Origin of the sequence: Allobosea psychrotolerans, from assembly GCF_002917105.1 — a bacterium.
GTDB lineage: Bacteria > Pseudomonadota > Alphaproteobacteria > Rhizobiales > Beijerinckiaceae > Allobosea > Allobosea psychrotolerans.
Map to the genome: position 1 here is coordinate 1 of NZ_PQFZ01000007.1, position 56011 is coordinate 56011.

A 56011-nucleotide genomic window follows, 5' to 3' on the forward strand; every position below is an offset into this window, starting at 1 on the left:
GGGCTGCCGACGAAGGCGATCTGGATCACCATCGACAAGGATGTGCTCGGCCGCAGCGACGCCGTGACCAACTGGGACCAGGGCGACATGCCGCTCAGCCAGCTGCTGTCGGCTGTCGAGCGGCTGGCCGCGCAGTGCGAGGTGCTCGGGATCGATATCTGCGGCGACTATTCCCGCGCCGTCTTTTCCGACCCGTTGCGGGCGACATTGGCCTATTTCGACCATCCGCCGCGCTTCCAGCCGTCGGCGGATGATCTGGCGATCAATGCGCAGGTCAACGCCGCCCTGCTGGATTGTTTCGAACGGGTGCTGCCATGAGCCTGTCCCTGATCCTCTGGTTCGCATTCTCCGTGATCTGCGACGTTGAAGGCACTCCCCACATCGCCCGACCGGAGATCATCTGGTGACAACCGCCGACTATAGTTTGCGCTATTCGGGGGACGGCACCGGCTTCCTCCTGATCCATGGCCTGGGCGGCACTCCCGTCGAGCTCAGGCTGGTTGGCCGCGCCTTGCTCCGAGCCGGCCACACCGTGCATTGTCCACAACTCGCGGGCCATTGCGGCAGCGAAGCCGATCTGCTGGCGACGCAGTGGCGGGACTGGGCGGACAGCGTTTTCGCCGAGCTCGATCGCATGCGTGCAAATTGCGATCGCATCATCGTCGGTGGGCTCTCGATGGGCGCCGTGCTGGCGATGCATGTGGCCGCACGACGCCAGGCGGATGTCGATGGCCTTGCGCTCTATGCGCCCACTTTGCGCTATGACGGCTGGTCGATCCCACGCTACGCCTTCCTGCTGAAGTGGTTGATCAATACGCCGATGGGGCGCCATTACAGCTTTGCCGAGCGCGAGCCCTACGGCATCAAGCACAAGCGCACCCGGCAGGCGATCGGCGAGGCAATGGCTTCGGGGGATTCCTCAGAAGCTGGTTTGCAGGGCACGCCTTCGCGGGCCCTGCAGCAGATGTGGCAGCTTGTCGACGAGACGCGCAGGCAGATGCCAACGATCACCTGTCCAACGCTTCTGGTCCATGCGCGCGAGGATGATATCGCCGGCCTCTCCAACGCCTTCGAGATACAGCGTCGGCTCGGTGGCCTCGTCGATGTGGTGATCCTCGACGACAGCTACCATCTCGTCACCATCGACCAGCAGCGTGAGATTCTGATCGAGCGCTCGCTGGCGCTGGCGAAGCGGCTCGCGAAGGGCCGCACCACCAAGAGGCTGGTGCCGCTGCGCACTGCCGTGGCGGAATGACTGGCTTTTCCGGCCGTATCGCTGCGCGCGTCGCCGAGATCGCCGCCTGGGACACCTGCCTGCCCGGCGAAGTCGAAAGCCATGACTACTACCGCGCCTGCGACGACGCTGCGGCGACGTCCGGCATCGGCCTGCGCTGCGCCGCCGTCGTCGTCGAGGATGCGTCTGGGATCGCTGCCGTTGCGCCGTTCTTCAGGCTCGACTACCGGCTCGACACGCCCCTGCAGGGACGGTTGCGGCAGATCGCTGACGCGCTGTTCAGTCGCTTTCCTGGCCTCGTCACGCTCAAGGTGATCTGCGTCGGCTCTCCCTATGCCGAGCGCTGCCATCTCGGCTTCGCGCCGCGGCTCGGCGCGGCCGCACGTCAGGAGGCGACGCGGGCCATGCTTGCCGCCCTTGAACAACAGGCGGCAAGGGAGGGCGCGCATCTGCTTGCTTTCAAGGACCTGGCGCCGGCCGAGGATGCCCTGCTCGCCCCGCTGCTCGACGGCGAGGGCTTCGCCCTTCTCGGCAGCCTGCCGGTGGCCGTACTAGACCTGCCCTATCCCGACGAGGATGGCTATCTCGCCTCGCTTTCGGCTGCGACGCGCAAGGACATCCGCCGCAAGCTCGCCAAGGCTAAGGCAGTTCGTATCGAGCATCGCAGCGACATGACAGGGTTGGAAGACGCGATCGGCAACCTCTACGAATCGACCCGCGGCCAGAGTGTGCTCGACTATGGGGAGCTTGAAGTGCTGCCGCCTGGATATTTTGCAGCGGTCAGCAAAGCGCTCGGCGACCGCGCCCTCTTCGTGCTCTACTGGATCGGAGAGGAGCTCGCCGCCTTCAACCTGCTGCTGATCGAACCCGACCGCGTCATCGACAAGTTTCTGGGCATGAGCTATCCGCTGGCCCGCGATCACAATCTCTATGCGGTGAGCTGGATGGCGAATGTGCGCTTCTGCCTGGAACGCGGCATCCGCGAGCTTCAGACCGGGCAGACCGCCTACGCGTCGAAGCTGCGCTTCGGCAGCCGTCTCGTGCCCTCCACCATCCGCTTCCGGCACCGCAACCTGCCGCTGCAGTGGCTACTGGGCCACCTCAGCCCACGGCTCTCCTTCGGGCGGTTCGATCCGAACCTCGCAACGGTCACACCGTAAGGGCGCATATCCGTTGACCCAAAGCGGCTGGGAAGAAATCGTCACGAAGCCGCGACAGGTCAATGGGTTGGTCTCGCAGTGGCAATCCATGAATCCATCCTGCGCGACGCCGATGAGCGCTCGGAGTCGCTGGAACTGCGTCTCAAATACGTCGCGCGGCTGACCACATGATGAGTGGTCGCGCGGACTGAGCGGAGACAGTTCGAAGCTTTGCCTGTGAAATGGCGCGCCATTCAGGATAAAACTGCGAACACCTATGTTATTGAAATCGCGATAAGATTTTAAGTGAAACTCAATCCTGGTGCCACCTCCGCGTTCGCAACTTCCACTTCTCCGCGTCGGAGGCAGCGCTAGACAGCGGATTCGAGGCACTAGTGGCCGGTGGAATCTCGGTTCATTTCCTCCAAAAGCTCGCGCATTGCATCGAACTGTGTACCAAAGCCTTTCCAATCTCCGGACTTCAATCGCTCCACTGCTTGATTGTAGCGATCAAGCGCCTCCCGTGCTTGACTTGCCGCTGGGCCTGTCACGGGCATCCCCTCTGTCGTGCGTGAAGCTGCCGGCGCAGCGCCGGGCTCTATGAACAACGCTGACAAGGCCTCGGCGAGCGTTTCCTTCATTACCACATGTTCACCGTAGGCTGCGATCACACGTTTCAACTCCGGCAGATGTCCGTGCTCCGCTCGCAAATAGAGCGGCGATACATAAAGGATCGAGTTCTCGATCGGGATTGCAAGCAAGTTCGCTCCGCGGATCACCCGTGAACCCATCTGGTTCCACAGGGTGATTTGTTGGGAGATCTCGGTACTTTGATTGATCCGCGCTTCGATCTGGAACGGCCCATAGACAAGCTTTTCCTTGGGAAATTCGTAAACGATCAGCTTGCCGTAGCCGGGCTCATCGCAGCGCGCGGCGAGCCACGCGATCATGTTGTCGCGGCGGCTCGGCACCATCGGGAGCATGAGGAAAAACTCGGCATGCGACTCCCCGGGCAGCCGCATGATGATGTAATAGGGCGCCATCATTGCGGTGCCACCGCCACCTGGTTGGCGAGGAAATTGCCAAAGATCTTCGCGGTTATAGAAAACGTCGGCCGCCTCCATATGGTAGGTTTGATAGAGTTGCGCCTGAATCAAGAACAGGTCCTCCGGATAGCGAATGTGCTTCTGCAGGTCTGAAGGCATGGCCGCGAACGGCTTGAACACGCTCGGAAAGATGCGCCGGTAGGTCGCGGCAATCGGATCGCCGGGATCCATCAGGTAGAAGTCGACGGCCCCGTTATAAGCATCGACGACAACCTTCACCGAATTGCGGATGTAGTTGAGATCGATATCTTGCGCGGGCTGCGCATAGGGGAAGTAGGAGCTCGTCGTGTAGGCATCCTGCATCCAGAACATCCGCCCATTGCTGATGACCAGATAGGGATCGTGATCGAGCAAGAGAAACGGAGCGATCGTGTGTACCCGTTCCCGGATATTGCGGCGGATCATGATCCGGCTGTCGGCCGTGATGTAGCTTGAGAGAAGCAGGTTCGGGTCGTTGAAGTAGTAGGCGAACAGCATTCTTCTCGCCATCGCTCCGATCGGAACGCCGCCGGTACCATCATAGGCCGCATAGACGTTGTCTTTGCCCTTTGGATAATCGAACTCGGGCGCGCTTCCTTTGACGATGACGTAGCTGTCGCTCTCTTCGCCGTAGTAGATGCGCGGCTCGTGGATTTTGGGACCTCCGTCTGCAACGGGAGGAATATCCCGCAAATAGAGGAGAGGCAGTCCTTCAGGACTCTTTCGGGTAACCGGGCTCATCACCGCGCCGTTGCCGTGAGTAAACAGCACGTGGCGGTTGACCCATGTCTGGGCATTTGGCGGCAGCAAGGAGGGGCGTAGTTCGCGAGCCGAGATCATCACGCTTTGGTAGGAACCATCGAGCCAGTAGCGATCAACGTCAGGAGCAAGGAATTTGTAGTAGGTACGAATCTCCTGCAGCTGCGCGTAGGTATCCAACAACGGCTGCCGGTCCCACAGCCTGATATTTTCGATCGTCGCCTTGTTGGCCTCCAGCGTGACGAGAGAGAGCTTCTGTTCGGCGGCAAACGGCTTGGTTGCGATCTGATCGAGATTATAGGCCTGACGGGTGAGCGCGATGTTGCGTTCGATGTACGGCTTCTCCAGCTGTAACTCGCTTGGCCTGACGAAGAACTTCCGGAACAGCACAGGGGCTGCACCGGACAGCACGAAAGAGCCGAGGGCGACGAGGAGGAGCGCGGCCGCAGGAAGCCAGTAAGTGCGCACCCAGAGATTTGCCCACGCGGCGAACGCCGCGATGACCGAAAATCCGATCAATAGCCACAGGCCCGGTAGCCCCATATGGATATCGGTGTAACTGGCGCCGACGACCACACCGTTGTCGCCATAGAGCAGCAGATAGCGGTCAAGACCATAGGACCAAGCCTTCACCGCGAAGAGAAGACCGAGCACTGCCGAGCCGTGAGCGATCACGGTCGGCGAGATTGATCGGTGCTGCACGTCGTATTCGATGTCGCCGTGCACCCAGTAGATCGCTCCGGCGAAAAGCGCGCTCAAGACAAGCGTGAGCAACATCCAGTTCTTGATGAGGATATAGGCGGGCAGCGAGAAGAGGTAGAAGCCGATGTCCTTGTTGAAGAGCGGATCGTCTGCGCCATATGGCACCTGATAGAGATACCGCAGGACGATGCCCCAGTTGCCGACCTCTGCCGCGGCGACGAGCAGCGCGAGCAAACCTGCACCGCCTGCGATAACCGGGGGCCAGGACAGTTGATCGCGCGCGAGCGCAAGCAAATCGGGCGGCGGCATATTGCCGGTAGCTTGCCACGTGAAGCCGGCAACAGATTGTAATGGCTGCCGCCCGGCAAAACGCACTGCGAGCCATCCGTTCAGCCAGAGAGCGGCGGCAGTCGCCGTCCAGACAGCAGAAAAGACGACGGCTTCAGCGCCGAATGTTGTCCAAAAAACCTGCAGATAGCCAATCGAGGAAAACCACAGCCAATCGACCAGCAAGTCACTCGCGTGGCTGAGCAGGATCAGACAAACCCCGACGGCAGCGGCCGCAATGAGGAGCCTGACCACGGCGCTATGCCGTGGTGCCTTCCGTCCGGATCCGGCGATCCCGATCGTCATGGTCTGATTATAGCGGAAATCCGGGACGCCTGCCGATTGCTTCGCGAGCGGGACTGCGCGTCAAGGCGGGGCGACGCGGGTGCTCAAAGCTCCGTCGCCGGGACCACGGAACGAGTGAAGCTGTTTCGAACTCTTGGAGGCAGAGCCGGACCAGCCGATCGCTTCCTCGCCAAGTCAGCCTGGCTCGCATAAAGGAAGCATATCGAGCAAGAGCGCGGCTCTTCCCAGCATGGCCCCAACGGGTGGCACATGCGCACGTTGGAACGTCAGCGCGTGTTCTATGCCAGCGTATGCACCGTCAGATACCGCGGCACTTAAAGTTGATGCCTTGGCCATGTCGGAAACCCACCGACACTAATGCCGCCCGTGCAGTCATGGGTTCGCAGTTTTGTTCGGAGTGGTGGCAATTTGGCGCGACCTACGGGAGTCGAACCCGTCTCCCCAGCGTGAAAGGCTGGTGTCCTAACCGATAGACGAAGGTCGCGAGCCTCTGAATCGACGGCTGCCCGTCGAGAAGCGGGGCGAGGTATAGTGGCAGGGCGCGCCCTCTGCAAGCGCCAGTTTGACGATATCCGGGGAAAGTCTGGACGGGCCCACCGCCACCGGCCTTGTCCGCTAAACCACGACGATCAGCCCGGGCGCGCCATGTCGAGGACGCGCAGCTCGGCGCTCTCGCGACCGCCCCAGCGGTTCAGCGTCAGCGTCGCGGCGAGATGGACGCTCTCGCCGCGCGCCGCCAGCAAGGCGCGCCCCAGCGGCTCCTGCGCCACGCGGAAGGCGATGCCGCCCACGGTCGCGCCGTCGCCGCTCTTGAGCTTGATGCGGACATGGCCGCCGCTGCCGATCTCGACCGCCTCGACCAGGCGATGCGCGGGGAAGACGAAGACCGGCTCGGGACTGCCCGCGCCGAAAGGCCCGGCCTTGTCGATCTCGGCGAGCAGGCGCGGAGTGGCGCCGCCCGCGCTCAGCGCCGCATCGACCAGCAGCGCCTCGGCCTCATCTGCCGCCGCGACCTGCGCCGCCAGCCGCTCGGCCAGGAACGCCTGGAAGGCGGAAGCCTGCCCGGCAGCCAGCGTCACGCCGGCCGCCATGGCGTGGCCGCCGCCCTTGACCGCGAGCCCGGCCTCGACCGCCTCGCGCACGGCCCGGCCGAGATCGACGCCCGCGACCGATCGGCCCGACCCCGTCGCACCGCCCTCCCCGTTCAGGGCGAGCGCGAAGGCCGGGCGCCGGAAGCGCTCCTTCAGGCGTGCCGCGACGAGGCCGACGATGCCGGGATGCCAATCGGCGGAGGCCGCCATCAGCACCGGCTGGTCGGGCAGGCTCATCAGCGCATGGTCCGCCTGCGCGGTCGCTTCCAGAACCGCCTGCCGCTCGATCTCCTGACGCTCCTGATTCAGCCGGTTGAGCTCGGCTGCGATGCTGCGCGCCTCGATCTCATCTTCGGTCAGCAGGAGCCTCGCGCCCAGCGCCGCATCGCCGATGCGCCCGCCGGCATTGATGCGCGGGCCGAGCAGGAAGCCGAGATGCCAAGGCTGCACCGGACCATCGAGCCCCGCGACATCCATCAGCGCAGCCAGTCCCGGCCGCGTCCGCCCCCGCAATATGGCGATGCCCTGGCGCACGAAGGCGCGGTTCAGGCCCTTGAGCGGCACGACATCGGCCACCGTCGCCAGCGCCACGAGATCGAGCGCCGCCAGCAGATCGGGCTCGCCCTCCGCCCTGCCCGCCCAAAAACCTTGCCGCCGCAGCGTGCGGCTGAGGGCGACGAGCGTCAGGAAGACGACACCTGCCGCGCAGAGATGGCCGAGCCCGGAGAGATCGTCCTGCCGGTTGGGATTGACCAATGCTGCGACGGGCGGAAGCAATTCGGGCGCCTGATGGTGATCGAGGACGACGACGTCGAGCCCGAGCCTTTGCGCCTCGGCCAATGGCTCATGGCTGGTGGTGCCGCAATCGACCGTGACCAAGAGCGTCGCGCCTTCGCCCGCCAGCATGCGGATCGCGTCGCTATTGGGGCCATAGCCCTCGATCAGGCGGTCGGGGATATGGATGCGCGGCTGCGCGCCGGCCTGGCGCAGGAAGCCCGCGAGCAGGGCCGCCGAGCAGGCGCCGTCGACATCGTAATCGCCGAAGATCGCAACCTTCTCGCGCCGCTGCGCCGCTGCGGCAAGGCGGGTGGCGGCGGCCTCCATATCGGTCAAGACAGCGGGATCGGGCAGGAGGTCGCGCAGGCGGGGTTCGAGGAAGCGCAAGGCCTCACTGGGCTCGACGCCGCGCCCGGCGAGCAGGCGCGACAAGGTGTCGGGAATGCCTTCGAGCTGCGCCAGGACCTCGGCGCGACCGAGCCCCGCAGCATCCAGCCTGTCGCGCCAGGGCCGGCCGAGCACGGAATGGGACACGCCGAGGAAAAGGCGCTGGGGAATGAGACTCATGGCCTAAGGGCGTCGCGCAGGCGGGCGCATTCGTCAACCGCTACCTGAACAGCAAAAACGCCTTTGGATTTTTGAGCCCTCATCCTGAGGAGCCGCGGAGCGGCGTCTCGAAGGATGCTCCAGTTTGCTCCGGAAACGCTTTCTGGAGCATCCTTCGAGACGCACTTCCTGCGGAAGCGCTCCTCAGGATGAGGGCTGTAGGGTCACATGCGATAGCCCTGACATGACCGCTGCCTGCCTTGCCGGAGCTTGGGCGATCGCCATACTGCGCGGCAAGCAGCCGGGAAAGGGCAGCAGGCGTGGGGCAGGATGCGGACGTCATCATCATCGGAGCCGGCCTCGCCGGGCTCGTGGCCGCGACCGAGCTCGCTGACGCCGGCCGGAAGGTCATCCTGCTCGACCAGGAGCCCGAGCAATCGCTCGGCGGGCAGGCCTTCTGGTCGCTCGGCGGATTGTTCATGGTCGACACGCCCGAGCAGCGCCGCCTGCGCATTCGCGATTCCCACGAACTCGCGGCACAGGACTGGTTCGGCTCGGCCGGGTTCGACCGACCCGAGGACGACTGGCCGCGCGCCTGGGCGCAGGCCTATCTCGACTTCGCCACTGGGGAGAAACGCGCCTGGCTGCATGGGATGGGGATGCGCTGGTTCCCGGTCGTCGGCTGGGCCGAGCGGGGCGGTTCTCTCGCCAGCGGCCACGGCAATAGCGTGCCGCGCTTCCATGTCACCTGGGGCACGGGTCCCGGCGTGCTGGAGCCGTTCCTGCGCCGGCTCAAGGAGGCGCAGGCGCGTGGCCTGGTCGAGCTGCGCTGTCGCCACCGTGTCACCGCGCTGTCCCGCAGCACTGGTGCGGTCGACGGCGTCGCGGGCGAAATCCTGGAGGCGAGCACGGTCGCGCGCGGGGCGAAGAGCTCGCGCGGCGCGGTCGGGGCTTTCGCGCTCAAGGCGCAGGCGGTGATCGTCACCTCCGGCGGCATCGGCGGCAATCATGATCTCGTCCGGGCGAGCTGGCCGCAGCGCCTGGGCGCACCGCCCCGGCGCCTGCTCTCAGGCGTGCCCGACCATGTCGACGGCGCGATGCTGGCGATCGCGGAGGCGGCGGGCGGCCGGCTGATCAATGGCGACCGGATGTGGCACTATGTCGAGGGCATCGCCAATTGGGCGCCGATCTGGCCGCGACACGGCATCCGCATCCTGCCCGGCCCCTCCTCGCTCTGGTTCGACGCGCGCGGCAACCGCCTGCCGGTGCCCTTGTTTCCCGGTTTCGACACGCTCGGCACGCTCGAGCACATCATGAAGACGGGCTACGATTATTCCTGGTTCGTGCTGAACCGCAGCATCATCGCCAAGGAATTCGCGCTCTCGGGCTCCGAGCAGAATCCCGATTTGACCGGGAAGAGCTGGCGCCAGGTGCTGGGACGGGCCGGCGGCGGCGTGCCCGCCCCCGTCCAGGCCTTCATGGACAAGGGCGAGGATTTCATCGTCGAGAACGATGTGTCCCGGCTGGTCGCGCGCATGAACGCGCTTGCCGGCGAGGCGCTGATCGACGAGATCAGGCTCAGGGCCGAGATCGAGGCGCGCGACCGCACGCTCGACAACCCTTTCGGCAAGGATCTGCAGGTCACGGCGCTGCGCGGCGCCCGCGCCTATCTCGGCGACCGCCTGATCCGGACCGCAAAACCGCATCGCATCCTCGACCCTGCGCATGGTCCTCTGATCGCCGTCAGGCTCAATATCCTGACCCGCAAATCATTGGGCGGCCTGATGACGGATTTGTCCGCGCGCGTGCTGGATGGGACGGGCGAGCCGGTGCCCGGGCTCTACGCGGCCGGAGAAGCCGCCGGCTTCGGCGGCGGCGGCCTGCATGGCTATCGCGCGCTCGAAGGCACCTTCCTTGGCGGCTGCCTGTTCTCCGGCCGAACCGCCGGGCGCGCCGCGGCAAAGGCGGTGGGATAAGATACGCCGCTTACACTCGGAACCACGCCGTCATTCCGGGGCGATCCAAAGGATCGAGCCCGGAACCCAGAACCGCAGGTGGTGACGACATGAGCGCTGCCGATGACGGAGCCTGCTTCCCCGCTCCGTCGGTTCTGGGTTCCGGGCTCTACGCTTCGCGTAGCCCCGGAATGACGCAGTGGTTCCGAGCCCAAACAGGCATTCCTGGCTGCCGCTCCGCCCGGCTCACTTGCCCTGCCAGTGCGGCGCGCGCTTGCCGAGGAAGGCTTCCATGCCCTCGCGGAAATCGGCGCTCATATAGCACATCAGGACAAGGTCATCGCCCTGCGGGTGGCCATTGGCCCTGGCGATGCGGCGCAGCGCCTCCTTGGTCGCGCGCATCGTGAGGGGCGCATGGCCTGCGATCGTGGTCGCCAGTTCGCGCATCCGGACGAGGAGCGCGGCATGGTCGGCGACGAGCTCGTTATAGAGCCCGATGCGCTGCCCCTCCTCAGCCTCGATCAAGCGCGCGGTGAAGACGATGTCCTTGACGCGGGCCGGGCCGAGCAGGGTCGCAAGCCGGGCGTAGTTGCTCATCGACAAGCAATTGCCGAGCGTGCGCGCCACCGGAAAGCCGAAACGGGCGGATTGCGTCGCGATCCGGATGTCGCAGGCGCAGGCGATGCTGGCGCCGCCACCCGTCACCGCGCCCGAGATCGCGGCGATGGTCGGAATCGGGCAGCTTTCGATCGCCGTGATGATGCGGTCGATCCGGCTCTCATAGGCCAGCGCATCCTCTGGCGTATTGAAGGCGCGAAACTGCGTGATGTCGGTGCCGGCGGCAAAAGCCTTCTCGCCCGCGCCGGTGAGGACGAGCACTTTCGGGTCGCCATGGCCGGGAAGATCGCCGCAGATCGCGGCGAGCCGCTCATACATCGCGAAGGTCAGCGCGTTGCGAGCCTGGGGGCGGTTGAGCGTGATCGTGCCGATGCCGTCCGCAACGGTATAGAGAATCTCGTCGTCCATGCTCTCTTGCCTCCTTCAGATCGCGCCGCTTTCCCTCAAACGCGTGATCGCGGCCTCGTCATAGCCGAGCTCGCCCAGGATCTCGGCATTGTGCTCGCCCGCCTCGGGCGTCGGCGTCGCCACCGAAGCCGGCGTACGCGACAAGCCGACCGGCTCGCCGACGACACGGATATCGCCGAGCACCGGATGCGAAACCGGCTGCGCAATGCCCAGATGCTGGACCTGGGGATCGTCGAACATCGCGTCGACCGCATAGATCGGCCCGGCCGGCACCGCCGCCGCTTCGAAGGCAGCCAGCCAATGGGCGCTGTCCTGCGTGCTCAGAATCGCCTCGATCAGCACGCGCAATTCGGGCCGCGCCTTGAGCCGCTTCGCCATATTGTCGTAGCGTGGATCGGCCGCGAGGTCGGGGCGGTCGATCGCGCCGCAGAAGGAGCGCCAATGTCCTTCCGCCCCGACGCCGATATTGATGTGGCCGTCGCGCGTCGCATAGACGCCCATCGGCGTCGAATAGGGATGGTCGTTGCCGGCCTGCGGCGGCACCTGGCCCTCGACCAGGAAGCGCGCCGCCTGGAAATCCATCATCGCGATCTGGGCCTCGAGCAGCGAAGTCTGGACCCATTGGCCCTTGCCGGAGACCGCACGCTCCTGCAGCGCCACCAATGCGCCGATCGCGCCATAAAGCCCGGCAGCGGAATCGGCGACCGCGATGCCGGCGCGCACCGGGCCCTGGCCGGGCAGGCCCGTCACCGACATCATTCCGCCCATGCCCTGGGCGATCTGGTCGAAGCCGGCGCGCGTCCGGTAAGGCCCGCTCTGGCCGAAGCCCGAGATCGAGACCAGGATCAGGCGCGGGTTGAGCGCGTGCAGCGTCTCGAAATCGAGGCCGAGCCGCTCCTTCACATCGGGACGGAAGTTCTCGACCAGGAGGTCGGCGCTCTCGATCAGCTTGCGCAGGACCGCCGCGCCGCCTTCCGTCTTCAGGTTGAGCGTCAGCGAGCGCTTGTTGCGATGCAGGTTCTGCATGTCGTAGCCATGCCGTGGCCCGCTCATGTTCTCGTTGGGGTCGAAGCCCGGCGGGCTCTCGACCTTGATCACATCGGCGCCGAAATCCGCGAAGACCCGCACGCAGGTCGGCCCCGCACGCACGCGCGAGAGATCGAGCACGCGGAGACGGTTGAGCGCTGAAGACGGCGTCGGGCGCGGCATGGCTCTCTACAGCAATTCAACGCGCGTTCTTGACGCGAGCCGGTGTCCATTTCGCTCGAAGAACGCGCTAGAGCGGTTTCCGATCCAATTGGATCGTTCAACAGCTCTAGCTCTATGTTTTAACGCGTTTTCTTCACGCGAACCGGTACCCACTTCGCTCGAAAACGCTCCAAGGTTCGAGGAGGCTCTCGCCCCTCGGGCTCAATCCAGCTTGAACTTTCCGAATTCGCGGTGCTCGCCATAGATCCGGCGCACGGTGCCGGTGATCGAGCGATAGACGATCGTCTCGGTCTCGATGACCTCCTTGCCGAACTTGACGCCCTTCAGCATGCCGCCATTGGTGACGCCGGTGGCGCAGACGATGGTATCGCCCGAGGCCATCTCCTCCATGCTGTATTTCCGGTTCGGATCGGTGATGCCCATGGTGAGGGCACGGGCGCGCTTCTCCTCGGTGTCGAGGATGAGGCGGCCCTGCATCTGGCCGCCGACGCAGCGCAGCGCGGCTGCCGCCAGCACGCCCTCAGGCGCGCCGCCGATGCCGAGATAGAGGTCGATGCCGGTCTTCTCCGGCTCGGTGCAGTAGATCACGCCGGCGACGTCGCCATCGGTGATCAGGCGGATCGAGCATCCGGTCTTGCGGACCTCCTCGATCAGCTTGGCATGGCGCGGGCGGTCCATGATCAGGGTCGAGATCTCGCTCGGCTTGACGCCCTTGGCCTTGGCCAGCGCATGGATGTTGTCGGTCGCGGAGGCGTCGAGATCGACCACGCCGCGGGCATAACCCGGGCCGATCGCGATCTTGTCCATGTAGACGTCGGGCGCGTTGAGCAGCTTGCCGGCCTCGGCCATCGCCATCACGGCGATGGAATCGGGCATGTCCTTGGCGCAGAGCGTCGTGCCCTCGAGCGGATCGACGGCGATGTGGACCTTGGGGCCCTGCCTGGTGCCGACCTTCTCGCCGATGAAGAGCATCGGCGCCTCGTCGCGCTCGCCCTCGCCGATGACGATCTCACCGTCGATCGGCAGGCGGTTGAGCTCGCGGCGCATCGCGTCGACCGCCGCCTGGTCCGCCGCCTTCTCGTTGCCGTGGCCGCGCAGGCGCGCGGCCGAAACCGCGGCGCGCTCGGTGACGCGGACCAGCTCCATCGAAAGATAGCGCTCGATGATCTGGTTCGGGGAAATACGGAGGTCTTCGGACATGGATGGCTCCCTTGGGGGCGAATGGCGAGTAGCGAGTGGCGAATGGAACTCCACTCGCCACTCGCCATTCGCTACTCGCGCTCTATACGGATGACTTGCGGCGGTTCCGCGATATGGCCGTCGGCAGAAACCTTCTCCAGCGCCGCCCGGATCGCGGATTCGCTGGTGGCGTAAGTGATGAGCACGACCGGGACCGGCGCTCCGGAACGCCCGGAGGGGTCGCGCGCGGCGGCGCTCTCCGAACGGCGCTGGACGATGCTTTCGAGCGAGATGTCGGCTTGCGCCATGCGGGTCGCGATTGCGGCGGCGGCTCCGGGATGGTCGAGCACGGCAAGCCGGACGTAGTAGCCGCCCTCATGCCGCTGCATCGGCGCACGCGTCGGCGTTTCCAGCCGCGCCACAGGCAGGCCGAAAGGCAGGCCCGCCGTGCCGCGCGCGACATCGGCGATATCGGCGACGACGGCCGAGGCCGTCGGGTCGCCGCCCGCACCGGGGCCGACCAGGGTGATCTCGCGGACCGCATCGGCGTCGATGGTGACGGCGTTGGTCACGCCCATCACCTGCGCGATGGCAGAGGATTTCGGCACCATGGTCGGGTGCACGCGCTGTTCGATGCCGGTCTTGGTACGTTCGGCGACGCCGAGCAGCTTGATCCGGTAGCCGAGCTCGTCGGCCATCTTCAGGTCGAGCGGAGCGATCGAGGAAATGCCTTCGACATGAATTGCTTCGGCATCGATCTTCGTCCCGAATGCCAGGCTGGTCAGGATGGCGAGCTTATGGGCGGTATCGTAGCCCTCGACGTCGAAGGTCGGGTCGGCCTCGGCATAGCCCAGGCGCTGGGCGTCGGCGAGGCAGGCCTCGAAGGTCAGCCCCTCCATCTCCATGCGCGAGAGGATGTAGTTGCAGGTGCCGTTCAGGATGCCATAGAGCCGCGTAACATTGTTGCCCGACAAAGCCTCGCGCAGCGTCTTCACCACCGGGATGCCGCCGGCCGACGACGCCTCGAAGGCCAGCGCCACGCCCTTCTCCTCGGCAAGCGTCGCCAGCGCAACGCCATGATGGGCGAGCAGCGCCTTGTTGGCGGTGACGACGGATTTACCGGAGGCGAGCGCAGCCTCGACCGCAGCCTTGGCCGGGCCGTCCGAGCCGCCGACAAGCTCGACCAGGCAGTCGATCTCCGATGATTTCGCCAGCGCGACGGGGTCGTCGAACCAGGTCAGGCCGGCAAGATCGACGCCGCGATCCCGGGTCCTGTCGCGCGCCGAGACGGCGGTGACGCGAATGGCGCGACCGCAGCGGGCGGCGAGCGCATTCTCCTGCCGGCGCAGGATGCGCAGCACGGAGGCTCCAACGGTGCCAAGCCCGGCAAGGCCGATGCGAAGCGGCGAGGATTGTGGCGAGGGAGGCGCGAGGGTCATGTGGCGCGGGGTCGCATGAGGGGAGGCGCGAGTCAACGGCGCAGCTCGGGATGACCTGCCATTCACGCCGGCTCGAGCGATTTGACCATGAAGATGCTCAACGGGTCGTTGGCATAGGAGCCGAACGGTCCGCACTCCTTGAAACCGATACGCCGGTAGAGCCCCAGGGCCTCATCCGACTTGATGCCCGTCTCCAGGAACATCTGCCGGACACCGTCCCGAGCAGCGGCAGCCTCGATTGCCTGGACGAGCCGGAGGCCGACGCCCTGCCCTCTCGCAGCGGGATCGACGAACAGGCGCTTGATTTCGGCCGAGCCGTCCGGGAAGACGGCATAGCCGCCGCAGCCCAGCGCCTTGCCATCCGCCCTTGCGACGAAGAACCGAATATTATCCGCCAGCAGCGCCGCCAGGGGCGATCCGACCCTGTGCTCAGATGGATAGAGCGCCGAGGAGCGCTCATCCGCCTGCCTGAGGAAATCAACGACGCTCGGCTGATCCGGGCTTTCCCGCTGAACCACGATCGTCACAGAACCTTCTCCGCACGCAGTGCTCAGTCGAAGCGGCAGACCACCTCGGCTGCAACCCGCTTCACCTTCTTCTCGGCGAAGCTCAGATGGATCCGCAGCAGGTTGTTGCCGAAGGCCGTGGCCTTGATCGTCCGCAGCGCCTCCAGCGAAGCGCCGTCCCAGGCCGTCGAATTCTCGATCACGGGGCGCCAGAACCAGGGCTTCGGCGGCACGATGGTCACGCTCTCCAGCACCTGCTCGGCCTGCGCCTGTTCAGTGCCCAGCGGGATATAGCGGGTGACGATCTCGGTCGCGTCCCGGCCGCAATCGCGCGCCGTCGTCGCGGCCAGCACATCGGCGACCAGTGGCGAATCCGTCTGGGGCAGTCGCCCGCGCGAATAATCATAGGTGGCGACAAGGCTGATCAACGCGAACAGGCCGAAGCCGATGCCGATCAGACGGCCTTTTGAGAACATCTCACGCGCCTTGAGCCCCGAGTCGGACGGGCGTGTCCGTGACCAAGGGGTTCCCATGTTTCGCAGGCGCGGTCCAGTGCTTACGGCCCTTCTGACACCCTCCCGGTCATCCCGGACGCAGCCCCCGGGTCCGATCTTCGATCGGCCCAAGGATAAACTCAGCGGAGATCCGGGATCCATCGTAGAGTTCAGCGGCCTTCGATGGATCCCGGGCAAGCCCGGGATGACGCGGTGGTTGGTCCAGGCGTCGTGCCCGGACTGGCTTACGCCCTCACCCGGCCTTCGGCATCTGGATAACGTTGTGCAGGGTCTGGTCCGCCGTCTTGAGGAAGCGGCCGATATTGCGGGCCGCCTGGCGGATGCGCTGTTCGTTCTCGACGATCGCGATGCGGACGAAATCGTCGCCATGCTCGCCGAAACCGATGCCCGGTGCGACCGCGACCTCGGCCTTCTCGATCAAGAGCTTCGAGAACTCCAGCGAGCCGAGATGGCGGAACTTCTCCGGAATCGGCACCCAGGCGAACATCGAGGCCTGCGGCACGGGCACCTCCCAGCCGGCCTTGCCGAAACTCTCGACCAGCGCGTCGCGGCGCTTGCGATAGATCTCGCGCATCTCGCGGATGCAATCGTCGGGACCGTTCAGGGCCGCCGCCGCCGCGACCTGGATCGGCGTGTAGGCGCCGTAGTCGAGATAGGACTTCACCCGCGCCAAAGCGGCGAGAAGCCGCTCATTGCCGACGGCGAAGCCCATGCGCCAGCCCGCCATCGAGAAGGTCTTGGACATCGAGGTGAACTCGACCGCCACATCGATCGCACCCGGAACCTGCAGCATCGAGGGCGGCGGATTGCTGTCGTCGAAATAGACCTCGGCATAGGCGAGGTCGGAGAGCAGGATCAGCTCGTGCTTCTTCGCGAAGGCGACGAGATCACGGTAGAAGTCGAGCGAGGCAGTGAAGGCCGTCGGGTTCGCCGGATAGCAGGTGACGAGCGCGATCGGCTTCGGCACGGAATGGATGATCGCCCGCTCCAGCGCCGGGAAGAATGCCGGCGTCGGCTCGGCCGGAACCGAGCGGATGACACCGCCCGCCATCAGGAAGCCGAAGGCGTGGATCGGATAGCTCGGATTGGGCACCAGCACGACATCGCCCGGGCCGGTGATGGCCTGCGCCATATTGGCGAAGCCTTCCTTGGAGCCGAGCGTCGCCACGACCTGCGTCTCCGGATTCAGCTTCACGCCGAAGCGCCGCTCGTAATAATGCGCCTGGGCGCGGCGCAGGCCGCCGATGCCCTTGGAGGCCGAATAACGGTCGGTGCGCGGCTTGCCGGCGGTCTCGACCAGCTTCTCGATGACATGCCTTGGGGCCGGCAAGTCGGGATTGCCCATGCCGAGATCGACGATGTCGACGCCCTTGGCGCGTTCGGCTGCCTTGATCTTGTTGACCTGTTCGAAGACGTAGGGCGGCAAGCGCTTGATGCGGTGAAAATCGGCCATATCGAACAGATCCCTCGCCAGGACGGCGGACTTGTGATGCACGCAAGTCAGATCCTTGCGCCAAGGGTGCTTAGCACCGCATCTTCGGTCTTGGCAGCCCTAAAAACGCAAGAATCGATCGAACGCTCCAAAAGAGCCGGTTTCCCCGGCCGATACGGGTTCAGTTCGTCGGCTGCGCCGCAGCGGGCGCCGGCGCCGGCAAGGCCTTGCCGAGCGAGACGGCCTGGGCCCCTGCCGCATCATTGGCAATTCGCCTGGCCTCGAGCTGGCTCTCGATCTGCTTGAACTCGGCGCGCCGCTTGCAGGGGTCGGTCGGCTTCTGATCAGGCACCGGAGCCGCGAAACGGGCGGCCTGCCCCGTCGGCGTATAGGCCGGCGGCGGCGTCGGGCCGGCGCATAGGGGATTGACGGCGATCGTCTTGTTGATCGGGATATAGGCCGGATCGACAGGGCGGGTCTGCTGCACGAAGCTCTTGGCCTCCTGCGGGGTCGTGGCGATTCCGGCGACTTCGGCAACCGTCTTGACCGGTCCTTCGCCCGCGCAGCCTGCCAGCGACAGGGCAAGCATGGCCGGCCCCAGCAGCATGGTCATCGATTTCATCATGGGCGGATCGAAGAGCATGAGCGGTTCCGGCGCATTGTCGATTTTTGTTTGTCAATCATATCGGCTACGTCCTTAATGGGACCAAAATGGGGAGTGTTAAGCTGCCCCGCAGAATAAAGCGACGGGAGAAGAGGCGCCATGAATCGGCCAAAGGACGACAAGCCGAGACTGGACGCCGGTTCACCCGATGCCGCGCCGGAGACCCTAGCGCCCGACTTCGATCAATTCACGCAGAATATGGGCCGCCTGGTCGAGGAATACGGCAAGGTCACCGCAGCCTATCTGAAGCCGATCGAGCGCGGCGAGGCCAAACCGGCTGCGACCGAAGAGGTCAGCGAGATGGTCAAGACGCTCGGCCGGGTCGCCGAGCGCTGGGTCAGCGATCCCCGCAAGATCATCGAGGCGCAGGCCTCGATCACCGCCGATTTCCTCAGCCTGTGGAGCGCTACGCTGAAGCGCGTCAGCGGCGAGGCGACCGAGCCCGTGGCCCAGCCCGACAAGCGCGACGCGCGCTTCAACGACCCCGACTGGTCGGCGCATCCGATGTTCGACTTCGTCAAGCAGGCCTATCTCATCGGCTCGCGCTGGGCCGAGGACATGGTCGAGCGCACCGAGGACATCGACCCGCATACGCGCGAGAAGGCGCGATTCTACGTCAAGCAGATCGCCGGCGCGCTCTCGCCCTCGAACTTCGTCGCGACCAACCCCGAATTGCTGCGCGAGACGCTGCGGCAGAACGGCGAGAATCTCGTGCGCGGCATGAAGATGCTGGCCGAGGACATCGAGGCCGGCAAGGGCGAGCTCAAGATCCGCCAGTCGGACGCGCATGCCTTCGAGGTCGGCGTCAACATCGCCACCACGCCGGGCAAGGTGATCTTCCGCAACGAGATCATGGAGCTGATCCAGTACGCGCCGGCAACCGAGCAGGTGTTGAAGCGCCCGCTCCTGATCGTGCCGCCCTGGATCAACAAATTCTACATCCTCGACCTCAACGCCGAGAAGAGCTTCATCCGCTGGTGCGTATCGCAGGGTCTCACCGTCTTCTGCATCTCCTGGGTCAACCCCGACGAGCGCCACGCCAACAAGGATTTCGAGAGCTATATGCGCGAGGGCATCTTTGCTGCGCTCGACGCCATCGAACAGGCAACGGGCGAGAAGCGCGTCACCGCGATCGGCTATTGCGTCGGCGGCACGCTGCTCGGCGTCGCCCTGGCCTATATGGCGGCAACAAAAGACAAGCGCATCGACAGCGCCACCTTCTTCACGACGCAGGTGGATTTCTCCAAGGCCGGCGAACTGTCCGTCTTCGTCGACGAGAACCAGATTCGCGCGGTCGAGGAGAAGATGGCCAAGAGCGGCTATCTCGACGGCTCGCGCATGGCCGGCGCCTTCAACATGCTGCGGCCCAACGACCTGATCTGGTCCTATGCGATCAACAACTACCTCAAGGGCAAGGCCCCGACCGCCTTCGACCTGCTCTACTGGAACGCCGATTCGACCCGGATGCCGGCCGCCAACCACTCCTTCTACCTGCGCAACTGCTATCTTGAGAACAAGCTCTCAAAGGGCGAGATGCGCATCGGGGGCGAGACGCTCGACCTGAAGAAGGTGACGATCCCGATCTATAATCTGGCCGCGCGTGAGGACCATATCGCCCCGGCGCCGTCGGTCTTCCTCGGCTCGCAATGCTTCGGCGGCCCTGTCGATTACGTCGTGGCGGGCTCGGGCCATATCGCCGGCGTGGTCAACCCGCCCACCAAGGTCAAATATCAGTACTGGACCGGCGGCAAGGCGGAAGGGCGCTACGAGGACTGGATCGCGGCGGCGACCGAGCATCCCGGCTCCTGGTGGCCGCATTGGTTCGCCTGGATCGAGGCGCAGGCGACAAAGCGCGTCCCGGCGCGCCAGCCCGGAGACGGCAAGCTGCCGGCGCTGGAGGATGCGCCGGGGAGCTATGTGAAGATGAAGGCCTAGACGGAAAACGGGGGCGAGTCGGACGGCTCTCGCCCCTGAACCGACCTAGGTCATGAACTTCACCGGCTGACGCAGGATCGTTTTGAGCTTGGCCGGTTCGGTCCTGCGCGGATCGCTCAGATAGATCTCGTGATGTGGACCGTTGAAGGCCAATCCCTTGCTGGGCATCACCTCGCCATGGAGCCGGGCCAGGACCGGCCCCTCCTCATCATAGCTGCCCAGATGCAGGGTCTGGAGCGATAGCCCTTCGTCATAGGGTTCGAGGCGCAGGCTCCGTGGGGGCTCGCCGAGCTTCCCGCCTGTCTTGGCCAGCGCGCTCTCGAATATGTCACGGGTCACGAAATCGGGGACCATGATCATCATCGTCCAGCGCCACCGGTCCTTTTCGCGCCGGATGAAGCTCTTGGGATCGTCGGCCCACCACAATCCTTCCAGCGGCGGCACCACATAGTCCCTGCCGAGACCCGCCTTCGCGGAGAACTTCATGGCGTAGCTGAGCCCGTAGAGCCATTCGATCGCCGAACGGTAAGCCGGAGCGCTGTTGGGATCGCCTTCGCCGTCCGCCTTCACGAACCGCATCTGCGGCACTTCGACCGGAACGAACTCCCCGACTGGGGGGCTATAGAGCGGCCTCAGGCTCTTTCTGAAATCGATCTTCGCCATCCTCGGCCCTTTCCCGCCGCGCCGCCCTTCTCGTTCGTGCCTTTCCAGCCGTCGCGAGCATTGCCCACCCCGCGCTCCCCCAAGCTAGCAACAAAAAAGCCGGCCCGAAGGCCGGCTTTTCCCTTGTGTGGAGGCTCCGCTCAGTTCTTGCGGACGACCGGGCGCAACGGGACCGTCTCGGCCGGGTTGTCCCAGCGATAGGTCAGGCCGACCGAAGCGATGTGGATATAGGGTTTGGCCTCGGCGGTGTAGAACACGGCGGCCTGCTGAGGATGGCTGCCAGTGTAGTTCACGCTCGCCTTCTTCACATCGATATAGGTGTAGCCGAGATCGAGCTTCAGCTTGTCGGTAACCTGATAGCTCAAGCCGGCCGAGAGCCAGAGACGATCATTGTCGGCAATGAAGATCGTCCGGTTGCGGTCGTTCACGGCCGAGAGCTCGTAGCCGACACCGGCACGCAGCGTCAGCGCGCTGCTGTACTTGTATTCCGCGCCCAGCGAGAAATACCAGGCATCGTCATATTGGAAGTTCAGGCTCGTGACCGGCGCGCCATTCAGCTGGCTGACGATCGGAATGTTGCGGAAGCGGCTCCAATTCGTCCATTCCACGCCGGCATGGACCTGCCACTGATCATTGATCACCTGCGACACGCCCAACACCACCGAATCGGGCAGGTTGAGGTTGGCCTTGACCGGAATGACTGCTGCCGGGGTGCGGAACGTACCCTCAAGCGTCTGGCGCACCTCGGAGCGATAGGCCAGGCCGATCGAGGTTCCCTGGAACGGCGTCAAGGTGATACCGAAGCGATAGCCGAAGTCGATCGTATCGCCTTCGAGGATGACCGGTGCCGCCGTCGGGCCGACGCCCGAGGCCTGCTTCAGCGCGGCATTGAAATACTGGACCTGTAGCGCAGCGCCGACCGAGAGCCAGTCGTTCACCTGGTAGCCGACGGTCGGCGAGACGTTGATCGTCTGCACCTTGGCCGAGCGGCCATAGACCTGTCCGGCATTGACCTGCTGGTCGGGCTTCGAGCGCAGGCCGTACGGCGCGCCGGTGGTCACGCCGAGCCAGAAGCGGTCGGTGAGCTGCCAGGCGCTATAGGAGGCGGGGATGAAGGCGCCGTCGCCGCCGAGATTGCCGGTGCCGTTCTGGATCGGGCTCAGCGGGCCTAGCGGCGAGCCCAGGCGCGTGGCCGCGGTCGGCTGATAATCGGCATTCGCGTTGAGATAGGTGAAGTTCCAGTTGCTGTTGCGGCCTGGGAACATGGTGATCGTGGCCGGGTTCCAGGCCATCGCACCCATGCCGATGCCGCCCGAGGCGGCGCCGGCATAGGCCATGCCGAGCCCTTCGGCGCTCTGGCCGCTGCGGATGGCGAAGGAGCTGGCGGAGGCTGAGCCGGCCGCGAGAAGAGCAGCTGCCGAAACGGTTGCCGCGGCGATGAGGCGAACGGTGCTCTTCATCCTAATCCATCCCTTTGATTGCATTTTTCGAGGTCGAAGTGCCTCGCTGACGCCACCATGACGTGAGGCCGGTTTGGCCGCAATCCCGCCGCAAGCGCCCTAAAAACGCCGCAACTTCGCTTGTTTCCGAAGCGGCATGCCGGAAAACCGCCAAAAACATGCCGATTTCCAGCGTCGCCGCAAAGCCCTGCGGCCAAAACGATCGTTTACATACGAACTATCGCCGATTTCGACACAACCGGCTAAAAGCCGTGCAAGGTCGCTCGATTGCCAGGCATGTTGCTTTCGCGGGATACGTTGCATCGGCGCAACAATCTCAGGGCTATCCAGACGCAGCCGCGTCATGCGCGCGAACTCACTTGTCATTGTGCGCCCCATCCGCTCAGGTGCGCGCCACCCGAATTAGATCGATTGAAACAGGGGGAAACACCATGAAACTGCTGCGATACGGCCCTTTTGGCGAGGAGAAGCCGGGTCTTCTCGACGCGAAGGGCGGCTTGCGCGACCTCTCCGGCGTCATTCCGGATCTGGCCGGCAAGACGCTCGGCTCGGCCTCGCTCGCCAAGCTCAAGGCGCTCGACCCCGAATCGCTGCCGCTCGTCCAGGGCTCGCCGCGGATCGGCGCCTGCGTCGGCGACGTGCATAATTTCATCGCCGTCGGCCTCAACTTCGCCGATCACGCCGCCGAGACCGGCGCCGCGATCCCCAAGGAGCCGATCCTGTTCAACAAGGCGCCGAACTGCATCGTCGGCCCCTATGACGACGTGATGATCCCGAAGGCCTCGGTGAAGACCGACTGGGAGGTCGAGCTCGCCATCGTGATCGGCGACGGCGGCTCCTATATCGACGAGAAAGACGCCATGGCCGCGATCGCCGGCTTCTGCGTCTGCAACGACGTCTCGGAGCGCGAGTTCCAGGCCGAGCGCGGCGGGCAATGGGCCAAAGGCAAGGGCTGCCCGACCTTCGGGCCGCTCGGCCCCTGGCTGGTGACCCCCGACGAGATCGCCGACGTGCAGAATCTCGGCATGTGGCTCGAGGTCGATGGCGAGCGCGTCCAGAACGGCTCGACCAAGACGATGATCTTCGGCGCCGCCTATCTGGTGCATTACATCAGCCAGTTCATGCGGCTGGATGCCGGCGACGTCATCACCACCGGTACGCCCCCCGGCGTCGGCCTCGGTTTCAAGCCGCCGCGCTTCCTGAAGGGCGGCGAGGTCGTCACGCTCGGCATCGAGGGGCTGGGGACGCAGAAGCAGAACTTCGTGCCGTACAAGGCTGCCTGAGGGCTTAAAAAAAGCGCCACCATGACCGCTTGACCCGGTCATGGTGGCGAAGATCCAACCGGCCAACAGCCCTCATCTGCCATGAGCGCGTGCCGGAGGCGGTCCGCCGGAGTGACGACGCCCCGAACAGCAGCCAACCGGCCGCATGTGTTTCTGAAGATTTCACGCCGGCGCGATCCGCGCACCCCCCAAATGGGGGCATTCCGAGAGCTGTTTCTCCTCAAACTCGATCGTTCAACGGCTCCAGCTCGTTGTTTTGAGCGTCGTTCTCACGCGAAGCGGTCTCTGCTTCGCTCGCAAACGCTCTGGCATGTGACCGCAGAACCAGGCGCAGAGGGATTGATCCTGCCGCCTCAGGCTATCAGCCGAGCTTGGCCGCGCCCTGAAGCATGCCGACGAGGTCCGACTGGCGGTGAACTCCCGTCTTGGCGAGGACGCGCTTGAGCGTCGTGCGGGCGGTTCCCTCCGTCACGCCCAGTCGCTGCGCCGCCTGTCGGGGCGCGTGCCCGGCGGCGATCATCGCTGCCAGCTTCGCTTCCGCCGGCGTCAAGTCGAACAGGCCCTCGATGAGATCGGCGCCCAGAATGCGATGGGGCAGCACCGGCGTCGCGACCAGGATCGCGCTGGCCAGCGTGAACACGTCGCGCGCCCGGCCTGTCACCGGCGAGAGATGCACGACGATGGGCGGGTGCCCCTGCCCTGCCGGGATCGCGATCGAACGCACCGCCGCATCATGAGCCTGATGAGCGAGCGCCGCCATGGCGGTCTCCAGCATGCGGTCGGCGGCAGCGTCGACGATCCCGAGCCGCGCCGGCCGGTCGCGGAAGACCGCTGGCATCAGCGCGCTCAGCAGGCTGTTGCAGCTGAGAATGCGACCGCCCGGTCCGAGCACGGCGCCTGGCAAACCCATCATTTCGAGGGCCTGGGCGGCAGCCCTCGCCCGCTCCAGCCCGAGACGCCGCGCCAGCAGGCCGGCGCGGGCGAAATGCGGCCGCAGGCGGTTGAGCGAGGCGACCGCCTCGGGTTCCACAGTGCCTTCCTCGAAGCCGCGCTCGCAATGGACGACGATGACATCGCCGGAGGGGCAAGCAATGGCAGTTGCCGTAGCCGAGCCATAGCCGGAAGGAATCAGCATCTCCTGATAGAGTGGCTCGGTGGCGATCTCGTCGGGTGTGAACACATCCGCATCGGTGATGAAGCCGGCATGCCGACAGGCGAGAAGCCGCAAACTGCGCTGGTTCACCGGCACGGGCAGGCGCAGCATGATGTCGTTATAGGTCGTCTCGAAGGCCGCGCTCGACGCCGTCAGGCGCGCCTCCCCGTCCAGTATCGTGCCGAACAGCGCCTCGCGGCAGCCGGCAACCTCGGCCGTCGCCCGCAACACCTCCGGCCATCCCTCGGAGACGATGGCCGCCTCGTAGATGCGGTCGATCAGTTGGTTTTCCGGGGGCGCGGCCGTCGGCAAGAACCTCATCCTTTCGCCGCGCCTTTGCGGCGCGCATCTATCACTATGATACGATGCGCGCCTGAAACGGACTTGCGCTGGAACAAGCGCCTCTTCACGTTTCCGTGAAGGCCTGAGGTCAGCCCTCGGCCAGCCCCAGCATCAGCCGGATATTCTGCACCGCCGCACCCGACGCGCCCTTGCCGAGGTTGTCGAGCTTGGCGACCAGCACCGCCTGCCCCAGCGCGTCATCGCCGAAGACGCGCAGTTCGAGCCGGTTGGTGTCGTTGAGCGATTCCGGCTCCAGCTTGCCGCCGGCCTGAGCGCTCGGCACGACGCTGACATAGGTCGAACCGGCATAGTGCGCGGTCAGCGCGGCCTCGAGCGCGGCGGTCGTCGGCTTGCCCGGCAGCATGTCGAGATGCAGCGGAATCGAGACCAGCATGCCCTGCCGGAAATTCCCGACCGAGGGCACGAAGATCGGCCGCCGCGTCAGGCGCGAATAGAGCTGCAATTCCGGCAGATGCTTGTGGTGGAGGCCAAGCCCGTAGAGCTCGAAGGCCGGGGCAGCGCCGGCCTCATGGGCCTCGATCATGCTCTTGCCGCCGCCGGAATAGCCCGACACCGCATTGACGGTAATGGGGTGGTCCTGCGCCAGCAGGCCGGCATCGACCAGCGGCCGCAGCAGCGCGATCGCGCCAGTCGGATAGCAGCCGGGGTTGGAGACGCGGTTGGCATTGGCGATCTTCTCGGCATGGCCCGGCGCCATCTCGGCAAAGCCATAGACCCAGTCCGGCGCGACGCGATGGGCCGTCGCCGCATCGACGATCTTGGGCGCATCGCCACCCAGCTCATCGGCGAGCGCGACCGATTCCCTGGCCGCATCATCGGGCAGGCAGAGCACGACGAGATCGACACCCGCCATCATCTCCTTGCGCGCGGCTGGGTCCTTGCGCTTGTCGGCAGCGATGCTCTTGACCACGACCTCTGGCACGGCCGCGAGCCTGTCGCGGATGCCGAGCCCGGTGGTGCCGGCCTCGCCGTCGATGAAGATGGATTTCAGGTTCTGGCTCATCTGGACCCCCGATGGGTGCGAAAGCAGGTTGCTTCGTCGGCTTCAGACATAAAAAAACCGCGCTCATGGCGCGGTCGCGGACAATCGGACTAGCAGCCGAGCGTCATCGCGGTCGCGCAGAGGCGGCCATGGTCGGGCGACGTCGGATCAGGTTCGTGATCATAGGGAGGGATATGATGGAGGGAGGCTGCGCTGTCAATCTCGACACGTCGCCTCCGTCATTCTCGGGCGAAGCACAGCGAAGACCCGAGAATCTCTTGCAGGAGATGCTCGGGTCGAGCCCGAGCATGACGGTGCCAGGTCTCTGAGGCATTTGAATCGGTTGCGCCGCAGCGCTGCCAGACCGATGCAACCCGCATCACCCCATCTTCTTCAGCGCCAGCGCCTGGATGTAATGCTGCGCCACGGCCGCGCCGGCGATCGCGGTCGCGTCGGCATGGTCATAGGGCGGCGAGACCTCGACCACGTCCATGCCGCAGAAATCGAGGTCGCGGATGCCCCAGACCATGCCCAGCCCCTGCGCCGAGGAGAGCCCGCCCGCCACCGGCGTGCCGGTGCCCGGCGCGAAGGCGGGGTCGAGCCCGTCAATGTCGAAGGTCAGATAGGCCGACCCCTGCCCGACCCGCTCCTTGATGCGCGCAACGACGCCGTCCACGCCCAGCGCCTGCGCCTCATAGCCGTCGATGATCGCGATGCCGCAATCGCGCGGGGCGACCGTGCGGATGCCGATCTGGATCGAACGCTCGACATCGAGCAGCCCCTCGCGCACCGCCTCCAGCACGAAAGTGCCGTGGCTGATCGCGCCGACGCCGTCATCCCAGGTGTCCTGATGCGCATCGAACTGCACCAAAGCGAGCTTGCCATGGCGGGCGACATGGGCGCGCAGCAGCGGCAAGGTGATGAAATGGTCGCCGCCGAGCGTGACGAGATGGGCGCCGCTGGCGATGATCTTCGCGGCCCCGTCCTCGATCGCCTTGGCGCAGCCCTGGAGATCGCTGCGCGGCAGCAGGCAATCGCCGTAATCGACAGCCGAGAGATGCTCGAACGGGTCGATGCGCGAGGGATATTGCGCGTCGCCGTCGAAGATCGCGCTGACGCGGCGCAGGGCTTGCGGGCCGAAGCGCGTGCCAGGCCGGTTCGAGACGGCAAGGTCGAAGGGCACGCCCCAGATCACAAGGTCGCAGCCGGTGACGTCCTTGCTGTAGCGGCGGCGCATGAAGGAGAGCGCGCCCGCATAGGTCGGGTCATGCGCGGCGCCGTGCCTGTCGCCGGTGAAGGCGTGGTCGATCGTCGGGGTGTCGGCGGGTTCGGTCATGTCAGCGATCTCAAAAGGGCTCAGCGGCGCGGGCCGGCAAGCCAGACATAGAGGCACCAGGGCAGGATCAGCGCGAGCGCGGAAAGCACCAGCCGCAGCGTCGTCCAGGCGATCGGATAGTCCAGCGCCCGGCCGTCGAGTTCCGGCACGCCGTGGATCATCCCGAGCGCGATGGCCGGCGCCAGAAAGATCACCAATGCGCTGCCGATGCGCCGGCCACGGGATGCATCCTCGCGCGACAGCGCAAGCAGCGAAGGCACGGCGATCATGGCGAAAGCGATCAGGACGAGCAGGACGCGCATGGAGTTCCGGAGCGGCGGGTCGAATTCTAGAGCCGGATGCGAAAAACCGGTTCCCACCTTTTCGCATCCGGCTCTGAGATTTAGCACGGCACGCCCGCTGCTCCAGCCGCCGCGGCAGGGCTGCACAGCCGAATCTGTCGTTTCCAGCGGATTTTTCGCTGGGCCCGCCGCGCGCGCTTCGAGATCGACGCTCCGCCGGCGCAGGTGTAGAACCGCGCTTGCCCTCTCGCCGGATCAGCTTCATGCCTCACGATGCCTACCCCGACAGCCTGATCCGCGACATCCTCAAGAGCGTGAAGCGCATTGCGCTGGTCGGAGCCTCCAGCAACGAGGCACGGCCGAGCTGGATCGTGACGAAATACCTGCTCGATCGCGGTTATGACGTCATTCCCGTCAATCCCGGGCTCGCCGGACAGACCCTGCTTGGCAAAACCGTCTATGGCTCGCTCAGGGATATCCCCGGCGCGATCGACATGGTCGAGATCTTCCGCAATTCCGAAGCCGCCGGACCGATCACCGATGAGGCGCTGACGCTCGATCCTCTGCCCAAGGTGATCTGGATGCAGCTTTCGGTGCGCAATGACGAGGCCGCCGCGCGGGCCGAGGCGAAAGGCGTCACGGTCATCATGAATCGCTGCCCCAAGATCGAATATGGCCGGCTCTCCGGCGAGATCGGCTGGCAGGGCATCAATTCACGGATACTCTCCTCGAAGAAGCCGGTGCTCGCCGGCAAGGGTTTTCAGAAGCTGACGATCCACCGGCCGGGGACGTAAACCCGCATCATAGTCGGGCTTGTCCCGGCCATCTCGTCAACCAGCTGGCTGGTCATGAGATTGTCGGGGCACAAGCCCGAGAATGACGCGCAGTGGAGAAGCGCGCATGGCAAACCTCTCCACCACCTGCTGCATCGCCGGAGGCGGCCCGGCCGGGATGATGCTCGGCTTCCTGCTGGCGCGGGCCGGCGTTGACGTCATCGTGCTGGAAAAGCATGCCGATTTCCTGCGCGATTTCCGCGGCGACACCATCCATCCCTCGACCCTGCAATTGATGCACGAGCTCGGCCTGCTCGAGGATTTCCTCAAGCTGCCGCACACCAAGACCCGCGAGCTCGCCATCCGCTTCGGTAGCGAGACCATCCAGTTCGTCGATTTCTCGCATCTGCCGGTCGCGGCTCCCTATGTCGCGATGATGCCGCAATGGGATTTCCTCGACTTCCTGGCCGATAGGGGCCGCGAGCAGGCGCGCTTCACCTTGCTGATGAGTGCGAAGGCCGAGGGGCTGATCGAGGAGGACGGCCGGATCACCGGCCTCACCGGCACGGCCGATGACGGCCCGCTCAGCATCCGCGCCGATCTCGTCGTCGCGGTCGATGGGCGCCGCTCCGACATCCGGGCGGCGTCCGGCCTGAAAAGCCTCGACATCGGCGCTCCCATGGACGTGCTCTGGTTCAGGCTGCCGCGCGAGGCCGGCGACCCCGGCCAGACCGGCGGCCAGGTCGCCAATGGCCGCCTGCTCGTCACGCTCGACCGGGGCGATTACTGGCAATGCGCCTTCGTCATTCCCAAGGGCCGGTTCGACGCACTGCGAGCAGCCGGGCTCCAGGCCTTCCGCGAGGGCATCGTCAAACTCGCACCCTGGTTCGCCAACCGGATCGACGTCATCGCGGACTGGGACGAGATCAAGCTGCTGACCGTCGCGGTCGACCGGCTCGAGCGCTGGTGGCGCCCAGGTTTGCTCTGCATCGGCGACGCGGCGCATGCGATGTCACCGATCGGCGGCGTCGGGGTCAATCTCGCGGTCCAGGACGCGGTCGCGGCAGCCAATCGCCTCGCCGCGCCCTTGCGCGAGAAGCGGCTCACCGATGCCGATCTCGCAGCCGTGCAGGAGCGCCGGGAGTTCCCGACCAGGGCGACGCAACGCATCCAGGTCCTGGCCCAGAACCGCATCATCTCGCCGCTGCTGGCGCGCGCCGACAGCGGCGCCCCGCTCGGCCCGCCTTTCCTGCTCAGGCTGTTCGGTTGGTTCCCGATCCTGCGCCGCATCCCGGCGCGCATCGTCGGCCTCGGCATCAGGCCCGAGCATATCGGGCCACAGCTCGCAGCCCGCCCTTGAACACCCGGCCCCTGAATTGACGCCGTCGCGACCGTTCTTTAAAACGAACGCACCGTCTCGAATTCAGAAGTCTTCAGGGAGCACGCCATGACCGACCGCGCACCGGGTTTCCACACGCTTGCGATCCATGCGGGCGCGGCCCCTGACGCAGCCACCGGCGCGCGCGCCACGCCGATCTACCAGACCACCAGCTTCGTCTTCGACGATGTCGACCACGCCGCCTCGCTCTTCGGCCTGCAGGCCTTCGGCAATATCTACAGCCGCATCGGCAACCCGACCAATGCGGTGCTGGAAGAGCGCGTGGCTGCGCTCGAAGGCGGCACGGCGGCCCTCGCCGTCGCCTCGGGCCACGCCGCCGAATTCCTGACCTTCCACGCGCTGCTGCAGCCGGGCGATGAGTTCGTCGCCGCCAAGAAGCTCTATGGCGGCTCGATCAACCAGTTCAACCACTCCTACAAGAACTTCGGCTGGGGCGTGATCTGGGCTGATTCCGACGATCTCGAGAGCTTCGCCGCCGCAGTCACGCCCAAGACCAAGGCGATCTTCATCGAATCGATCGCCAATCCCGGTGGCGTCGTCGTCGACATCGCCGGCATCGCCAAGATCGCCAAGCAGCACAACATCCCGCTCATCGTCGACAACACGATGGCGAGCCCCTATCTGATCCGCCCCTTCGAGCATGGCGCCGACATCGTCGTGCACTCCGCCACCAAGTTCCTGGGCGGGCACGGCAATTCCGTCGGCGGCATCATCGTCGATGGCGGCTCGTTCAACTGGGTCGGCGACGACCGCTACCCGATGCTGTCGAAGCCGCGGCCGGAGTATAACGGCATGGTGCTGGGCGAGACCTTCGGCAATTTCGCCTTCGCCATCGCGACCCGCGTGCTCGGCCTGCGCGACATGGGTCCGGCGCTCTCGCCCTTCAACGCCTTCCTGATCCTGACCGGCATCGAAACCCTGCCGCTGCGCATGCAGCGCCATTGCGAGAATGCGCTGGCCGTCGCCACGCATCTGTCGAGCCACCCGGCAGTGGAATGGGTCAGCTATGCCAGCCTGCCCGGCAACAAGTATTACGAGCTCGCCCAGCGCTATTCGCCCAAGGGCGGCGGCGCGGTCATGACCATCGGCCTCAAGGGCGGCTACGAGGCCGGCGTCAAGCTGGTCACGGACCTCAAGCTGTTCTCCCATCTCGCCAATATCGGCGACACCCGCTCGCTGGTGATCCACCCGGCCTCGACCACCCATCGCCAGCTCACGGACGCGCAGAAGACGGCCTCGGGCGCCGGACCGGAGGTGGTGCGGCTCTCGATCGGGCTGGAGGATGTTGCAGACCTGATCGACGATCTCGACCAGGCGCTGGGCTGAGCCTCAGACGTCATGCTCGGGCTGCGCTTGGCGCGGACCCGAGCACCTCTCGCAAGCGAGCCTCGTCTTCACGAGCTGCTCGGGTCAAGCCCGAGCATGACGCGCCGCCCCTTCCGTCCGCGTCAGATGCACCACGCCCATGGCGAGCACGGTGAAGCCGAGCGCCTGATGCGCCAGCCCCGCCCAGAGCGGCACGACCAGCAGCAAGGTCACGATGCCGAGCGCCGATTGCGCCAGGACGAGACCTGAGATTGCGGTGGCGCGCTTGGCCGCGCCCGAGCCCGGCATGATGCGGCGCAGCCAGAACATGTGCCAGAGCGCGACCGCGAGCAGGAGATAGGCGCCGAGGCGGTGGTTGAACTGCACCAGGGCGACATTGTCGACGAAGTTCTCCCAGAACGGGTTTTGCGCAAACAGCATCGAGGCCGGCGGCACGAGCGCACCGTCCATCAGCGGCCAGGTGTTGAGGGTGAAGCCAGCCCGCGCCCCCGCCACGAGCCCGCCGAGCGCGATCTGCAGGAAGAGCAGCGCCAGGAGCAGCCAGGCGACGGCTCGCCCCCGCGCCGGCTCGACGCGCCGCAGCGGTGTCAGCGAGGTCGCGAAGGCGACGACCGAGGCGAAGAACAGCCCGGCGAAGGTGAGATGCAACGTCAGTTTCACCGGCGCGACGGCGACCATGCCGGGCTCCAACCCCGAAGCCACCATGATCCAGCCGATCGCCCCTTGCAGGCCCAGCAGCAGGCCCATGCCGAAGAGGGTGAGCGTCCGCCGCCAGGGCAGCAGGCGGCGCAGCGCCACGACCAGGAAACCGGCGAGATAGACCAGGCCGATGAAGCGGCCGAGCTGGCGGTGGCCCCATTCCCACCAATAGATGAACTTGAACTCGCCGATCGCCATGCCGGCATTGAGGAGCTGGTATTGCGGGCTGGCGCGGTATTTCTCGAACTCGGCCGCCCAGGCAGCCTCCGAGAGCGGCGGCAGCGCACCGGTGATCGGCTTCCATTCGGTGATCGAGAGACCCGAGCCCGTCAATCGCGTCGCGCCGCCGACGATGACCATGACGAAGACGAGCGCGGCGACGATCCAGAGCCAGCGGCGGATGCCGGCATGGCTGGTATCGCTGCGGGTCTGGGAAACGGGCTGGTCCAGGGCGATCGTCACGGAAGCTGCGCCTTCGCTCGTCAATGCCGCGCTTCACAATCAGACGCGCGGGTGACAGATAGACCCGCAAGATAGACCCGACAACGCCCGCATTGCCGCAGCCGACGGCCTGCAGGGCCGGAGACGAAGCATGACCCAGAGCCACCGCAAGCTGATCGGCACCGTCGCAATCCTCGTCTTCGTCTGCGTCTACGCGCTCGTCGCCATGGCGCTGGCCCAGGGCCGCATCACCGAGGCGCCCAAGCTGGTGCAGACGATCGCCTATATCGCGCTCGGCCTCGCCTGGGTGCTGCCGCTCCTGCCGCTGATCCGCTGGATGGAGCGCAAGGACGAGAGGTGAAGGGCAGCGCGACGCCTCTTCCCTTCTCCCACCCATCCCGGGCTTGCCCGAGATGGGCAACCCAAAGTGTCAAAGTCGGCAACAGCCGACTTTGATGCGGGAGAAGGTGGCTCGGCGAAGCCGAGACGGATGAGGGGGCGCTGTGAGCTATCCGACTAGGCAAATATGACACCAACCGGACAGGGCACGGCGCCCCCTCATCCGGCGCTGCGTGCCACCTTCTTCCGCGAGGGGAGAAGGGAAGCGAGCTAACCCACATTCACCCGCCGCCCCCGGTTCCAGAGCAGGAAGGGCAGGCCCGAGAGCAGCGCCCGCACCGCCTCCTCGCTCTGGTGATGACCGTTGAGCGAGACGCGCGGCAAGGCGTGGAGATGGCGCGCATGCGCGTCGAAGAGATGGCCCGGCCGCGTCGTCACGGCGCTGGCGAACCCCGCCTTCGCCGCCATCTTGAACTCGCGGGGCCCGGCCGAACCGGGATCGCCGACCGGATAGGCGAAATGGCGGATGGGGATGCCGAGTTCCGCCTCCAGCCGCGCCTTGCTCTCGACGATCTCGCCGCGGGCGATCTCGGCCTCGTGTTTCGCCAGTATCGGGTGACTGAGCGTATGGGCGCCGATCGTCACGCCGGGCGCCCCGGAGACGGCGCGCAGCGTCTCCCAGGGCAGGCAATCGCGCTCGGTCAACGCAGCGGAATCGACGTCGGCCTGCTGCGCCAGGGCGGAAATCGCAGCGAGCAGAATCGCTTCCGGCTGTTTGCGCAGACGCCAGTAGAGCGTGGTGAAGGCGTGCAGCTTCTCGGCATCGGTTTCGGTACGGGCGGCAAAGCCGCCATCGGGCAGCTCCAGCGCGATGCGCGGCAGGACGCGGATCGCCTCCTCCAGCTCCAGCCACCACAGCCTTGCGCTGCGGTCGGCGAAGCCCGGCGTCACGAACAGCGTCCAGGGCGCCTCATGCTTCGCCAGCACCGGCCAGGCATGGTCGAGATTGTCGCGATAGCCGTCGTCGAAGGTCAGCGCGACGAAGAAGCGGCTCTGCCTGTTGCTGGTCAGGCGCGCGACCGCCTCGTCGAGCGAGACGATGTCATAACCCTGCGCCCTGATCAGCGTCAGGGTCAGGTCGAGAAATTCCGGCGTGATCTCCAGCAGGCGGTTGGGCTGGAAGCCGGCAGGCGAAGCCGGCCGGACATGGTGCAATGTCAGGATCACGCCCGCGCCTTGCGCAGATCCCCTGCCCCAGCGATCGGCGCGCGTCAGCGCGATCGCCTTGAACACGGCCGAGAAGGCTTTGTGGCGCAGAGTCATCGCTTATCCCTGGAACACTGCCGCGTGTCTCCGAATCGCGGACATGCTCTACCTCCTTGTTTTATCGCATTGTCTTCACGCGAACCGGTGTCCACTCCGCGCGAAAATGCTCTGGCAACCGCTCGGTAACGCTGTTCACCGATCTCGCGGCCGGCTCACGCGAGCTTGACCGGTCTGTTCACAATAGCGGGTTAAAAGGGCGCATCATTTGCCCGCAGAGGCCGCCTGAGCATGTCCGCACTCGCCGAACGCCCTTCGGCCCTGTCTCTCACCGAGGACCGCAGCGCGCTTGGCGCCCTGCCCTGGCGTTCGCTCGCAATCTCCTCCGACATCACCGCGATCGAAGCCGATTGGCGCGCGCTGGAGGCGCATGCGCTGGTGACGCCCTATCAGGCCTATGGCTGGGTGCAGCCCTTCACCGATACGGTCGGTACGGCCCATGGCATGGATTTCCGCTATGCCGTGCTGCGCGACGCGCTGGCCCAGGCCATCGCGATCCTGCCGCTGGTCATCACGCGCCGCAACGGCATCCGCTTCGCCGAATTCATCGGCGGCAAGCACGCCAATTATCATATGGGCCTCTACGCGCCCGATTTCGCCGCCGCGCTCGATGCCGAGACGACGAGCCGGATGCTCGAGGAGATCGGGGCGGCGATCGGCGGGCTCGACGCCTTCGTCTTCGTCAACCAGCCGACGCTGTGGCAGGGCGTGGCGAACCCGACGGCCCTGCTCGCGGCCGGGCCGAGCCCGAGCGGCGCCTATAAGCTCGCGCTCACGCCGGGCGATTCCGACGGAGCGCTGCGGCGCGCCATGAGCAGCCATGCGCATAAGAAGCTCAAGAACAAGCGCAACCGCTTCGCCAGCTTCGGCGCGTCACGCCTCGTCAAGGCGGAGAGCCAGGCCGAGATCGCCAGCGTGATCGACGCCTTCCTGATCCAGAAGGCCGCACGCTTCAAGGCCATGGGCGTGCCCGATCCTTTCGCCGATCCGGCAATGCGCTCCTTCCTGCAGCGGGCTGCAGCGACGGGGGGCGCGGTCCAGCCTGCGCTCGAACTCTACTCGCTCGAGGTCGAGGGCCGTTCGGTCGCGACCTATGTCGGCGCGGTACAGGGCCAGCGCTTCTCCGGGATGGCGACGTCGTTCGACATGGACAGCGAGATCGCCAAGACCAGCCCCGGCGAGATCCTGCTGGTCGATCTGATCAAGCTGAAAGGCAAAGCCGGCATCAGCGTCTTCGATCTGGGCGTCGGCGAGGCGCGCTACAAGACGACGATCTGCGACGATCGCGACGAACTGGTCGACACCTTCCTGCCGCTCACGGTGAAGGGACGCGCCTTTGCCGGCCTGGCCCGGGCCAAGCGCGCGCTCAAGCGCCGGGTCAAGAGTTCGCCTGTGCTGCTGAAACTGGCGCAACGCGCCTCGGGCTGGCTGAATCGGGGCCGCAGCGCGAGCGAGGAATAGGCCTCAGGCCGGCTCCTCGTCATGCTGGCGCATCGTCGCCACCGCGCCGGCGAAGTTGACGGTCGGCGCATCGAGCACGAGCGCGACCGGCGCCTTCGTCAGATCCGAGAGGCGATAGGCCGCCTCGACCGCATGGCCGTTGCCGACCTGGCCGGCCATGACCAGGCCGCCCTGGGCGCGCCCGGCGATCGGCGCCAGAACGGCGCTGTCATCGCTCGAGGCTGCCGCCACCAGCACCCAGTCATAGGTCTCGCAGAGCGCGTCGAGCGCGACCTCGACGAGGTCGGGTGCCGCCAGCACCGCGTCGCGGCCGGCATGGCCGGGCCCGATGCGATGCAGCCGCGAACCCTCGGCACGCGTGATGATATCGGAGAACAGCGCCTCGCCGGCGAGCAGTTCCGAGAAGCCGGGCTGGCTGAGATCCCCGTCGACGACGAGATCGACGATGATGCAGCGGCAGCGCTGGGACAAAAGTTCGGCCAGGTCGCGCGCCGTCGTCGCGCCGTCGCCGCCGCCATCCAGCACCACGACCATCGGAGCCATGCCGCGCGGCGGCTCGTCGATCCGCTCGGCGAGATCGGCCAGCGTCTCTTCCGGCCGCTCGAGGTCGAGCGTGATCTGTCCGAGCCGGCCGCCATGGGTGAGCAGCCCCGCGACGCGCTCGCGGCGCGGATCGGTGCGAGCGGTCGTGCCGCCGCCGACCCAACCCGGAGTGCGCTGCGGCTTGCCGGACGGCGCACCGGCCTGCCCGTTGAGCAATTCGCGCGAGGCGACTGCGGCCAGTGCGATCATGAAGGTCGCCAGCGTCGCCACGACCATGGTCGGGATCTTCTTGGGGAAGGACGGCTCGGTCGGCTCCACGGCGCGCGAGATGATGCGGGCATCGGCCGGCGCAGCGTTCTGGGTGTCGCGCGCCATCGCCTCGCGGTAGCGCTGCATATACTGCTCGAGCTGGTCGCGCAGCGTCCGGGCCTCGCGCTCCAGGGCGCGCAGCTGCACCTCGCTGTCATTGGCGCTGGAGACGTTCTTCTTCTGGCCGTCGAGGGCGGCGGTGAAGCTCTCGACACGCTGGCCGGCGATCTTGGCCTCGTTCTCCAGAGTGCGCACCGCACGCTCGGAGGCAGCGCGGAGCTGACCCTCGAGATCGGCGAGCTGGGCGTTCAACTCCTTGATCCGCGGATGCTCGGAGAGAAGGTTGCGCGATTCCAGCGCGATCTGGGCGCGCAGGTTGACGCGCTGCTCGATCAGGCGACGCACGAGTTCGTTATTGGCGACATCGGGAATTTCGAAGGTACGGCCCTGCTTGATCGCGTCGCGGATCAGGCCGGCCTTGGCCTGCGCTTCGGCCTGCTGGCTACGGGCGGCAGAAAGCTGAGCCGAGAGATCGGTGAGCTGCTGGGAGGTGATCGTGGTGTTGTTGGCGCCAACCAGCAGGCCATTGCGGGAGCGGTATTCCTCGACCTTGGCCTCGGCCTCGGCAAGGCGTTTGCGCAAGGGCTCGATCGTGGTCGAGAGCCAGGAGGAGGCGCTGCGCGCCGTGTCCTGCTTCGCCGCCTCCTGCGCCTCCAGATAGGTGCTGGCGATGGTATTGGCGCCCTTGGCCGCGAGCTCAGGATCATGCGAGGTGAACTCGACCGAGACGATGCGCGAGCGACCGACGGGATAGACCAGCAAGCGGTCGTAATATTTCTCGAGGACGCGCTCCTCCGGCGACCGATCGGCCGGATGGCCGCCAATTCCGATCATCACGCCGATCTTCTTCAGTGCGCTCAGCGCGCCTGCACCCGCATCGAACTCGGAATTGCCGACAAGGCCGATGCGCTTGATCGCCTCGCGCGCCAGGTCACGCGACATGATGACCTGGACCTGGCTCTGCACGCCTTCGCTGTCGAATTGCTGGCCCGAACTCTCGCCGGTGCTCTGTCCCGGCCGCGTATAGAAGCTGTCGCGGTTCTCCAGAAGGATGCGCGCCTCCCCGGTGTAGCGGGCGGGGATGAGGTTGACCGCAACGAAGGACAGGCCGAGCGCCGCCACCGTGGGGGTGATGATCCAGAGCTTGCGATGCTTGATCGCCGCCCACAGCGCCGCCAGATCAAGCATGTCGCCGCGCGCCTCGCCGGCATCACGCCCATGGTTTTCGGCTCGCGCTTGGCTCTCGGTCTGAGCGGTCATGACGCTTCCCTTCACGGACACTTCGCGGCGCCCTGGAGAGAACGCGACCATCATCAAAGCTCAGTAAGGTTAGTGCCGGGTTAAAGCCGGAAACAGGCAGACAGACCTTGTTCATCATCAGGTTTTCTTAACCATATCGGCCTAGTCCTGACCTCAGTTTCCGCATGGGTACCGCACGCGATGAGTCGCCATCTCGTCCCTCTCGTTCTGGCCGTCGCCATGACCGCGACTGCTTGCACACCACGCTATGTCGACGCCGACTACGCCGTCGCCCAGCCGAGCGGCCCCTATCGGCTCGCCAGCGGCGACCGCCTGCGCATCATCGTCTTCGGGCAGGACAATCTCTCGAACATCTACGCGGTCGACGGCGCAGGCCGCATCTCGATGCCGCTCATCGATACGATCGAGGCGCAAGGGCACACCACCCAGCAGCTCGAGAAGGCGATCGAGGGGCGGCTGCGACGCGGCTATCTGCGCGAGCCCAAGGTTTCGGTCGAGATCGACACCTACCGCCCATTCTTCGTCCTTGGCGAAGTCACCAATTCCGGCCAGTTTCCTTACGTCAACGGCATGACCGTGCAGACGGCCGTGGCAATCGCCGGCGGCTTCACGCCGCGCGGGCAACGCTCCTCGGCTGAAGTGACGCGGCAGGTCGACGGCCAATTGGTCACCGCGACGGTGCCGATCACCTATGCCGTCCAACCCGGCGATACGATCGTCATCAAGGAACGCTGGTTCTGATCCGTCCGGAGCGCTTCCGATGACGGACAGCCCGCAGGCGCAACCGCTGCGCATTCTCCACGTCTTCCGTGCGCCACTCGGCGGCCTGTTCCGGCATGTGCTCGACCTCGCGCGCGGCCAGGTCGAGCGCGGCCACCATGTCGGCATCTTCTGCGACGCCACCACGGGCGGAGCCCGCGCCGACGAGGTCTTCCGCGAGCTCTCGCCCCAGCTTTCGCTCGGCGTGACCCGCGTGCCGATGTCGCGCTATCCGAGTCTGACCGACGCGAAGGCGCAGATGAGCGAGATCTCGCTCCGCAAGGCGCTGAGGCCCGATATCGTCCATTGCCACGGCTCGAAGGGCGGCGTGTACGGGCGCATTCCCGCCCTGTTCAGCCTGGGCCGGAGCTATGCCACGGCCTACACGCCCCATGGCGGCAGCTTCAACTACAAGCCCGGCGGAGCCGAGCATAAGATCTACATGGCCGTCGAGCGATGGCTCGAAAGCGCAACCGACATGTTCCTGTTCGAGAGCCGTTTCATCGCCGGGCGCTTCGAGGCTTATGTCGGGCACCCGCCGCGAACCGACCACCGCATCGTGCTGAACGGCATTTCCGAGGCCGAGTTCGAGCCGATCGACCACTCCCAGGCGGCGTTCGACCTCCTCTATCTCGGTGAACTGCGCTCGGCCAAGGGCGTCGACACACTGATCGACGCGCTTGCTTTGCTGAAGCGCCAGCACGCGCTGACGCCGCGCATCCTGATCGTCGGCTCAGGGCCCGACGAGGCCGAGCTGCGCAAGATGACAATCGATCGCGGCATCGCAGAGCAATGCGTCTTCGAGCCGCCGGGACCGATCCGCAGGGCGCTTTCGAAGGCCCGCGTGATGGTGATCCCGTCGCGGGCGGAATCGCTGCCCTATGTCATCCTGGAGGCGGCAGCCGCAGCCCAGCCCCTGATCTCGACCGATGTCGGCGGCATCAACGAGATCTACGGCCCGCGCCACAGGCACCGGCTGATCGCCGCCAACGATCCAGTCGTCCTCGCCGAGGCGATCAAGGCGACGCTCGCCACCCCCGATGCCGAGCGACAGGCGCAAGCCGCGGATCTCGCCGGGCATGTGCACGACAATTTCTCCCTCGACGCGATGATCGACGGCGTCATCGCCGCCTATCGCGACGCGCTGGCCGCCCGCGTCACAGCAGCTTGAGCGCCACGACGCCGGCGATGACGAGCGCGATCCCGGCCCAGCCGGAGGGGCGGATGCGCTGGCCGAAGGCGAGCATGCCGACGATCGCAGTGATCACCAACCCGGCGCCACCCCAGACGGCATAGGCGACGGACAGGTCCATGCCCTTGATCGCCTGAGCCAAGGCAGCGAAGGCGCCGACCACCAGCAGGATGCCGACGCCGCCGGCGAGCCAGCGCTTCATGCCGTCGGAGAGCTTGAGCAGATAGGTGCCGGAGACTTCGAGCAGAACCGCCAGCATCAGCCAGGCGATGGCGAAGCCTTGCGGCAGAAGGGGGGCGGTCACGCGAGCCTCCCCTCATATTCCTCCGCCTCATGCTCCTCCGCCTCGCCGCCGACGCCGCGCTCGAGCAGTACGATGCCGGCGATGATGGCGCAGAGCGCCACGATCCGCGTCGGCGTGAGATGCTCGCCGAAGAGCAGATGCCCGGCGGCAGCGATGCCGACGATGCCGAGCCCCTCCCAGACCGCATAGGCGACGGCCAGCGGAATGACGCGCAGCGCCACGCTGAGCAGGGTGAAGGACAGGCCGATCAGGATGAGCGGCAGGAGCGTGACCATGAACGGCGCCGAGACGACCGACTTCAACGCGGCCGTCGCGACGATCTCGACGGCGATGGCCGCGAGCAGAACCAACCAATGAAAAGACATGTTGCACACGGGCGAAGCCGGCGCTGGACGTCGCGGGTGCGACGCTAGGCAGCTAGGCAAAAGTTCGAGTTTTGAAAGACGGCATCCGGATTGAAAGCCTTCGGCGGGAACACCGCGAAAGCAGCACAGCGGCATCGCGACAACGGCCAAAAGCCGTTCTCATAATCCGCTCAGAAATGTGCTTCTCAGACACTCATCGCAGTCAGATATGCCTGCAACGTTGCTTTTTGTCAACTTGAAACAACTTTTTAAAGACAAAAACCATTGAAAACAGCAGCCCAAACCCCGGATTAATACCTTGATCGGCCAAGCGAAAATCGCCCTTTTCGATGTCGCGTTTTTGTAGGGCTCAAAACCGCCGGAACGGAGCTTGCCGATGCGGCGTTTCCGGCCGATTTCCTTCCGAATCCGCGGCAAGAGCGACGGGTCCGATTAAGCCTTCCGTGAACATTTTCGGCTAGACGCAAGGCAAGAAGACCGGAAGCCTCGGCTTGCCGGCCGGACCGGGATGGCTTGCCATGGGCGCTTTTGATGTTCGCGATCTGATCAAGGTCGACGCGGCCGCGGCTGCGACATCCGAGATGTTCGGTCCCTCCAAGAGCGGCGCGACGCGCGCCTTCCACCCGCTGGCCGAGCGCATCGCCGCGATGCCGGTCAAGCCGACACTCTCACCCGTGATGATCGAAGGCTTCGTCCGGCTCTTCGACGTGCTGGCCGTCGTCGGCGTGGGCGGGCTGGTCTACTGGCTTTATGTGGCGGGCAATATCGACAACGCCCTGCCCTACCAGATCACGATTCCGGCGCTGGCGATCGGGACGCTTGCCTCCTTTCAGGCGCTGCAGCTCTACCATGTCGGCGCGCTCAGAAATTTCGTCGCCATGGCGGTCAGGCTGGTGACCGGCTGGACGACCTTGTTCATGATCGCGCTGGCGGCCTTCTTCTTCCTCAAGATCGGCGACCAGGTCTCACGCATCTGGCTGGCAGGGTTCTATGCCGGCGGCCTTGCCGCGCTGCTCGGGGAGCGGCTGGTCGTGACGCTGAGCGTGCGCCAGCTCACGCGTTCGGGCCGGCTGGAGCGGCGCACGGCGATCGTCGGCGGCGGCGAAGCGGGCGAGGCATTGATCCGCGCGCTGGAAGCGCAGCGCGACACCGGCTTGCGCGTCTGCGGCGTCTTCGACGACCGCAATGACGACCGTTCGCCTGATCTCGTCGCCGGCTATCCCAAGCTCGGCACGATCGACGATCTCGTCGAGTTCGCGCGCCGCACCAAGCTCGACCTGGTGATCTTCACCCTGCCGATCTCGGCCGAGGCGCGGCTGCTCACCATGCTGCGCAAGCTCTGGGTGCTGCCGATCGACATCCGCCTCTCCGCGCATATGTCGAAGCTCCGTTTCCGGCCGCGCTCCTATTCCTATATCGGCGCCGTACCCGTGCTCGACGTGTTCGACCGGCCGATCGCCGACTGGGATATCGTCGTCAAATTCGTCTTCGACAAGATCGTCGGCACGCTCGCCTTGATCGCGCTCTCGCCGGTGATGCTCGCGACGGCAATCGCGGTCAAGCTCGATTCGAAGGGGCCGATCCTGTTCAGGCAGAAGCGCTACGGCTTCAATAACGAGCTGATCGAAGTCCTCAAATTCCGCTCGCTCTACCATGAGATGAGCGATTTCGCCGCCGCCAAGCAGGTCACCAAGGACGATCCGCGCGTCACCCGCGTCGGTCGCTTCATCCGCAAGACCTCGATCGACGAGTTGCCGCAGCTCCTCAACGTCGTCCTGAAGGGCGATCTCTCGCTGGTGGGGCCGCGCCCGCATGCGATCCACGCCACCGCCTCGAACCGCGCCTATGAGCAGGTCGTCGACGGCTACTTCGCCCGCCACAAGGTCAAGCCCGGCATTACCGGCTGGGCCCAGGTCAATGGCTGGCGCGGCGAGACCGACACCGAGGACAAGATCCAACGCCGCGTCGAGCACGACCTCTATTACATCGAGAACTGGTCGGTGCTGCTCGACCTCTACATCCTGGTGAAGACGCCGCTCTCGCTGCTGACCAAGAACGAGAACGCCTATTGAGTGCGCTCGCCGATCGCGCCGGGACTGCGGCTGGCCGTAGCGGCGGCCTGCGGATTTCCTATGCCGCGATCAAGCGCGGCGCGCTCTGGCTTTTGACCGCGTCGAGCGGCTTCGCATTGATCGAGCCCTCGCCCTACGAAGTGATCTTCCTGCTGGCGGTCTTCGCCTTCACGCTGACGGGCATCCGCTTCTCGCAGAAGCTGGTACCTCTCCTGAGCCTGCTGCTGCTCTATAATATCGGCGGCGCCTTCTCGCTCATTCCCTGGATGGACGAACCGACCTCGGTCCGCTTCACCGCAGTCTCGGTCTATCTGATGATCACGGCGATCTTCCTGGCCGCGATCATGGCCGACGATACCATCGCCCGGCTGGAGACGCTGCGGCGCGGCTATCTCTTCGCCGCCTGGTGCGCCGGGCTTGCCGGCACTCTCGGCTATTTCGACATCGCGGGCCTTGGCGGCGTCTTCACGCTCTATGGCCGCGCCTCGGGCACGTTCAAGGACCCGAACGTGCTCGGCCCCTTCCTGGTGCTGCCGATCATCTTCGCCCTGCAGCATGTCCTGATCGGCCGGCTCGGGCTGATGCGCGGCTTCCTGGTCATGAGCGTGCCGCTTCTCGCCTTGTTCCTGTCGTTCTCGCGTGGTGCCTGGGGCAATCTCGCCGCCTCGGCTGTGCTGATGGTGCTGTTGACCTTCCTGACCTCGCCCAGCGCCTCACGGCGCATGCGCATTGTCCTCCTGACGGCGGCCGCACTGGGCCTGGTGGTGGCGGCGCTGCTCATCGCGCTGTCCTTCGAGAACATCCGTAGCGTGTTCGAGGTCCGCGCCAGCCTGGACCAGAGCTACGACCAGGGTGTCACCGGGCGCTTCGGCAGCCAATTGCGCTCGATCCCGTTGCTGCTCGGCGAGCCCAACGGCTTCGGGCCGCTGCGGTTCCGCTGGATCTTCCCGGAGGATCCGCACAACGTCTACATCAACGCCTTCGCCTCCTATGGCTGGCTCGGCGGCTGCGCCTGGCTCGCCCTGATGGTGGCGACCTGCTATGTCGGCTGGGCGCTCGTGTTCAGGCGGACGCCTTGGCAGAACCACGCCATCGCGCTCTGGTCAGTGCTGTTCATCACGATCCTGCAAGGCGTGCAGATCGACACAGACCACTGGCGCCATCTCTATCTCATGCTCGGGCTGATCTGGGGGCTGGCGGCGCTGCCGACGCCGAGCCTTGATGCGTCGCGCGCGCGCGCCGCTCAGACCCTGTCCTTGCGCACCACGACGTAGGCGTAGGTCGTCACGAAATCCCAGCCGGTCTTCGCCGCCAGCGCGTTGAAGACATGGTCGGCCTGCTTCAGCCCGGGCATGCGGTCGAAATAGCCATGCCCCCAGAAGCGCTGGATATGGATGTCGTTGAAGCCGGCGCGGTTCAGCATCGGCCCGAGCTGACGCTTGCTGCCCCGGCACCAGTCGTAGAAGGCCGGGAATTTCGGATCGCCGCCGCCATCCCGCCGCGCCGGATAGAGCGCATGCACGATCGCACGCGACAGCTTCTCGGGCAGGATGTGGTTGATCGCGAAGACCGGCGCCCACAGCGTCGGGAAGAAGGCGAGCGCGACGCCGCCCGGCGCCAGCAGGTCGTGAATGTTGGTCCAGGCCCGCTCGACGTCATGGACATGCTCGAAGACCATGCGCGAGACCATGAGGTCATAGCTGCCGCGCGTGACATCCGGCTCGGAGAGATCGCCTGCGATGTCGAATCGCGCCGTCCTGAGGCCGGCCGGCGTCAGCGCCAGCTCGCCCGCATCGATGTCGTTGACGATGAGGTCGATGCCGTGGCGCGCTGCCTGGACGGTCGAGAACAGCGGATCGCGCCCGCCGCCGATCTCGCAGACACGGCGCAGGCCGAACTGACGGGACAGATCGAGAATCGTCGATTCGTAGTGCTCCCAGGCCCATTGCGAATGCCAGTCCGGGGCGAGATCGCGGAAGAAGGTTTCGATCGAGCCCAGCGGCTTCGCAGGGGCCGGTACGGTGATCTTGCTCCGCTCAACCGTGGCTGTCGCCAGTGACATCGTCATCTCCGCCTGAAGGACCCCCGTCCCACAGATACGATGCGGAAACACGCCCCGGCCCGCAACCAAAGCCTTAATCAAGGGTTAACGGCACCTGACCCGCCATGTGCCGCTTCGGGGCGTTCGAATGCTCCTTTCACGGAGTCACCGACAATGTGTCGAAGCGCATTGCATCCGCGAGAACCCGCTACTATAAGCCGAGCCGTCGGAGCGTAGCGCAGCCCGGTTAGCGCACTTGTCTGGGGGACAAGGGGTCGGAGGTTCGAATCCTCTCGCTCCGACCATTTTTCTCTATTGTCGATGAAATCTCAGCCGACAGCCGCCATGCGCGCCATCGGCCAGATCGCCTCCCCGGCGGCCAATTCCCAAGCTTCCTGACAGAGAGACCGCAGGATTGCGCTGGGCGCGTCTGCTCCCCCCAGCTCGCTCCATCTTGTCTCTGAAACGCACCCTCGTTCCGGACAAGCCGCATAACCGGTGATTCCAAGAACATCGAGCATCGCCTGAGCGCCGCGATGCCGCAGGCCAGGCGGCAACGCCCAGCCGCGATCGCGCCCTACGGCATAATCACATTGACCTTGCGCTCGGCCTGGGCGCTCAGGGAGGCCGGCGTGCTGGCGAACTCGGGCACGATCTTGAACTTCGGCATCGCCCTGCCGGAGAATTCGGTCAGGAGCTTGATGCGTTCGCGATCCCGGCTCGACACCAGCCGCGTTCCCTGCAGATCGTCGAAATCCGCCAACCGCCGCGAGGTCCTGCCGCCGGCATAGACGAGCACCTTGTTCGGCAGGACGACGATGTCGCCCCGGCGCAAGGTCGGATCGGTGAGATACCAGTCGGGATTGCTGACGGGATCGATCGAGACCTGCAGATAGCGCTTGGAATCACCCTCATCGTCCATCGAGACGCGCGGGATCTTCGCTTTCGATGTCGGCTTCTTCGTCGGCCGGATCGTCATCTCCAACGGCGCGATCTCATGCCGCTGTGGAACAGGGGCGCCGAACAGCATTTCTAGCAAGCCGGCCTGCGCCTGCGACGCCGTGAGCGCGGACAAGGCCGAGACCAGGCCAATCAACAGAGACCGAGCACGCAACTGCATTGAACGGACACCGAGGTTGCTTGAATCTGAAATGTTTTACCTGGCGCCTGCTTGCCGCGGCCAGGTAATCACTCATACCGAACTTGATCAGCCAACGCCAGCCATCTCGGCGTGATTGGTTAAACTAAATGCATATTTCACGATACGTCTTGAGCAAATGCTCTCAGAATAGACAAAGGCCGAGCCTTCAACCGCAGACGTCCACCCCCGCCATGCATAATCCGCCTCCCGTGGCCTGAGGCGCGCCGATCGACTATGGCTCCCTTTCAGCGGCTTCCAACGGCAAATCAGCTAAGCTGGGGGCCATGGCCGGCAAGTTATCCACAAGCCCGGCTAATCTTCCTTGCATTCGCCCCAGCTCTACCCCAACGTCAGCTTTGTCGCGGAGCCGGTGATGTACCCATGCATGCTTTCTCGCGTTCGGTGGAAAATCAGGTCTCGAGCCAGAGCGCCATCCTGCTGCGGGCGCTTGTCGTGATCGTCGTCGCCACGATCATCATCCTGCCCTTGCTCGATTGATCGCGCGGCGGCTTATCGCCCGGTGCCTTGGCCGAGCAGGCGGATAATCCCGGCTCGTATCCGCCCCATTTCACGCGTAGGCTGCTGTGACGGACGCGACGTGACATAGGGGAAGAAGCAATGGCAGGGGAAGATCGCGGACCACGCGCCTGGCACGACGTGCACAGCGTTCAGGAAGCGCCACGCGAAAAGCAGAAATCGAGCGGGCGGATCGCGGCCGAGGAGGCTGCCTCCCGCAAGAAGATCGAGGCGCTGCGCGCGCTCAGGCTGGCGAAGCAGGCGGCCGAGCCGCCGGCTCCTCCCGCTGTGAAGGCCAAGCCCGCCAAGCGCAAGGCCGTCGCCGAGGCGTGAGCACCCACTCTGGATCAGGCGAGAGGCCAGCAGCGCCTCCTGAACTTCAGGCCTGATCCAGCCAGCCGCGCAGCAGGCCGACATCGCCTTGCGACAGGCCGTGGCCTGTCGGCAGGATACGATGGTCGACGAGCGCTCCGTCTGCAGACAGGGTTTGCGCCAGGCGCTCCGCATCCTGCGCTGGAATGATCGGATCGAGCGCGCCCGACAGGATCAGAACCCGCTTGCCGGCGAGATCGGCTTTGGGCGGCTTCCGGAAGGGCGACATGGCGCGTACCAGCGCAGCTCCGGCCAGAACCTCCGGGCGCAGCAGCAACAGGCTGGCTGCGATATTGGCGCCATTCGAGAAGCCGAGCGCGACCGGCGCCGGCAGATCGTAGCGCTTGCGGGATTCCGCGACGAAATCCGCCAGCTCATGCGTGCGTCGGGTGAGATCGGCCTCGTCGAAGACGCCCTCCGCCAAGCGCCGGAAGAAGCGTGGCATCGCCCCTTCCAGAACCTTGCCGCGCGGCGAGAGCAGGCTCGCGCCGGGCGCGACCATGCGCCCGAGCGGCAGCAGGTCGCGTTCGTCGCCACCTGTGCCGTGGAGCAGCAGCAGCGGCGGTCGCGATGCCTCAGTGCCCGGCTCGAAGACGTGAATGAAATCCGTGGTCGCGACAGCGTCCATCATGGTTCTCCTGTTCATAGGCGACATGGTTCGGGCAGCATGGCCCGCCCTGCCCGGCTCGAAAGCCTGGCAGGGCGGTGCGATCTCAGCCAAGTTCCGGCAGCAGCGCCTCGATGCGCGCCCGCTGCGCCTCGAGCCCGGCGGGGAGCTTCAGCGCCTGGCCGAGCGTCGCCGCCGGCTCGTCGACGGCAAAGCCTGGGGCATCGGTCGCGATCTCGAAGAGAACGCGACCGGGCTCGCGGAAGTAGACGGAGCGGAAATAGTTCCGATCCCTCTGCTCGGTCGCGCGGATGCCATGGTTCTCCGCGAGACGGCGCACCATTTCCGCCTGCGCCGCATCGTCTGCAGCGCGGAAGGCGACATGGTGGACCGAGCCTGCCCCCTGCCTGGCCGGCAGGAAGCCGCCGGCGACCCTCAGATCGACGATGTTACCAAGGGCCGCGCCCTCCGCCCGGTAGCGGATCAGCGTGTCCTCGCGCCCGATCTCCTTGAACCCGAGCACGTCGCCCAGGATCGCGGCAGTGGGCGCGGCGTCTTCGAGCAGCAGGCTGACGCTATGGAAACCGCGGATCGCATGCTCGGCTGGAACATCGCCGCCCTCCCAGGCCGCTTCACGCTCGATACCGGGCAGACCGACCAGCGCCAGCCGCATCCCGTCGGGATCGCGGAAGGCCAGCACGCTCTCGCCGAAGCGCTTCACCGGCACGTCATGGGGCACACCGTGTTCAATGAAGCGATGCGCCCAATAGCCGATCGCGCCTTCGGGAACCCGGAACACCGTCTCCTGCGTCTCGCCGACGCCAAGCCGGCCGGGCGCGGCATGCTCCCAGGGGAAGAAGGTCAGGATCGTGCCAGGTACACCCGCTGCATCACCGTAGTAGAGGTGATAGGTGCCGGGATCGTCGAAATTGACGGTCTTCTTGACCAGACGCAGGCCGAGCACCCGACCATAGAAGTCGAGATTGCGGCGCGCCGGGCCGGAAATCGCGGTGACGTGGTGGATGCCGTTGATCTGCATGATGACAACTCCTCCCAAAACGGGCCGGGGAGCGGGTGCTCCGTTGGCTGCAAAGATTGGTCGGGCGAGCTCAAAGCGCCAGAGCGAATAGATTGCGCTGCTGCAATGTCGATTTTGGCATCTCACAATTTGCATTGCACGTTGGTCGGATCAATCTTTTGGGCAGAGGCCAGCCCGGCCCCATCGGAGATTGCCCCCATGATCGACAACCGCTTCGCTCCCTATGGCGCTCTCGGCCTGCGCATCGCGCTCGGCCTGATGTTCATCGCTCACGCCTATCTCAAGCTCGTGATCTTCACTCCGGCAGGCTTCGCCGGCTTCCTTGGCCAGGTCGGCCTGCCCGCCGTTCTCGCCTGGCCGATCATGCTGGCCGAGCTTCTCGGCGGCCTCGCCATCCTGACCGGCTTCTATGGCCGCTATGTCTCGATCCTGCTGCTGCCCGTCCTGCTCGGCGCCCTGATGGTCCATGCCCCCAATGGCTGGGTCTTCAACGCCCCCAATGGCGGCTGGGAATATCCTGCCTTCCTGGCGCTGGCCGCGCTGGCCCATGGCCTGATCGGCGATGGCGCGCTGGCCCTGAAGCCGGCCCGCCCGAGCTGGAACGGCGCGCCCGTCTCGGCCTGAGCGACGCTCAAGGCTTCTGCCTCACGCTCCTTCGCCGTCATCTTGGCCACAGCGCCTTGATGGCGGCGAAGCCATGCCCGAGAGTGCGCGCATGAACACGACCGCCAAGAATACGACCGCGAAGAATACGACCGCGAAGACCCTGGCCTGGGACGACTTTCGATTGATCAAGGCGATCGCGGACACGCGCGCGCTACCAGCCGCCGCCACGGTGCTCGGATTGAACCATTCGACGGTGTTTCGCCGGCTCGGGCAGATCGAGGAGGCCCTCGGCCTCAAGCTGTTCGAGCGTCATCGCAGCGGTTATGTCGCGACGCCCGCCGGTGACGAGATGGCGACGCTCGCCGAGCGTGTCGACGAGGACATCACCGCCTTTGCCCGCCGACTCGCCGGGCAGGAGATCAAGCCCGCCGGCGAATTGCGCGTCACCACCAACGACACGCTGCTGGTGGATCTGCTGACGCCGGTCTTCGCCGCCTTCCTCGGGCAGTGCCCCGATATCCGGCTCGATATCCTGCTCGGCAACCAGGCGCTGAACCTGTCCAAGCGCGACGCGGATGTCGCGATCCGCGCGACCGACAACCCGCCCGAGACCCTCGTTGGCCGTCGCGCCGCCCGCATCGTCTGGGCGCTCTATGGTCGCCTCGCCGATTTCCCGGAAGCCGCCGACGTCGCGATCGAGACGTTGTGGGCCCGCAACTGGATCTCGCTCGGCGACCAGTTCACGGCGCTCAAGGCCGTGCGCTATCTGAACCAGCATGTCGCGCCGGAGCGCATCGTCTACAAGGTCAACACCGTTCTGGGCTTGGCTGAGGCGGTCGAGGCGGGCATCGGCATCGGCTTCCTGCCCTGCTTCATCGCCGATACGAGACCGGGGCTGACGCGACTGGCGGCGCCCGATCCAGGCTTTGCCGCAGATCTCTGGCTCCTGACCCATCCCGACCTGCGGCATTCGCCCAGGGTCAGGCTGTTCATGGACTTCATCGCCGGCGAGCTCGGCCGGATGAAACCGCTGATCGAGGGCGACAAGGCGATCTCGCCCCGGCAGGGCTGAGGAAACAGGCTCGAGGCGAAATGCCGGTCTCGGCCGGCTTGCCGCGACATTCCTGGAAAATCACGCGCCCGCGGCGGCATCCCGTCGCGGGCCTTCCGAATAGCTGACGAATCGGTACGCGATCAGGCCGCAGCCCTGCGATTCACGCCGCCCTCGGCAAGCATGGAGAGTTTGCCGTCGGCGGCGAACTCCTCGTCGAGGTTCTGCTGCAGCAAAGCCGCGCAATCCTCGCGGCCGAGCTGCTTCGCCCACGCCGTCAGCGTGCCGTAGCGCGCGATCTCGTAGTGTTCCACGGCCTGGGCGGCGGCGATGATCGCGGCGTCGAGCACCGCGCTGTTTTCGACATCGCCGGTGAGATCCTCGGCTTCCTCGATGATGCCGTCGATGGCGGGGCAGTTGACGGCCTTGGCCTCCGCCCCGTGCTGCTTGAAGACCTGCTCCAGCCGCGCGATATGCCCCTCGGTTTCCCTGCGATGGGTCTCCAGACCCAGCTTGAGCGCCGGATCAGTCGCCTTAGAGATCATTTTCGGCAGGGACTTATAGATCGTCTTTTCAGCATAGTAGATATCCTGGAGCTGATGGACAAAAAGATCATCCATCGTTTTGATATCCTTGGAAAACAGGCCCATTGAACTCTCCTGTCGCTGGATGTTGCTGTGACAGGCCGGCAACGCCTGGAGCGGGATGCGAAAAACTGGGAACCGGTTTTCCGCTTCGATCCTGCTCTTACTTTTGGATGAGAGACGGATTGAGATTTCAGCCGGGATCACTTGGTGATTCCGGCCGAAATCATCCGGCTCTCGCGGCGATGCGCTTCCCCGGTCTTGGAACGTGCCTGGACCGTGAGTGTTCCAACCGAAATGATGCCTGTTGCATGGTGCATGGGCGCGCCAGCCGGGCTAGAGTCTCGCCATGGACATGATCATCCCTCTCCTGATCGGCATGACCTTGATCTGGCTGATCGGTCGCGGCACGCCCTGGAACGCCAAGCTCGTGACCTTGGCCGTGACGCTCCTCATCATCGTGCTGATCGTCGCGCTGGAGCGTGGCGGCTATTGGCCCCAGGCCTTCCACAGGCGCTGATCGTTCCACAGGCGCTGATGCGGCCATCAACGCCTGTAGGCTCGCCGGCCCGGGCCGCGCCCGCTCAGGAGACGAGCTTCAGGCCGACGATGCCCGCGACGATCAGGCCGATGCAGACAAGACGCAGCGCGCCTGCCGGTTCGCCGAGGAGGACGATGCCGAGCACGGCCGTGCCGATCGTACCGACGCCGGTCCAGATCGCATAGGCCGTGCCGAGCGGCAGGCTCTTCAGGGCAAACCCGAGCAGGCCCAGGCTCACCACCATGCTGGCAAGCGTCAGCACGCTGGGAACCAGCCGCGTGAAGCCCTGCGTGTATTTGAGACCAATCGCCCAGCCGACTTCGAACAGGCCCGCGACGAAGAGATAGAGCCAAGCCACAACGGCGCTCCTTTGCAGAAGGGGCGAGGTCGTCCGCGCCTGGTGATGGGAGAGGCTTTCGCCGAGGTCGTCCTCGGCACCGATCTATAACGCGACTTCGGAATATCAAGCCAACGCCGCGGCATGGCCTCATGCGCGACAAACACAGCTTCTTTGCACGGAGAGGTTGCTGCCCGGCAGTAATGACGTTACGCCAGCCCGCATTACTGGCTGGGGGCTAAGACATTGAATTTCCGAATTTTCGTGGTGGCCGCGGTCGCGGGCGCCCTGGGTGGTTGCGCGACCGTGACGCGCGGCACGACAGACCAGATCACCGTCAACAGCATACCGCCCGAAGCCGAGGCCCGGACGTCGCTCGGTCATGCCTGCCCGGCGACGCCGTGCACCTGGGAGGTCAGCCGCAAAGCCGAGTTCACCGTCAGCTTCAGCAAGCCCGGCTATGAAGACATGCAGATCCCGGTTGCCACACGCATCGCAGGCGCCGGCGCAGCCGGTTTTGCCGGCAATGTCCTGATCGGCGGGCTCGTCGGAATGGGCGTCGATGCGGCGACAGGCTCGACGCTGGAACACTATCCCAGCCCGGTCCTCGCCACATTGGTTCCGTTGCGCAAATCCGGCGCTACGGGTCGCTCCGACAAGCGACGCGGCGCCTCCTCACATCGCCGCGAAGTCGACAGGCCGCGCCCGAAGGACGAGCCGCCCGTCACCTGATCGACGCTGGAGCCACCCGAGCGAGGTGGCCACCGGTTCGCGTGAAGACAACGCGTTGAAACAACGAGCTGGAGCTGTTGAACGATCCAATTGGATCGGAAACCGCTCCAGCTGCGTCAGGCGCCGTCGGGAACAGGCTGAGGCGCCAGGGCGCTGCGCAGGATGCGCTTGCATTCGCCGAGCTCGGCCAGGACCGCGGAGAGCAGCGTCAGATCGTCGAGACCTTCGGGCGGGATCGGACGCGAATGCTGCGGCGCGAACTCCTGATGCGGCTCGCCCTCCTGCGGGTAGGCGGCCTTGGCATGAACCGCCCCGGTATCCTCCCGTACCGCCGTGGCTGTCGCGGATGCCCGCTCCGGGCCTGGTGGGCCGACCGGCGCGCCTCGGCCGATCGCCTGGACATGGCGCGGCCCCTGCTCCTTGAGGATGCGCTGCAGACCCTTGATGGTGTAACCCTCGCCGTAGAGCAGTCGGCGAATGCCCTTCAGCAGCGCGACGTCGTCGGGACGATAATAGCGCCGCCCGCCGCCGCGCTTGAGCGGCTTGATCTGCGTGAAGCGCGTTTCCCAGAAACGCAGCACATGTTGAGGAATGTCGAGGTCTTCTGCGACCTCGCTGATCGTCCGGAAGGCATCTGCGCTCTTGGTGTCCATGTCGGCCTCATCGCCGGTGTGGAACTCCAGGCTCACTCGTCTTCGCCCTCACTCAACTGTCCGTTGATGCGCGCCTTCATCACATTCGAAGGCTTGAACACCATAACACGACGCGGCTCGATCGGGACTTCGACTCCCGTCTTCGGATTACGCCCGATTCGCTCGCCTTTGTCTCGCACGACGAAGGATCCGAAAGAGGATAACTTGACGTTCTCGCCGCGCGCAACCGCGTCACAGATTTCGTCCAGCACCGCCTCGACGAGCTTCGACGACTCTGTCCGCGACAGACCGATCTTCTGATAGACAGCCTCGCACAGATCGGCGCGAGTAACCGTTTGCCCCGCCATTCATATCCTCCAAGGCGTTATGTCGGCCAGCGGGCATGCCGCCTGCCCTTCGCCAATATGGACGGCGGACGCTAGGCGTCCCGGCTGCGCCGGTCAATCCTCGAACACCCGCCAACTCACCCAAATTTTGGAAATTCGTTAGAAAAACCAAGTAAATCCGTCATAAACCGACGGCTTTCCTGCGCCGTGCGTCACCACCGGATCAAGGCAGACCCCCAGGTGAAACCGCCGCCCATGGCCTCGATCAGGACGAGCTGTCCGCGCTTGATGCGGCCGTCGTGATGCGCCTCGGCAAGCGCCAGCGGAATCGAGGCCGCCGAGGTGTTGCCATGCCGGTCAACGGTGACGACGACGCGCTCATGGCCGATGCCGAGCTTGTGGGCGGTGGCGTCGATGATGCGACGATTGGCCTGATGCGGCACGAACCAGTCAATGTCGGCGCCGGTCAGCCCCGTCTCCTCGAAGGTATGCCGGACCGTCTCCGCCAGATTGACGACGGCGTGGCGGAAGACCTCCTTGCCCTCCATGCGCAGGACGCCGACGGTCTTGGTCGAACCCGCACCGCCATCGACATAGAGCTTGTCCTTGTAGCGGCCATCCGAGCGGATATGGGTCGCCAGCACGCCGCGATCGGCGAGCGTGCCCTCGCCGGGACCCGCCTTCAGGACGACCGCGCCGGCGCCGTCGCCGAAGAGGACGCAAGTGGTGCGGTCCTCCCAGTCGAGGATACGCGAGAAGGTCTCCGCACCGATGACGAGCGCGGCCTTGGCGGCGCCCGTGCTCAGGAACTTGTCGGCCGTCGCAAGCGCGAAGACGAAGCCCGAGCAGACGGCCTGGAGATCGAAGGCTGCGCCGCCATTGATGCCGAGCGCAGCCTGGATCTGCGTCGCGGTCGCGGGAAAGGTGTGATCGGGCGTCGCGGTCGCGACGATGATCAGATCGATCTCGGAGGCGTCCATGCCGGCGTCGGCAAGCGCTGCCTGCGCCGCCTTCAGGCCCAGCATCGAGGTCGTCTCGTCATCGGCCGCGACATGGCGCTGGCGGATGCCGGTGCGCTGCACGATCCACTCGTCGGTCGTGTCGACGCGCTGTGCCAGATCGGCATTGGTGACGATGCGTTGCGGCAGATAGGAGCCGCAGCCGCATAGAATGGAGCGCAGAATGGACAAGAAAGCTGTTCCCTATTCGGCGGTGGCGGCCTGCTGCGCCGCCGCCTCCGACCGCGCAGTCGCGGCCACCATCTCGCGGACCTTCGACATCAGGTTCTCGCGAGCCATTTCATAGCCCAGTTCCGCGGCGCTGGCGAAGCCGATGGCGTCGGTGCCGCCATGGCTCTTGATGACGATGCCCTCGAGCCCCAGGAAAACGCCGCCATTGACCTTGCGCGGATCCATCTTGTCCCTGAGCGCGGCGAAGGCGCTGCGCGCGAAGAGATAGCCGATCTTGGCCATCAGCGAATGGCTCATCGCCGCGCGCAGATAGGAGGCGATCTGGCGTGCGGTGCCCTCGGCCGTCTTCAGGGCGATATTGCCGGTGAAACCCTCGGTCACCACGACATCGACCGTACCCTTGCCGAGGTCGTCGCCCTCGACGAAGCCGTGATAGGCCAGATGCGGCAGGTTGCTCTCGCGCAGGATGCGGCCGGCTTCCTTCACCGCCTCGACGCCCTTGATCTCCTCGACGCCGACATTGAGCAGGCCGACCGTCGGGCGGTCGATATCGAAGACGACCCGGGCCATGGCCGCGCCCATGACCGCGAGATCGACGAGGTGGCGGGCATCGGCACCGATCGTGGCGCCGACATCGAGCACGACGCTCTCGCCGCGCACTGTCGGCCACAGGCATGCGATCGCCGGCCGGTCGACCTGCGGCATCGACTTCAGGCAGAATTTCGACATCGCCATGAGCGCGCCGGTGTTCCCGGCCGAGATCGTGACATCGGCCTCACCGGTCTTGGTCGCATCGATGGCACGCCACATCGAAGACTTGTAGCGGCCATAGCGCAGCGCCTGGCTCGGCTTGTCGTCCATCTTCACCGACACATCGGTGTGGTGGAAGGTGGTGACCGCCTTGAGCCTGGGATGCGCATCGAGCAACGGCATGACCTGCGTCTCGTCGCCGAAGATCACGAAGCGCGCATCGGGACGCCGCTCCAGCGTCAGGGCAGCGCCGGGAATGACCACGGATGGGCCGTGGTCTCCGCCCATCGCATCGAGCGCGATTGTAACCGGACGTGTCATGAGGTGATGGTGGATCCTGGGAGCGGCCGCCCTTCTTGTGGAGGCAGCGCGTTGCGGGCCGGACAATAGCGACTTGAGCCGCCGCTGCAAGCCGCGGCGAAGGCTGCTGCCCGCCTCATTGTTCGCGCTTCAGCTTGGCCAGCACAGCAAAGGGCGATTCGATGCCGGGCTCGGCCGGCGCCGCATCGAAACTCACGCCGGGCTTGCGCGGATAGGGATCGAGCGCCAGCGCCAGGAACTCCAGCGTGACCGCCCCCAGATCGATGACGCCGTCGACGATGGGCTCCGGGGGGTCGGCCTCGTTCAGCCGGACCTCGATGTCGATCTCGTCCTTGTCGCCGGCATCGCCGCGCCTTGCCGCGATCCGCGCCTCGTCCTCGGGAGCGAAATCGAGCTTCATCGGAACCTTGATCTCGACCGGGAAGGATTCGAGGGTCACCACGCAGATCTGGTGCATCTTCGCCTGGATCGCACCCTCGAGCTTGACCTTCTCGCCATTGCGCGAAAGCGTGTAATGCGCCTCCAGCGCCTCCAGCGAAGCCAGGCCGAGTTCGGCGGCGATGCGCGGCAGCGCCTGCGCCGGTGCGGAGACGGTGACGTTGCCGGGGCGCAGCTTGATGCCCTCGACACGGATGGGATGGCTCAGGGGCAAAATCTTCTCCGGATCAGGCGACATGGCTACGCTCCATCTGCGCCAGGGCTGGGAACAGCTCCGGCTCGTTCAGGATCGCTTCAAGCGTGCGGGCCGCCAGCCCGGCCTGCGCCTGCCTCATATAGTCCGCCAGAATCGCGGCACCATCCCCCTGGCTCGCATTGCGACGCAGCGCCTCGGTCAGCGCCTCCGGCTCCGTCGAGACGAGCGCGGCCTCATAGGCCTTGATCCGGCCGAAGAAGCTCTGGGCGATCTTCTTCATCCGCTTGGGCACCGCGATATCGCTGACGCCGCCATTGCGGAAGCCGAGTTCGAGATAGGAAAAGCAGGCATCGACGAAGTCCTGCGCCAGATCGGCGGCCGGCGCCGGCAATTCGCGCAGGCGGTGCAGCACCAGGAAGGTGTGCAGCGTCAGCGATTCGAAGCGCCCCTCGAAAGTGTCGGGAATGCCGCCTTCGATATAGAAAGCCGGCCGCCGCGACGCCTCGGCGACGCGCGCGAACAAGGCGTTCACCGGTGCGAGCCGGGCTTGACGCTTGCCGAATAGGCCGAACATTACGCAGCCATCTCCTTGCGAAGG

At 65.6% G+C, this 56011-nt stretch carries 52 protein-coding genes, 2 tRNA genes and 1 pseudogene; 21 read left to right on the top strand and 34 right to left on the bottom strand.

Annotated elements, in window-relative coordinates; genetic code table 11:
• The 3 genes and pseudogenes from CYD53_RS30275 to CYD53_RS13560 form a co-directional block, all read left to right on the top strand.
• Positions 1 to 318, top strand: a pseudogene (locus CYD53_RS30275) (arginase); the annotation flags it as partial.
• Between the two features lie 85 nt (positions 319 to 403).
• Positions 404 to 1255 carry an alpha/beta hydrolase gene (locus tag CYD53_RS13555; protein ID WP_210202340.1) on the top strand — a complete coding sequence of 284 codons (852 nt, stop codon included), beginning with the start codon at positions 404 to 406 and terminating at the stop codon, positions 1253 to 1255.
• Entirely contained in the window at positions 1252 to 2394 is a 1143-nt protein-coding gene (locus CYD53_RS13560) for a GNAT family N-acetyltransferase (protein WP_103718630.1), read from the top strand. Before CYD53_RS13555 ends, CYD53_RS13560 begins: the two co-directional genes overlap by 4 nt.
• A gap of 371 nt (positions 2395 to 2765) precedes the next feature.
• Here the strand turns inward: CYD53_RS13560 and CYD53_RS13565 are convergent, their stop codons facing one another.
• The 3 genes from CYD53_RS13565 to recJ all read right to left on the bottom strand — a co-directional run bounded on the left by CYD53_RS13565 (position 2766) and on the right by recJ (position 7987).
• A complete protein-coding gene (locus tag CYD53_RS13565) occupies positions 2766 to 5552 on the bottom strand; it encodes a UPF0182 family membrane protein (RefSeq protein WP_103718631.1) in 2787 nt (928 codons plus the stop codon).
• 409 nt (positions 5553 to 5961) lie between these two features.
• Positions 5962 to 6036: transfer RNA gene (locus CYD53_RS13570), tRNA-Glu, on the bottom strand.
• Positions 6037 to 6181: 145 nt separating this feature from the next.
• On the bottom strand, positions 6182 to 7987 hold the full coding sequence (gene recJ / locus CYD53_RS13575; protein ID WP_103718632.1) for a single-stranded-DNA-specific exonuclease RecJ: 1806 nt from the start codon (positions 7985 to 7987) through the stop codon (positions 6182 to 6184).
• Between the two features lie 299 nt (positions 7988 to 8286).
• Here recJ and CYD53_RS13580 point away from each other — a divergent pair, with 299 nt between their 5' ends.
• Entirely contained in the window at positions 8287 to 9942 is a 1656-nt protein-coding gene (locus CYD53_RS13580; protein ID WP_103718633.1) for an FAD-binding dehydrogenase, read from the top strand.
• Between the two features lie 225 nt (positions 9943 to 10167).
• On the opposite strand, the gene CYD53_RS13585 is transcribed toward CYD53_RS13580, so the two are convergent.
• The 8 genes from CYD53_RS13585 to CYD53_RS13615 all read right to left on the bottom strand — a co-directional run bounded on the left by CYD53_RS13585 (position 10168) and on the right by CYD53_RS13615 (position 17870).
• Complete coding sequence (locus CYD53_RS13585; protein WP_103718634.1) at positions 10168 to 10947, bottom strand: enoyl-CoA hydratase/isomerase family protein; 780 nt, start codon at positions 10945 to 10947, stop codon at positions 10168 to 10170.
• A 15-nt stretch (positions 10948 to 10962) separates the two neighbouring features.
• Positions 10963 to 12156: a CaiB/BaiF CoA transferase family protein gene (locus CYD53_RS13590; RefSeq protein ID WP_103718635.1), complete on the bottom strand. Its 1194-nt coding sequence runs from the start codon at positions 12154 to 12156 to the stop codon at positions 10963 to 10965.
• A gap of 201 nt (positions 12157 to 12357) precedes the next feature.
• Complete coding sequence (gene glpX / locus CYD53_RS13595; RefSeq protein WP_103718636.1) at positions 12358 to 13356, bottom strand: class II fructose-bisphosphatase; 999 nt, start codon at positions 13354 to 13356, stop codon at positions 12358 to 12360.
• A 71-nt stretch (positions 13357 to 13427) separates the two neighbouring features.
• The gene (locus CYD53_RS13600) at positions 13428 to 14774 is read right to left on the bottom strand and encodes a homoserine dehydrogenase (protein ID WP_103718637.1); all 1347 of its coding nucleotides are present in this window, start codon (positions 14772 to 14774) and stop codon (positions 13428 to 13430) included.
• 62 nt (positions 14775 to 14836) lie between these two features.
• Positions 14837 to 15301 carry a GNAT family N-acetyltransferase gene (locus CYD53_RS13605; RefSeq protein ID WP_181011858.1) on the bottom strand — a complete coding sequence of 155 codons (465 nt, stop codon included), beginning with the start codon at positions 15299 to 15301 and terminating at the stop codon, positions 14837 to 14839.
• A gap of 23 nt (positions 15302 to 15324) precedes the next feature.
• Entirely contained in the window at positions 15325 to 15756 is a 432-nt protein-coding gene (locus CYD53_RS30280; RefSeq protein WP_181011859.1) for a hypothetical protein, read from the bottom strand.
• A 271-nt stretch (positions 15757 to 16027) separates the two neighbouring features.
• Positions 16028 to 17248 carry an LL-diaminopimelate aminotransferase gene (locus CYD53_RS13610; RefSeq protein ID WP_103718852.1) on the bottom strand — a complete coding sequence of 407 codons (1221 nt, stop codon included), beginning with the start codon at positions 17246 to 17248 and terminating at the stop codon, positions 16028 to 16030.
• A 160-nt stretch (positions 17249 to 17408) separates the two neighbouring features.
• Positions 17409 to 17870, bottom strand: a complete 462-nt coding sequence (locus tag CYD53_RS13615; RefSeq protein ID WP_103718639.1) for a hypothetical protein — start codon at positions 17868 to 17870, stop codon at positions 17409 to 17411.
• 219 nt (positions 17871 to 18089) lie between these two features.
• On the opposite strand from CYD53_RS13615, the gene CYD53_RS13620 reads away from it, so the two are divergent.
• The gene (locus CYD53_RS13620; RefSeq protein WP_245928242.1) at positions 18090 to 19826 is read left to right on the top strand and encodes a PHA/PHB synthase family protein; all 1737 of its coding nucleotides are present in this window, start codon (positions 18090 to 18092) and stop codon (positions 19824 to 19826) included.
• Between the two features lie 45 nt (positions 19827 to 19871).
• On the opposite strand, the gene CYD53_RS13625 is transcribed toward CYD53_RS13620, so the two are convergent.
• Together CYD53_RS13625 and CYD53_RS13630 are read right to left on the bottom strand one after the other, a co-directional pair.
• Positions 19872 to 20489, bottom strand: a complete 618-nt coding sequence (locus CYD53_RS13625) for a GyrI-like domain-containing protein (protein WP_103718641.1) — start codon at positions 20487 to 20489, stop codon at positions 19872 to 19874.
• 140 nt (positions 20490 to 20629) lie between these two features.
• Positions 20630 to 21949 (bottom strand): OmpP1/FadL family transporter, encoded by a 1320-nt coding sequence (locus CYD53_RS13630; RefSeq protein ID WP_103718642.1) that lies wholly within the window; start codon positions 21947 to 21949, stop codon positions 20630 to 20632.
• 431 nt (positions 21950 to 22380) lie between these two features.
• On the opposite strand from CYD53_RS13630, the gene CYD53_RS13635 reads away from it, so the two are divergent.
• Entirely contained in the window at positions 22381 to 23232 is an 852-nt protein-coding gene (locus CYD53_RS13635; RefSeq protein ID WP_103718643.1) for a fumarylacetoacetate hydrolase family protein, read from the top strand.
• A 361-nt stretch (positions 23233 to 23593) separates the two neighbouring features.
• Here the strand turns inward: CYD53_RS13635 and CYD53_RS13640 are convergent, their stop codons facing one another.
• The 4 genes from CYD53_RS13640 to CYD53_RS13655 all read right to left on the bottom strand — a co-directional run bounded on the left by CYD53_RS13640 (position 23594) and on the right by CYD53_RS13655 (position 27368).
• The gene (locus CYD53_RS13640) at positions 23594 to 24697 is read right to left on the bottom strand and encodes a helix-turn-helix transcriptional regulator (RefSeq protein ID WP_146055916.1); all 1104 of its coding nucleotides are present in this window, start codon (positions 24695 to 24697) and stop codon (positions 23594 to 23596) included.
• 118 nt (positions 24698 to 24815) lie between these two features.
• Positions 24816 to 25751 (bottom strand): N-acetyl-gamma-glutamyl-phosphate reductase, encoded by a 936-nt coding sequence (gene argC, locus CYD53_RS13645; RefSeq protein ID WP_103718645.1) that lies wholly within the window; start codon positions 25749 to 25751, stop codon positions 24816 to 24818.
• A gap of 358 nt (positions 25752 to 26109) precedes the next feature.
• Entirely contained in the window at positions 26110 to 27066 is a 957-nt protein-coding gene (speB, locus tag CYD53_RS13650; RefSeq protein ID WP_103718646.1) for an agmatinase, read from the bottom strand.
• 20 nt (positions 27067 to 27086) lie between these two features.
• Complete coding sequence (locus tag CYD53_RS13655; RefSeq protein WP_103718647.1) at positions 27087 to 27368, bottom strand: hypothetical protein; 282 nt, start codon at positions 27366 to 27368, stop codon at positions 27087 to 27089.
• Positions 27369 to 27610: 242 nt separating this feature from the next.
• Here CYD53_RS13655 and CYD53_RS13660 point away from each other — a divergent pair, with 242 nt between their 5' ends.
• From CYD53_RS13660 to CYD53_RS13670, 3 genes are all read left to right on the top strand, one after another.
• Complete coding sequence (locus CYD53_RS13660; RefSeq protein ID WP_103718648.1) at positions 27611 to 28141, top strand: CoA-binding protein; 531 nt, start codon at positions 27611 to 27613, stop codon at positions 28139 to 28141.
• Positions 28142 to 28247: 106 nt separating this feature from the next.
• Positions 28248 to 29480: an FAD-dependent oxidoreductase gene (locus CYD53_RS13665; protein WP_103718649.1), complete on the top strand. Its 1233-nt coding sequence runs from the start codon at positions 28248 to 28250 to the stop codon at positions 29478 to 29480.
• An 87-nt stretch (positions 29481 to 29567) separates the two neighbouring features.
• On the top strand, positions 29568 to 30845 hold the full coding sequence (locus CYD53_RS13670; protein ID WP_103718650.1) for an O-acetylhomoserine aminocarboxypropyltransferase: 1278 nt from the start codon (positions 29568 to 29570) through the stop codon (positions 30843 to 30845).
• 84 nt (positions 30846 to 30929) lie between these two features.
• Here CYD53_RS13670 and CYD53_RS13675 read toward each other — a convergent pair whose 3' ends face one another.
• Positions 30930 to 32030, bottom strand: coding sequence for a COX15/CtaA family protein (locus tag CYD53_RS13675; protein ID WP_425428296.1), 1101 nt, complete (start codon positions 32028 to 32030; stop codon positions 30930 to 30932).
• A gap of 106 nt (positions 32031 to 32136) precedes the next feature.
• Here CYD53_RS13675 and CYD53_RS13680 point away from each other — a divergent pair, with 106 nt between their 5' ends.
• Complete coding sequence (locus CYD53_RS13680; RefSeq protein WP_092164685.1) at positions 32137 to 32346, top strand: DUF2842 domain-containing protein; 210 nt, start codon at positions 32137 to 32139, stop codon at positions 32344 to 32346.
• Positions 32347 to 32594: 248 nt separating this feature from the next.
• Here the strand turns inward: CYD53_RS13680 and CYD53_RS13685 are convergent, their stop codons facing one another.
• A complete protein-coding gene (locus tag CYD53_RS13685; RefSeq protein WP_103718651.1) occupies positions 32595 to 33647 on the bottom strand; it encodes a polysaccharide deacetylase family protein in 1053 nt (350 codons plus the stop codon).
• A gap of 231 nt (positions 33648 to 33878) precedes the next feature.
• On the opposite strand from CYD53_RS13685, the gene CYD53_RS13690 reads away from it, so the two are divergent.
• Positions 33879 to 35108 carry a GNAT family N-acetyltransferase gene (locus CYD53_RS13690; RefSeq protein WP_103718652.1) on the top strand — a complete coding sequence of 410 codons (1230 nt, stop codon included), beginning with the start codon at positions 33879 to 33881 and terminating at the stop codon, positions 35106 to 35108.
• A gap of 3 nt (positions 35109 to 35111) precedes the next feature.
• Here the strand turns inward: CYD53_RS13690 and CYD53_RS13695 are convergent, their stop codons facing one another.
• Positions 35112 to 37280, bottom strand: a complete 2169-nt coding sequence (locus CYD53_RS13695; RefSeq protein WP_181011860.1) for a GumC family protein — start codon at positions 37278 to 37280, stop codon at positions 35112 to 35114.
• 180 nt (positions 37281 to 37460) lie between these two features.
• Here CYD53_RS13695 and CYD53_RS13700 point away from each other — a divergent pair, with 180 nt between their 5' ends.
• Both CYD53_RS13700 and CYD53_RS13705 read left to right on the top strand, forming a co-directional pair.
• Positions 37461 to 38021 carry a polysaccharide biosynthesis/export family protein gene (locus CYD53_RS13700; protein ID WP_103718654.1) on the top strand — a complete coding sequence of 187 codons (561 nt, stop codon included), beginning with the start codon at positions 37461 to 37463 and terminating at the stop codon, positions 38019 to 38021.
• Between the two features lie 19 nt (positions 38022 to 38040).
• On the top strand, positions 38041 to 39210 hold the full coding sequence (locus CYD53_RS13705; protein WP_103718655.1) for a glycosyltransferase: 1170 nt from the start codon (positions 38041 to 38043) through the stop codon (positions 39208 to 39210).
• On the opposite strand, the gene mdtI is transcribed toward CYD53_RS13705, so the two are convergent.
• Positions 39197 to 39535 carry a multidrug/spermidine efflux SMR transporter subunit MdtI gene (gene mdtI, locus CYD53_RS13710; protein WP_245928226.1) on the bottom strand — a complete coding sequence of 113 codons (339 nt, stop codon included), beginning with the start codon at positions 39533 to 39535 and terminating at the stop codon, positions 39197 to 39199. The genes CYD53_RS13705 and mdtI overlap by 14 nt on opposite strands.
• The gene (locus CYD53_RS13715) at positions 39532 to 39900 is read right to left on the bottom strand and encodes a DMT family transporter (RefSeq protein WP_181011861.1); all 369 of its coding nucleotides are present in this window, start codon (positions 39898 to 39900) and stop codon (positions 39532 to 39534) included. The genes mdtI and CYD53_RS13715 overlap by 4 nt, the downstream gene beginning before the upstream one ends.
• 518 nt (positions 39901 to 40418) lie before the next feature.
• Between CYD53_RS13715 and CYD53_RS13720 the strand changes: the two genes are divergently transcribed.
• Together CYD53_RS13720 and CYD53_RS13725 are read left to right on the top strand one after the other, a co-directional pair.
• On the top strand, positions 40419 to 41972 hold the full coding sequence (locus CYD53_RS13720; protein WP_103718657.1) for an undecaprenyl-phosphate glucose phosphotransferase: 1554 nt from the start codon (positions 40419 to 40421) through the stop codon (positions 41970 to 41972).
• On the top strand, positions 41969 to 43246 hold the full coding sequence (locus CYD53_RS13725) for an O-antigen ligase family protein (protein ID WP_103718658.1): 1278 nt from the start codon (positions 41969 to 41971) through the stop codon (positions 43244 to 43246). Before CYD53_RS13720 ends, CYD53_RS13725 begins: the two co-directional genes overlap by 4 nt.
• On the opposite strand, the gene CYD53_RS13730 is transcribed toward CYD53_RS13725, so the two are convergent.
• Positions 43216 to 44034 carry a class I SAM-dependent methyltransferase gene (locus CYD53_RS13730; protein WP_181011862.1) on the bottom strand — a complete coding sequence of 273 codons (819 nt, stop codon included), beginning with the start codon at positions 44032 to 44034 and terminating at the stop codon, positions 43216 to 43218. The genes CYD53_RS13725 and CYD53_RS13730 overlap by 31 nt on opposite strands.
• A gap of 206 nt (positions 44035 to 44240) precedes the next feature.
• On the opposite strand from CYD53_RS13730, the gene CYD53_RS13735 reads away from it, so the two are divergent.
• Positions 44241 to 44318, top strand: a tRNA-Pro gene (locus CYD53_RS13735).
• Between the two features lie 272 nt (positions 44319 to 44590).
• Here the strand turns inward: CYD53_RS13735 and CYD53_RS13740 are convergent.
• Complete coding sequence (locus CYD53_RS13740; RefSeq protein WP_146055917.1) at positions 44591 to 45088, bottom strand: hypothetical protein; 498 nt, start codon at positions 45086 to 45088, stop codon at positions 44591 to 44593.
• A gap of 684 nt (positions 45089 to 45772) precedes the next feature.
• Here CYD53_RS13740 and CYD53_RS13745 point away from each other — a divergent pair.
• On the top strand, positions 45773 to 46003 hold the full coding sequence (locus CYD53_RS13745; RefSeq protein ID WP_103718661.1) for a hypothetical protein: 231 nt from the start codon (positions 45773 to 45775) through the stop codon (positions 46001 to 46003).
• A 46-nt stretch (positions 46004 to 46049) separates the two neighbouring features.
• On the opposite strand, the gene CYD53_RS13750 is transcribed toward CYD53_RS13745, so the two are convergent.
• Together CYD53_RS13750 and CYD53_RS13755 are read right to left on the bottom strand one after the other, a co-directional pair.
• Positions 46050 to 46670, bottom strand: a complete 621-nt coding sequence (locus CYD53_RS13750; protein ID WP_103718662.1) for an alpha/beta hydrolase — start codon at positions 46668 to 46670, stop codon at positions 46050 to 46052.
• Between the two features lie 85 nt (positions 46671 to 46755).
• Positions 46756 to 47688, bottom strand: a complete 933-nt coding sequence (locus CYD53_RS13755) for a ring-cleaving dioxygenase (protein WP_103718663.1) — start codon at positions 47686 to 47688, stop codon at positions 46756 to 46758.
• Positions 47689 to 47886: 198 nt separating this feature from the next.
• Here CYD53_RS13755 and CYD53_RS13760 point away from each other — a divergent pair, with 198 nt between their 5' ends.
• On the top strand, positions 47887 to 48312 hold the full coding sequence (locus tag CYD53_RS13760) for a DoxX family protein (RefSeq protein WP_103718664.1): 426 nt from the start codon (positions 47887 to 47889) through the stop codon (positions 48310 to 48312).
• 91 nt (positions 48313 to 48403) lie between these two features.
• Complete coding sequence (locus CYD53_RS13765) at positions 48404 to 49366, top strand: LysR family transcriptional regulator (protein ID WP_103718665.1); 963 nt, start codon at positions 48404 to 48406, stop codon at positions 49364 to 49366.
• Between the two features lie 122 nt (positions 49367 to 49488).
• Here CYD53_RS13765 and CYD53_RS13770 read toward each other — a convergent pair whose 3' ends face one another.
• Positions 49489 to 49995 carry a YciE/YciF ferroxidase family protein gene (locus CYD53_RS13770; RefSeq protein ID WP_103718666.1) on the bottom strand — a complete coding sequence of 169 codons (507 nt, stop codon included), beginning with the start codon at positions 49993 to 49995 and terminating at the stop codon, positions 49489 to 49491.
• Positions 49996 to 50278: 283 nt separating this feature from the next.
• Between CYD53_RS13770 and CYD53_RS30285 the strand changes: the two genes are divergently transcribed.
• Entirely contained in the window at positions 50279 to 50449 is a 171-nt protein-coding gene (locus CYD53_RS30285) for a hypothetical protein (RefSeq protein WP_175525386.1), read from the top strand.
• Positions 50450 to 50513: 64 nt separating this feature from the next.
• Here CYD53_RS30285 and sugE read toward each other — a convergent pair whose 3' ends face one another.
• Positions 50514 to 50828 carry a quaternary ammonium compound efflux SMR transporter SugE gene (sugE, locus tag CYD53_RS13775; RefSeq protein WP_103718667.1) on the bottom strand — a complete coding sequence of 105 codons (315 nt, stop codon included), beginning with the start codon at positions 50826 to 50828 and terminating at the stop codon, positions 50514 to 50516.
• 246 nt (positions 50829 to 51074) lie between these two features.
• Between sugE and CYD53_RS13780 the strand changes: the two genes are divergently transcribed.
• Positions 51075 to 51539, top strand: coding sequence for a translation initiation factor 2 (locus CYD53_RS13780; RefSeq protein ID WP_245928227.1), 465 nt, complete (start codon positions 51075 to 51077; stop codon positions 51537 to 51539).
• 116 nt (positions 51540 to 51655) lie between these two features.
• Here the strand turns inward: CYD53_RS13780 and CYD53_RS13785 are convergent, their stop codons facing one another.
• The 6 genes from CYD53_RS13785 to CYD53_RS13810 form a co-directional block, all read right to left on the bottom strand.
• The gene (locus CYD53_RS13785) at positions 51656 to 52192 is read right to left on the bottom strand and encodes a MerR family transcriptional regulator (RefSeq protein WP_103718855.1); all 537 of its coding nucleotides are present in this window, start codon (positions 52190 to 52192) and stop codon (positions 51656 to 51658) included.
• A gap of 32 nt (positions 52193 to 52224) precedes the next feature.
• The gene (locus tag CYD53_RS13790) at positions 52225 to 52539 is read right to left on the bottom strand and encodes an integration host factor subunit alpha (RefSeq protein ID WP_103718669.1); all 315 of its coding nucleotides are present in this window, start codon (positions 52537 to 52539) and stop codon (positions 52225 to 52227) included.
• A 191-nt stretch (positions 52540 to 52730) separates the two neighbouring features.
• Positions 52731 to 53708 carry a beta-ketoacyl-ACP synthase III gene (locus CYD53_RS13795; RefSeq protein WP_103718670.1) on the bottom strand — a complete coding sequence of 326 codons (978 nt, stop codon included), beginning with the start codon at positions 53706 to 53708 and terminating at the stop codon, positions 52731 to 52733.
• Between the two features lie 12 nt (positions 53709 to 53720).
• Positions 53721 to 54779 carry a phosphate acyltransferase PlsX gene (plsX, locus tag CYD53_RS13800; protein ID WP_103718671.1) on the bottom strand — a complete coding sequence of 353 codons (1059 nt, stop codon included), beginning with the start codon at positions 54777 to 54779 and terminating at the stop codon, positions 53721 to 53723.
• 115 nt (positions 54780 to 54894) lie between these two features.
• Complete coding sequence (locus CYD53_RS13805; protein ID WP_103718672.1) at positions 54895 to 55455, bottom strand: YceD family protein; 561 nt, start codon at positions 55453 to 55455, stop codon at positions 54895 to 54897.
• Complete coding sequence (locus CYD53_RS13810) at positions 55445 to 55987, bottom strand: ubiquinol-cytochrome C chaperone family protein (RefSeq protein ID WP_103718673.1); 543 nt, start codon at positions 55985 to 55987, stop codon at positions 55445 to 55447. The genes CYD53_RS13805 and CYD53_RS13810 overlap by 11 nt, the downstream gene beginning before the upstream one ends.
• Between the last annotated feature and the right edge of the window lie 24 nt (positions 55988 to 56011).

Coding starts and splice junctions, on each gene's coding strand:
- CYD53_RS13765 (WP_103718665.1), top strand. CDS start 48,404: ATGAACACGACCGCCAAGAATACGACCGCGAAGAATACGACCGCGAAG.
- CYD53_RS13665 (WP_103718649.1), top strand. CDS start 28,248: ATGGCAAACCTCTCCACCACCTGCTGCATCGCCGGAGGCGGCCCGGCC.
- plsX (WP_103718671.1), bottom strand. CDS start 54,779: ATGACACGTCCGGTTACAATCGCGCTCGATGCGATGGGCGGAGACCAC.
- CYD53_RS13745 (WP_103718661.1), top strand. CDS start 45,773: ATGGCAGGGGAAGATCGCGGACCACGCGCCTGGCACGACGTGCACAGC.
- argC (WP_103718645.1), bottom strand. CDS start 25,751: ATGAGCCAGAACCTGAAATCCATCTTCATCGACGGCGAGGCCGGCACC.
- CYD53_RS13630 (WP_103718642.1), bottom strand. CDS start 21,949: ATGAAGAGCACCGTTCGCCTCATCGCCGCGGCAACCGTTTCGGCAGCT.
- CYD53_RS13610 (WP_103718852.1), bottom strand. CDS start 17,248: ATGGCCGATTTTCACCGCATCAAGCGCTTGCCGCCCTACGTCTTCGAA.
- CYD53_RS13755 (WP_103718663.1), bottom strand. CDS start 47,688: ATGCAGATCAACGGCATCCACCACGTCACCGCGATTTCCGGCCCGGCG.
- CYD53_RS13770 (WP_103718666.1), bottom strand. CDS start 49,995: ATGGGCCTGTTTTCCAAGGATATCAAAACGATGGATGATCTTTTTGTC.
- CYD53_RS13655 (WP_103718647.1), bottom strand. CDS start 27,368: ATGCGCGTCCTGCTCGTCCTGATCGCTTTCGCCATGATCGCCGTGCCT.
- CYD53_RS13690 (WP_103718652.1), top strand. CDS start 33,879: ATGTCCGCACTCGCCGAACGCCCTTCGGCCCTGTCTCTCACCGAGGAC.
- CYD53_RS13600 (WP_103718637.1), bottom strand. CDS start 14,774: ATGACCCTCGCGCCTCCCTCGCCACAATCCTCGCCGCTTCGCATCGGC.
- CYD53_RS13680 (WP_092164685.1), top strand. CDS start 32,137: ATGACCCAGAGCCACCGCAAGCTGATCGGCACCGTCGCAATCCTCGTC.
- CYD53_RS13565 (WP_103718631.1), bottom strand. CDS start 5,552: ATGACGATCGGGATCGCCGGATCCGGACGGAAGGCACCACGGCATAGC.
- CYD53_RS30285 (WP_175525386.1), top strand. CDS start 50,279: ATGGACATGATCATCCCTCTCCTGATCGGCATGACCTTGATCTGGCTG.
- CYD53_RS13760 (WP_103718664.1), top strand. CDS start 47,887: ATGATCGACAACCGCTTCGCTCCCTATGGCGCTCTCGGCCTGCGCATC.
- CYD53_RS13785 (WP_103718855.1), bottom strand. CDS start 52,192: ATGGACACCAAGAGCGCAGATGCCTTCCGGACGATCAGCGAGGTCGCA.
- CYD53_RS13660 (WP_103718648.1), top strand. CDS start 27,611: ATGCCTCACGATGCCTACCCCGACAGCCTGATCCGCGACATCCTCAAG.
- CYD53_RS13560 (WP_103718630.1), top strand. CDS start 1,252: ATGACTGGCTTTTCCGGCCGTATCGCTGCGCGCGTCGCCGAGATCGCC.
- CYD53_RS13730 (WP_181011862.1), bottom strand. CDS start 44,034: ATGTCACTGGCGACAGCCACGGTTGAGCGGAGCAAGATCACCGTACCG.
- CYD53_RS13695 (WP_181011860.1), bottom strand. CDS start 37,280: ATGACCGCTCAGACCGAGAGCCAAGCGCGAGCCGAAAACCATGGGCGT.
- CYD53_RS13705 (WP_103718655.1), top strand. CDS start 38,041: ATGACGGACAGCCCGCAGGCGCAACCGCTGCGCATTCTCCACGTCTTC.
- CYD53_RS13720 (WP_103718657.1), top strand. CDS start 40,419: ATGGGCGCTTTTGATGTTCGCGATCTGATCAAGGTCGACGCGGCCGCG.
- CYD53_RS13700 (WP_103718654.1), top strand. CDS start 37,461: ATGAGTCGCCATCTCGTCCCTCTCGTTCTGGCCGTCGCCATGACCGCG.
- CYD53_RS30280 (WP_181011859.1), bottom strand. CDS start 15,756: ATGTTCTCAAAAGGCCGTCTGATCGGCATCGGCTTCGGCCTGTTCGCG.
- CYD53_RS13590 (WP_103718635.1), bottom strand. CDS start 12,156: ATGCCGCGCCCGACGCCGTCTTCAGCGCTCAACCGTCTCCGCGTGCTC.
- CYD53_RS13810 (WP_103718673.1), bottom strand. CDS start 55,987: ATGTTCGGCCTATTCGGCAAGCGTCAAGCCCGGCTCGCACCGGTGAAC.
- CYD53_RS13635 (WP_103718643.1), top strand. CDS start 22,381: ATGAAACTGCTGCGATACGGCCCTTTTGGCGAGGAGAAGCCGGGTCTT.
- CYD53_RS13620 (WP_245928242.1), top strand. CDS start 18,090: ATGGGCCGCCTGGTCGAGGAATACGGCAAGGTCACCGCAGCCTATCTG.
- CYD53_RS13585 (WP_103718634.1), bottom strand. CDS start 10,947: ATGGACGACGAGATTCTCTATACCGTTGCGGACGGCATCGGCACGATC.
- CYD53_RS13750 (WP_103718662.1), bottom strand. CDS start 46,670: ATGGACGCTGTCGCGACCACGGATTTCATTCACGTCTTCGAGCCGGGC.
- CYD53_RS13805 (WP_103718672.1), bottom strand. CDS start 55,455: ATGTCGCCTGATCCGGAGAAGATTTTGCCCCTGAGCCATCCCATCCGT.
- recJ (WP_103718632.1), bottom strand. CDS start 7,987: ATGAGTCTCATTCCCCAGCGCCTTTTCCTCGGCGTGTCCCATTCCGTG.
- CYD53_RS13615 (WP_103718639.1), bottom strand. CDS start 17,870: ATGCTCTTCGATCCGCCCATGATGAAATCGATGACCATGCTGCTGGGG.
- glpX (WP_103718636.1), bottom strand. CDS start 13,356: ATGTCCGAAGACCTCCGTATTTCCCCGAACCAGATCATCGAGCGCTAT.
- CYD53_RS13685 (WP_103718651.1), bottom strand. CDS start 33,647: ATGACTCTGCGCCACAAAGCCTTCTCGGCCGTGTTCAAGGCGATCGCG.
- speB (WP_103718646.1), bottom strand. CDS start 27,066: ATGACCGAACCCGCCGACACCCCGACGATCGACCACGCCTTCACCGGC.
- CYD53_RS13625 (WP_103718641.1), bottom strand. CDS start 20,489: ATGGCGAAGATCGATTTCAGAAAGAGCCTGAGGCCGCTCTATAGCCCC.
- CYD53_RS13670 (WP_103718650.1), top strand. CDS start 29,568: ATGACCGACCGCGCACCGGGTTTCCACACGCTTGCGATCCATGCGGGC.
- CYD53_RS13715 (WP_181011861.1), bottom strand. CDS start 39,900: ATGTCTTTTCATTGGTTGGTTCTGCTCGCGGCCATCGCCGTCGAGATC.
- CYD53_RS13790 (WP_103718669.1), bottom strand. CDS start 52,539: ATGGCGGGGCAAACGGTTACTCGCGCCGATCTGTGCGAGGCTGTCTAT.